The following is a 57,671-nucleotide window of genomic DNA, read 5'->3' as shown; positions in this document are numbered from 1 at the left end:
CATCGGGATCACCGCCCCGGGCACCCACGTGCTCGACCGAGATCGGGCGGTCGCGCTGGCGAGGAATGCGAACGACGAGCTCGCGGCCGCGTGCTCGACCCACCCGGACCGTTTCACGGGCATGGCGGCGTGCGCCCCGCAGGATCCGCTCCAGGCGGCCGCCGAGATCGATCGCGCCGTCTCCGAGCTCGGCCTCCGCGCCGTCGTCTACAACTCCCATGTGCAGGGCGAGTACCTGGACGACCAGAGGTTCTGGCCGATCCTCGAGGCGGCCGAGGCGCTCGATGTCCCCATCTATCTCCATCCCAACACTCCCCCGGCGGACATGATCCAGCCCATGCTGCGCGCAGGACTCGACGGAGCGATCTTCGGGTTCGGCGTCGAGACCGGGATGCATGCGCTGCGGATCATCACCTCGGGCGCTCTGGATCGGTTCCCACGCCTGCAGATCATCCTCGGCCACATGGGCGAAGCGCTCCCGTTCTGGCTCTATCGCCTCGACTACATGCATCAGGCGACCGTCAAGAGCGGTCGCTACGAAGCGATGAGGCCGCTTCGACGAGGTGCCGTCTCGGAGTACCTCAGAGAGAACTTCATCATCACGAACTCGGGAGTGGCATGGCCCGACGCGATCGATTTCACCCAGCGCGTCATGGGCGTCGAACGGGTGATGTACGCGATGGACTTCCCCTATCAGTGCCCCGTGGAAGAAGTGGAGGAACTGGACCGGATGGACATGCCCCTCGATGCGAAGAGAGCATTCTTCCAGACCAACGCCGAGCGGGTGTTCGGTCTCGCGCAGCCCGTGGACGGGGGACGTGCATGAGCGTCATCCCGACCACGGATCCCCGCTCCACGAGCGACGAGGACATCGACCGCACGCTTCCCGTCGCAGGGATCCGGGTGGCCGGAGCGACGGTGGAACGCCCCCGGCAGGCGGTGGAGAACCCCGCACGGCGGGGCGAGACGGTCGGCTATCTCGCCCTGGGCCTCCCCGAGGACGTGGACTCCGCCGTGGAGGCGGCCGTTCACGCCGTGCCGGGCTGGGCGGCGACGCCACCGCTCGACCGTGCGCGGTCGCTGCAGCGCGCCGCCGACGTCTTGGAAATCGAGATCGATCGGCTGGCCGATCTTCTCGTGGCGGAGGTCGGAAAGGTCAGATCGGAGGCGCTCGGGGACGCGCGCGGAGCACCGGCCCTCCTCCGGCTCTTCGCCTCCTACACAGATCAGATCTCCGCGGCCGCCGACGGGCGGAGCATCGAGAGCAAAGTGCGCGGCGACGTGACCGTCCGGTACGTCCCCAAGGGACCCGTGGCCGTGATCCCGCCGTGGAACACTCCCGTGTACCTCGCGTTCATGGCCATCGCGCCTGCGCTGATGGCCGGCAACCCCGTCGTCGTGAAGCCGCCGGAGGTCGCTCCCCTCGCTCTCACCGCAGCCCTCGACGCGCTCTCGGCCGTGCTCCCCGTCGGTGTCGTCGGCATCGTGAACGGGCTCGGGAGCGACGCCGGAGCAGCGCTCGCAGGGCATCCCGGCATCCGCAAGGTGCTGTTCACCGGCAGCGTGCCCACCGGTACCGCGGTCATGCAAGCGGCGGCCACGAACATCACCGACGTGGGCATGGAACTCGGCGGCAACGACGCCGCGATCGTCCTCGACGACGTGCACATCGACGAGGACATGATCGCCGAGTTCCTCGCGGGATCGTTCGGCCTGAGCGGCCAGATCTGCTACAACATAAAACGCATCTACGTCCACTCCTCGCGATTCGAGGAGTTCGCCCGAAAGCTGGGCGACGGCATGGACCGGCTGGTCATCGGGGATCCTGCAGATCCCCGAGCCCACATCGGGCCGTTGGCGACGCCGTCAGGACCGCCTCGCATCGCCGAGCTCATCCGAGACGCCGAGGAGCGTGGCGCGACGATCTCCTATCGGGGAACGATGCTGGAGACCGCGACACCCGCCGCCGGACACTACGTCCGGCCCGCGCTCGTCATCGGCGGTGATCCGCTGGCCCGGATCGTGCAGGAGGAGCAGTTCGGCCCCGCCATCCCGGTCATCCCGTTCGACACCGAGGCCGAGGCGATCGCCCTGGCGAACGGGACGGAGTTCGGACTGGCCGGATCGGTATGGTCTGCGAACGTCGACCGAGCACGCGGACTCGCCGGTCAGCTCCTCGCGGGCACGGTGTTCGTCAACATCCACCGCGTCGGAGCATCGCCGGCAGAAGCTCCGTTCGGCGGGTTCAGACGGAGCGGGATCGGACGCAACCACGGGATGGAGTCCGTGCTCTCCTGCATGGAGACGCAGACCCTGGTCACAGTCGAAGACGAGCAGTCGATCGCGGGCTTCGAACGATGGCGACGTCTGCTCAATGGGATGTCGGAGAGTGATCGCGCTGATACTGACTAGGCTGAGGCATCCCCGGCGCTCCGCGGCAGAAGCGGAACCGCCGGCGGGGCGACAGCGGATTTCGAGGATTGAGCGGTGCCGCCATGCCATCTCGCGTGGATGAACGACTCTGGGATGCCGTCGTGGTCCCGGACTCCGCCACCCCGCCGGGATCCCCGCCGGGCGTCGTCCTCGCCAAGGCCACGGCCCTTCTGGGGGACCGGCTCACCTCCTGGGCGCTGGAGGTCGGCGAGCGCGCCTGCGCCGACGTGTTCGGCACCCTCTCGCCCGAACGCCAAGCGCTCTTCGGCGACCTCATCCGACCCGCGATCCACCAGGCGTCGTTCGAGCTCATGGCCTACCTGTCGGGGCGGCGAACGGCGAGGTGGTTGAATCGCGACCAGCGGTCCGCGATCCTCGCCGCGGTACGTGAAGACCTCGACACCTCCTACCCGGGCATCATGAACGGCATCCGCACCCTGGAGCGGCATTGGCGGCTCTCGTTCATCGATCTCATCCTGACGACGTTCCCCGTCGACGACGCCCGGGCGCTGCTGGCCGAGGTGGAACACCACATCTCCCTGTTCTTCGATCAGCAGATCGACGAGGCCGCGGGCATGTACGCCGCTGAGGAACGCCGCCGCTCCGACGATCGAGCACATGAACGACGTGAGCTGGTGACACGGCTGATCGACGGCGGTCCGGTGGCCGAGAGCCGGGTCGAGCAAGTGCTCGGACTGCACGTCGCTCATGAGCACGCGGCGATCATGCTCTGGGTCGACAGGGCGCCGGCGGGCGATCTCCTCCCGTCCGCGGCAGAGCTCGCACGGTCCTTGTCGCGGGCGGCGGCGGGATCGACATTGATCGTGCCCGTCGAGGCGGGCGAGATGTGGGGGTGGATCTCCCATGACGAGGTCGAGCCGGAGGCGATCGCGGCCGAGGTCTCCGATCTGCTCGCGGGATACCCCTTCGTCCGGGCGGCGATCGGTGAGGCCGCCGGAGGACTGGGCGGCATCCGCGTGTCGCACCTCATGGCCGCATCCGCCCGCCGCTACGCGTCCACCGCACAACGGACCTCACGGGTGACGCGCTACCGGGACCATTCGCACATGGGACTGCTCCTGGCCGATGCGGAGCAAGCCCGTTGGTTCGTGCAGAACGAGATCGGTCCGCTCCAGGGCGCGGACCCGGCGCTCGCGGACCTCAGATTGACGTTGCTGACCCTGGCCAGGAACAACGGGAACCTGGGGCGAACGGCGGAGGATCTCTTCGTACATCGGAACACGGTCTCGTACCGCGTCCGACGGATCGCCGACCTCCTCGGCCGCGAGCCGCTCTCGAGGCTGTTGTCGACGCACGCGGCGCTCGAGCTCGCCGCGCTGCTCGACGAGGAGCGCTAGCGAGCCGCATCCATCCGCGCGGCCGTGACCCGGCCGCCCCGAACCAGAGGATCCTCATCATGCGACAGTCACTGCGATCGCTGATCGCCGACCTCGGGGTCGAGCTCACACCAGACCTCATCACCGCCACGCAGACGACGTACGCCCGCATCATGCCTCCCCCGGACCGGCGCGTGACGGTCGTGCGCGACATCGCCTACGGCCCGCACGATCGGCACCGGCTGGACGTCTTCCACGCGCATGGCCCGGCCGAGACGCCGGTCCTCCTCTATGTCCACGGCGGCGGATTCGTCGGGGGCGACAAGCGCTCTCCGTCCCACCCGTTCTACGACAACGTCGGCGACTTCGCCGCTCGATCGGGACTGCTCGGAGTCACGATGAACTATCGGCTGGCTCCCGGCCATCCCTGGCCGTCCGGCAGTGACGATGTCGCGGCCGCGGTCCGATGGGTCCGCGCCCACGCGACCGAGTTCGGAGGATCTCCCGAGCGGATCTTCATGATGGGACAGTCGGCCGGAGCCGTCCACGTCGCCGATCTCGTCGCCGCCTCACCGGACGACCTCACGATCTCGGGAGCGATCCTCGTGTCGGGTCTGTACGACATCGTGTCCGCGGAGCGAACCCCGCTGCTCCACGCCTACTACGGGGAGGAGGCCGAACGATACGAGGCCATGTCCCCCACGGCCGGTCTGCTCCGCAGCGACGTGCCTCTCCTGCACACGATCTCGGAGTTCGACATCCCCGACTTCCAACGGCAGGCGGCACGTTTCGTCGACGCGCACGCATCCGCACGAGGCACCTACCCTCGCATGCACTACCTGACCGGACACAACCATCTCTCACCCGTACTCGCCCTCGGAACGCCGGAGGACACCCTGGGTCCGCTCATCGCGGAGTTCATCCTCGGTCACGGGCACACGCTCATCGACGCCGTGTTGTGAATGCCGCACAGCGAAACGGTCAGCGCTGTCGGATCCGCCAATGACTCCGCAGGACACCTCACGCAGGATTGCGTGAACAGTCCGACCATCGGAGGCTTGCAATGTCGCAACCACTCGAAGCCGGCGCCGTAGCGCCGCCGACTCTCGACACCATCCACAATCCGTTCCTCGAGGGGCCGTTCGCGCCCATCCAGCAGGAGATCACCGCCACTGACCTCGTCATCACCGGTGAGATCCCGCGGGAGCTCGACGGCCGGTTCCTTCGGGTCGGCCCCAATCCGATCGACCCCGGGGATCCCGCCACCTACAACTGGTTCATGGGCACCGGCATGATGCACGGTGTCCGTATCCGCGACGGGCGCGCGGAATGGTACCGGAACCGTTTCGTGCGCGACGACGAGGTCGTCGCCAAACGGGGCGGGAAGCCTGTCGAGGGACCCCCGCATCTCGGCGGGGGCACACGATACCTCCGGTCCAACACCGTCAACACCCACATGTTCAGCCAAGCCGGCAAGACCTGGGCGTTCGCCGAGGCCGGTGTGCTTCCGATCGAGGTCACCGACGAGCTGGAGACCGTCGCACGATCCGATTTCGAAGGCACCCTCAACGGGTCGTGGACCGGACACCCGCATCGGGACCCGCGGACCGGCGAACTGCACGGCATCGCCTACTACTGGGACTGGCACCACGTCAGCTACCAGGTGATGGGAGTCGACGGCCGCATCACCCGGCGCATCGATGTGCCCGTCCGCGGCAAGCCGGTCGTTCACGACATGGCTCTCACCGAGAAGTATGCGATCTTCCTCGACGGTCCGGTCAACTTCAGCCACGAGCTACAGGACGCCGGGTTCGACTTCCCCTACGCCTGGGACTTCGAGTACGAGACGCAATGGGTGCTGATCTCTCGCGACGGGACCTCGTCCGACGTCATCCGGTGCTCCTTGCCCGGCCAGACCGCCGTGTTCCACATCCTCAACGCCTACGACCTGCCCGACGGCACCGTCGCCCTGGACGGCGTCAGCTACGATCGCCTGTTCGTGAACGATCGCACCGGTCCAACCGAGTCGCCCTCCAAGCTCGACCGGTTCATCCTGAACCCGCGAACCGGACGCACCACCGTCCGACGGCTCGACGACCGGGCTCAGGAGATGCCTCGCATCGACGACCGACGCACCGGATCCCTGCATCAGTTCGGCTACTTCAGCTCGCGCGGGGACGAGGGCAGCCAGGTGCTGAAGCAGCACGTCGAGCGCGGAGTCACCGAATCCTACGCCTACGGTCCGGGAAAAGTGGGGATGGAGGCGGTGTTCGTGCCGCGCCATGAACACGCAGCGGAAGACGACGGATGGTTGATGACATATGTCAGCGACCTCGCGACGCAGACGGCCGAGATGGTGATCATCCCCGCGCAGGACATCGCCTCCGGTCCCGTTGCACGCATCCACATCCCCCAGCGCATCCCGCTCGGGTTCCACGGCAACTGGATTCCGAGCGAGCACCGCTAGAACGACAGAGAACGGGGTCACGGCCGATGGCCGTGACCCCGTTCTCTGTTTCTCCTGCTGTTACTGCTGACCCACCTGCGTACGCGAGCGGCGGAACGCGACGAGCGCGATCCCGGCGAGCAGCAGGGCGACAGCGCCTCCGACGAACGGAGTGATGTCACTCATGCCCGTGGCAGGGAGCGAGCCGGAGCCGCCGCTTCCACCACCGGGGCCGGGGACCACCGGAGCGGCCGCGACCTCGAAGGTGACCGTCGTCGGGTCGCTGGTCTGCCCGTTGACCGTCTGCGTGACGACGAGGGTGTGCGCGCCGGCAGCGGGAGCGGCGAACTGCACCGACCACGCGCCGTCCACGACCTCGGTCTCGCCGGCGGCGGCACCATCGAGCGTGACGGTGATGTCAGCGCCGTTCAGGCCCGCGCCGTTCGCGCCCGTGGGGCTGCTCTCGTACGCGAAGCGAGCTCCCGCGAGGGGGCTGTTCACCGTCGGGGCCGCCGGGACCACGGCGAACGAGGCGGTGGCGGATGCGGACACCACACCGCCGCTCGACTGCCTCGCGGTGACCTCGTGCGCGCCGATGCCCAGGTCGGTCTCGACCGACCAGGTGCCGTCGGAGCCGACGGTGGTGGTCTCGTCGACCGCACCGGTGAGGGTGAGCGTCGCGCCCGCCACACCGGTGCCGCTGATCTCGGTGAGCTCGGTGACGATGCGTGCACCGTCACCCGGCACGGTGATCACCGGAGGAGCGGGCAGCACCTCCACGCTGTACGAGACCTCCGCGGACTCGTTGAAGCCCTGCTTGGCGAGCAAGGTGAACTCGAAGTCGCCGTACTCGTCGGGTGCCGGGAAGCTCCAGTTGCCGGATCCGTCGATCGGCACCTCGAACGCCGCCTCGCCGTCCGGGGTCACGACCAGCGTGTGGTTCGCGGGGCCCGTGCCGGAGATCGTTCCGCCGGCGCCGATCTGTCCGCCATCCGCCGGCGAAGCCAGCACCGGCGCGTCGACGAACACGGCGACCGAGTAGCCGCCCGTGAGCGAGAGACCGGCCTGCAGGTCCGCACCCCAGGTCAGCGAGACGCCGTCCGAGGTCGTCCCACCCGACAGGATGCCGACCGCGGTCGTACCCTGGTAAAGCGCACCGCCCGAGTCGCCCTCAGCCGAGTCGAGCGTCGCGAGGAAGCCGTAGACCTGTCGTCCGTCGACGTTCGCCCACCCGCCGACAGCCTCGACATTGCCGGTCGTGTGGCCGGTGGTACGACCCGACTTCTCGACTGTTCCGAGCTGCGCAGTGCCGACCGAACGCACCTGCGTCGTCGACGCCGAGAGGTCCTCGGATGCGGCGGTCGTCCAGTCCGTGATCTCCGGAAGCAGCGTCAGGTCGCTGTTGACGACATCCCAGACCGAGATGTCGACGGCATCCTCGGAGCCCTCGGTTCCCGGCGTGTTGCCCGGGCCACCGTACTGGCTGAACTCGAGCTCGCCGAGAAGGTACGTGAGCGCAACGTCGTCGTTGTCGGAGGCACCGCCGCCCGCCGGGTCGCCGGTCGGCAGGGTGAGCGCGCTGGCCGTGAGGAGGCCGTCGTCGGTGCAGTGACCCGCCGAGATGATGGCCGGGTCACCGGTCGCGTTCCAGCCGGTGAAGCCGACCGAGCAGAGGGCGCCCTGATCGGGGGCTGCGGGATCCACGGCGAAGTAGCCGGCGCCGCCGACGACATCGGTGTCCGCGGTCGTGGTGAACGGTGCGTCGATGACCTTCACGACGACGTTCGAGTTGCCCTCGACGAACTCGTCGGCGGCGCCTTCCAGGTTCTCCTGCGGCGTGGTGGTGTACACCACCACGCGACCTTGACCGTCCGTGGCGACCGCCTGGACGCCCTCGTCGGTCAACAGCTGCTTCGCCGTCGCATCGAAGGCGGCGCCCGACGTCGGAGCGGTGGACTCCTCGTCTGCGATCGCGGCCGTGGGGACGAACGCGCCGGACAGGGCCAGGGCGATCGCTGCGGTCGTGCCGACTGCAGCAATGTGTTTCTTTCTCGCTGTCATCATCTCATCTCAATATCCGTAGGGGGATCGACGCCAGCGAGCGAACACGCGCGCGAGAAGACTGTCCGTCTCCCCACACCGTCACCGACGTCAGGACTACCCTAGGGTTTTCTGAGAGAAACCTATGAACGATCATTCACGTGGATGCATTTCAGGGAAACGGAAAATCGATCATGAACGCTCGATCCACCGCGGTGCTCGTCATCACGACGGCACTCATACTGCTCACCGCCTGCGCTTCGCCGGGCGCAGGCTCGCCCTCCTCATCGGGCCCCGAATCCCCCGTGGGCACCTGGGGCGACCCGTCGTCGGCGCACATCGTGCTCGCCGAAGACGGCTCCCTCTCGGGCTCCGACGGCTGCAACGGGCTCAACGGCACGTACACCGCCGACGGCGCGACCCTGACCTTCAGTCTCGGCTTCAGCACGCTCAAGGGCTGCATCGGCGTCGACACGTGGTTGCGCGGCATCACGACGGCGACGATCGTCGACGGCACCCTTGTGGTCTACGACGACCAGTCCACGCAGATCGGCACCCTCGATCGGACGACGTCGAGCTCATGACTCGGGGGCGCGGCCCGATGCGAGGATGAATCGTGCCTCACGTCGCCGCGCTCTATCGTCATCCGGTCAAGGGCTTCACGCCCGAGGAGCGCTCCGAGCTCGTCGTCCAGGCCGACGGCCGGGTGGAGGGCGACCGCGTCCTCGCGTTCCGGTTCGCCTCCGACGTCGACCCTCAGGAGCGCGACGGGATGGACTACTGGCCGAAGAGCCGGGGCCTGGCGCTCATGGAGTTCCCGAGCCTCGCCCGGCTCCGGCTGAGGTACGACGACGTCGCCCACCGGGTGTCGCTCACGGATGGCGAGCACCTGTCGGTCGACGCGCCGCTCGACGAGGAGGGACGCCGCAGGCTCGAGGACGCCGTCACGTCGTTCGTCCTCTCCTCCCCCGATGCGCGACGGCTCGAGGCCGACGGCGTCCTGCCGCTCCGTCTCATGGGCGACGGGACGACATCCCGCTTTCAGGATCGCCCGCGCGGGTTCGTCTCCCTGCACGGATCCGCGTCGGTCGCCGCCGTGGACGCGGTCGCTCCCGCTCCGGTCGACGACCGCCGCTTCCGCTCGAACATCGTGGTGTCGGGCACCGCGGCCTGGGACGAGCTGAACTGGGTCGGCCGGGTGCGGATCGGCGACGTGTCCTTCGACGCGCAGCAGCCGATCGGCCGATGCGCGGCCATCATGGCGAACCCCGACACCGGCGTGCGGGACGCACGCCTGCTCCGCACGCTCACCACCGAGTTCGATCAGGGCGAGCCCACCCTCGGCATCCTGCTGCTTCCGGCCGACGGCGCGGGCACCGTGCGGGTGGGCGACGAGGTCATCGTCGGCTGAGCCCCGCGGCGCCCTCGCCGACCGTCGCGAGCGTGTCGCCGCGCTCCGGGGCCTCGGCCGATCCGATCAGAAGGCATCCTCCTGATCGCGGATCGCGACCGCATCGATCTCGACGAGGATTCCCGCGAGTTGGCTTCCGACAGTCGTGCGGACGGGGAACGGAGCAGGGATGATCTCCTCGTAGGCGGCGTCGAACTCGGTGAAATCAGCGAGATCCGCAAGGTGCACCGTGGTCTTCACCACGTCCGCGAGAGTCATTCCCACGACCGCCAACGCCGCGCTGAGGTTGCGCAGCACGCCCCTCGTCTGCTCGGCGACCGTCTCGGGCACCTCCCCCGTCTGCGGGTCCTGGGGGCCGAAGCCCGCCGTATAGACGATCCCTCTGACCTCCACGACGTGGCTGTAGGCGCCAGCGGGCGCGGGCAGGGCGGAACTGACATATGCCTTCTTGGACATGGGACTCCTTCTGATCGGTGAGAGGCGATGAGCTGATGGGTGGGAGAGGATGAGGTGCTCAGCGAGAGGAAGCTCCGAGGATCGCTGCGCCGATGGGCGACACATCTCGGCCCGGTGTCTCGACCATGATCCTCCGGGAAAGATCGATGGAGGTGAGGAATGCGGATGAGATCGCACGGTCCTCCAGCGTTCGCACGACCGTGTCCACGAGCCGGGGCGTATTGACGATGACTCCTCCGCTGAGAACGACGATCTCCACGCCGACCGTGAGCACGAGGATCTGGACCGCGTCGGCGATGCCTGCAGCGACCCTGTCCCGCAGAGCGGAGGCCGCGCGATCACCCTGACGGAGCGCCTCGGCGAAAGGCACCGACGACGTCCAGTACCGCGCGATGGCGGCCCCTGACGCGTTCCCTTCGATGCATCCGTGTTGCCCGCATGCGCATCGGGGTCCGCCCCGGTCCAAGGAGATGTGGCCGATCTCCCCGGCGACGCCTCCGAACCCGCGCCAGACTGTCTCGTTCACGATCAGGCCCGCCGCGAGCCCCGTGCCGACGTTGAGATACGCCATGGAACGAAGACCCGCGGGCATCGTGGTGAACGCGCCGAGCGCGGCCACGTTGACGTCGTTGTCGATCCGAACCGGCCCGAGGACGAGATCGGACAGGCCCGCCGCGAGCTCCAGCTCGGAGATCCCGAGGTTCACGGCATGGCGCACGATGCCCCGTTCCGTGTCGACACTGCCTGGTATGCCGATTCCGACCGATTCGACCGGAAGACCCACGCGTTCGCGCAGTTCGCCCACGACCATGCGGGCGTTCTCCAGTACCTCCCCGCTGCCCATGCCGCTCGGAACGCGCACCTCAGCGAGAACCCGCAGGGAGTCGTCGACTGCGATCGCGTGGGACTTGGTCCCGCCGATGTCGATTCCGATTCTCATCGGTGTCCTTCGCCTCGGCCGCGCTATCAGAAGAAGGTGTGGATGACGCCGGTCACAACATCCCGGTCATCGATGAGGAGCCCCAGCCGCCACTTGTCGAAGGTCGTGCAGGGATGCGAGATCCCCAGCACGACGGTGTCTCCGACATCGAGCCGGCTCTCGTCGCCGAGACGCACATACCCATGCTGGTCGTTCAGATCGACGATCGCCGCCGTGCCGACGTCCCTGGCCTCGCTGCCTCGGAAGGCCGCCACCACGACCGGGAGTCCCGCATCGAAGGAGACATCGCGACGCCCCGTGTCGATCAGCGCGAGATCCGGCTCGGGCCGCGACAGCACGGTGGCGCGGATCTCGATCGCGGGCTGGAAAGCATCGAGCCCGCCGCGGCGGATGGCCGGGGAGTCGCGGAGGTACGTGCCGTGATCGTGGGTGACGTAACTGCCGCTGCGGATGACGACGACGGTGCCCGGTAGCTGCTCGCGCGTGAGTTCGTCGATGACGATGTCGAAGTGGTGGCTCCCGCCCGCGGACAGCGTCAGCTGCTCCCCGTCGAGCAGCCCGGCCTCGGACAGCCGGGCGCCCGTGACGCGAACACGCCGGCACAGTTCTGTGACGCCGGCGACGATGGCTTCGTCCGTATCGGCGACGACCGAGCCCTCGAAGCACGACACTCCCGCGACGCGCAGGCCTGCGGCGCCCGCCAAGCGCGCGAGGTCGATCGCGCCGGCCACCGTCCGCGCGCCGGTGCGTCCGCGGTCGGTGCCGACCTCGACGAGGACACGCAGTCGGGAGGAAGAGACGCTGGAGAGGGCAATGACCGAGTCGGCGCCGTCGACGTAGCAGAGCACCTCGAGCTCAGGCGTGCTCGCGAGCAGCCGCCGAAGCGCTCCCACGGCCACCGGATCAGTGATCTCGTTGGCGATCAGGATGCGTCGGGCGCCGTGATCAGCGAACACCTGGGCCTGGGTGACCGATGCCGCTGTGAGCGCCCAGGCTCCGCCATCGAGTTGCGCGAGGAAGAGCTCGGGGCTCATCGTCGTCTTGGCGTGCGGCGCAAGCAGGACCCCGCGTCGCGCGGTGTAGTCGGCGAGCACCGCGATGTTGTGACGGACCGCGGACGCACGCAGGACGAACGTCGGTGTGGAGAACAGACCATCGTGGAGCGTGGCACCATTCTCCACGAGCTCCCGCGGACTCATCGCGGCGGGAAGCCCGATGAAGCCCTTCTCCCGCGGCGCGATCGGAGTCTCCGCGAGCGCGCGGAGACTCGCTGCGGCGACGACGGGATCATACGCTCGCGAATCGGCGTGACTCGGGGTCGGGCTCATCGTGCTGTCCTCTCGTGTCGGATTCCGCGCCCAGGACGCGCCGACGTTCTCTCACCCTCGTCGATGACCAGCTGTCCGTCCACGAGCACATGAGTGACCCCCACGGACGGGCTGACCGGATCCGCATAGGTCGCCGTGTCTGCGACCGTCGCCGGATCGAGGACGACGAGATCGGCGATCGCGTCCTCCGCGACACGGCCGCGGGCGCCGAGCCCGAAGACCGCGGCAGTGTGCCCGGAGAGATGCCATGCCGCCTCGCCCCACGTCCAGTCGCCGAGCTCCCGAACATGCCGGCGGAGCAACCGGGAGAACGTCCCCCATCCCCGCGGGTGCGGAGCGGATCCGCGGAAGATCGCGTCCGAGCCGGCCACGTGACCGGGATGGCGAAGCAGACGTCGGAGGTCGTCCTCGGTCCGGTCCGCACCGTTGTCCACGACGCAGCCGACCGCCAGATCACAGGCCAGGAGCGCATCGCAGACGAAGTCCGTCAGATCCGAGCCGTGTCGCTCGGCCGCTTCCTGGAGCGACAGGCCCTCGGCCCATCGGTACGACGGGTCGGCGAGGAACGAGAGGGCGATCGAGGAGATGCGCTCGTTCACAGGAAAGATGTCGGCACGCAGAGCTCGCCGCACGGCAGGATCAGCCAAGCACGCAAGCGTATGATCTGCTCCTCCCGCCTGCAGAGCGGCAGGAAGGACGAGCATCCCCAGGATCGTGCTTCCGCGGAGATACGGATAGGAGTCGAAGGTGGGGATGACCCCGCGGTCCTCATCCAGCGCGGCGAGGATGCTCTCGACCACGTCGGCGGCTCCGTGCAGATGAGAGACATGAACGCGTGCACCGCTGGCCGAGCCGATGTAGGCGGCCTCCTCGAGCGCGCCTGGGATTCGAGTCCGGGAGTATCCGCGAAGATGGCTGACGTACACGCCGCCCTCCGCTCCGACCGGAGCGCAGAGCGCCGCGGTCTCCTCAGCGGACGCGAAGGCGCCGGGCACGTACTCCAATCCCGTGGAAAGACCGACAGCGCCATCGTCCATCCCCTCCGCGATGACGGAGGCCATCTCGGCCACCTCAGCGGCGGTGGCCGGACGATTCGACGTGCCGACGATGTCGGCGCGCACCGACCCGGCCGGCACCAGCGCCGCCGCGTTCAGCGGACCAGCGCCGTCCACCGACCGCAGGAACTCCGCAACGCTCTGCCCATGATCACCGCGTCGCGGTCGGCCGTCGACCGCGGCGAAGTACCTCGACGTGTAGGCCGCCCCGACGTCGCCCACGGGCGCGAAGCCGAGGCCGTCCTGACCGACGACGACGGTCGTCACCCCTTGCCGCAGATACGCCTCGTGGACCCGGGGGTCATCGACCAGCGCGTCCGCGTGCGAGTGCGCATCGATGAAACCGGGCATGACGATTCGGCCGCGGATGTCGATCTCCTGTGCGCCGACAGCTCCGCCGAGGTTCCCGACAGCGCAGACCCTCCCCTCCGCGATCCCGACGTCGGCTCGCCTCGGCTCGGTGCCCGAGCCGTCGGCCGCCAGACCGCCCCGCAACACGATCTCGTACGCCGCGTACCCGGTGCCGACACGAGTCATCGGAGCTCCCCGATCACGCGGGCGACGCGGCTCAGCGCGTCGTCGGAGACGAGACCGTAATGGTAGAAGTCGAAGCCCTCCACGCCCTGATCCAGGCCCACCCTGATCTTGGAGAGCAGGTTCTCCGCGGACTCGCAGTCGGGTGGCGCCACACGCAACGCAAGGCGAAGACGAGCATCCTCTCCCAGCCCCTCCCGATAGGCCTTCAGATCCCTTTCGACGGCGCCGGGCTTCTCCCGGTAGCCGAGCACCTCGTATCCCGCTCCGGAGCCGGACACGAGGGCACCCGCGAGGAGGACGCCGAGATCGACTCCAGCGGCATAGGCGCTGTCCACGATGGACGGCCCGAGGACAGGCGGCTCCGCAGCCGCCTGATCGAGGAACGTGACAGACATCCCATCGTCCCCTGCCGTGTCCGCGACCGCAGCGTAGAGAGCACCGACGGACTGCGCGCGAACGGCGAGATACCGGAGGAGCTCGCCGCCCGCCTCGTCTCCGAGCCGCCCACGGTCGATCACGTCGACCTCGACGGCCGCACCGGTCCATGCCCGGCTCGCCGTCTCGCGCGCCCACTCCGCGACGCGACCGGCGTCCACCTCCGCCGCGCCAGCAGCGGCGACGCAGTGCTCGCAGAAGCACAGACCGAGCGCGAGCCGCGCCCACGCGTCCAGGCGCACGAGCGAACGGCTCAGACGCAGCCCCTGGAAGTGCAGCGATTCCGCGAGCATCGCACCAGGTCCGCTGCGAGACACATCGCGCACGAGTCCCCGGTAGCCGTCTGCCACGATGGGATTGGCCGGGCAGAGATCGCTCGTGTATGCGTCGCCGAAGGCGTTCTGCTGGCACAGGCGACGATGTGTCTGCCCGAGCCGCTCGTCGAACCCGAACACGGTCCATGCCGCGAACCGCATGTCCCGGCTCCCGGCCGCGCGCACCAGCTCTGCGAGCAGCTCGTTCCGATCGAACGGCGAAGGTGTCCAGGGCGCCATCTCCTCCGGGTAGAGGGTCTCGTCCCCCGGCATGTAGAGCGCTCCCGCGGGAAGGTCGAGCACCCGCGCGGATGCGCCACGTGGGCGAAGATCGCGCGACGCGTGGTAGTGGACGGCGACGGTCACTCCGCTCACGCCAAGCCCGGATACGGCGTCCAGGAAAGGTTCCACGCCGACGTCGAGGACATCGTGCATGAAGCAGAAGAAGGACGTGTCGAGTCGCGTCATGCGACCGGGCGCTCATCGAAGGTGGTCTGGAAGAACTCCTCGCCGAAGATCGCGGCGATCAGCTCGCTGTTGCCCGCGGTTATCCCCCCGTCCACGGTGAGGGTGGTCCCGGTGATCCACGCCGCGTCGCTCGATGCCAGGAAGGCGCAGGCGGCGGCGACGTCGTCGACGGTCCCCAGCCTGCGCATCGGGTAGACGCGCGAGACGCGATCCAGGATGTCCGGCTCGGCGGCCATGCGCTCATCCCAGCTGCCGGTGTGGATGCTCCCCGGGGCGACGACGTTGAATCGCACACGATGCGGGCCGTAGCGCAATGCCAGGTTCTTGGTCAGGTTGATCAAACCCGCTTTGGCGGCTCCATAGGCCTCGTTCCCGAACGCGCCGAGGCCGTTCACCGACCCGACCGAGACGACCGCAGCCGCATCCGATTTCAGGAGCAACGGCATCGCCGCTTGAATGCACAGGAAAGGCGCCTTCAACGTCACGGTGAGATCGAGATCGAGATCGCCCTCCGTGAAACGTTCGAAATGCGTGTCCGTCGCGTGAGCCGGGCAGTTGACGAGCACGTCGACACCGCGCCCGCCTTCCCCGAGCGCATAGAAGAACCTGCCGATCGAGGACGCGTCGGTCGCATCGACCTCGTGGCCCTCCGCGGATCCTCCCCCGGCACGGATCGAGCACGCGGCCTCCTGCGCGCTCTGCGCGTCGGCATCCGCCACGACGACGTGCGCACCTTCCCGTGCCATCACCTCAGCCGTGGCACGTCCGATCCCATGCCCCCCACCGACGACCACGGCCACGCGCCCGGCGAACCTCTCACTCACGGCGTACCCTGCGCATTCCCCGGGGCCGGCAGCTCGTCCACGCGGACCGAACGGCCGAGTTGTGCCGAGACCTCGACGGCCCTGATGGCCCGGGTGATCGCAAGACCGTGCTCGACATCGGGGCCGAGATCGCCACCATCCTGGAGCGCGGCTGCGAACTGCTGGACCATCCACACCGCCGGGCCGACCGGCGCCCGCCCGATGGCGCCCGAGAGCGGCCATTCCGACCGAGACCGGTCGGTCACGAACGTGAGTCCCTGATGAGCGAGGTCGGCGGAAACCGATCCCGCCGTGCCGATCAGCTCGAAGCGGAAGTCTACGATGCCCTGCCCGCCGTCCGGAAGCACCCACGCGGAGGTGAGGTTCGCCGTGGCCCCGCTCTCGAACGTCACGAGGGCATGCACGACGTCGCTGGTCGCGACCCCGCGTGCAGCGAGGATGCCGTCGGTGACGACAGCACTGACGGAGGCCACCGGGCTGTCGATGAACCATGTCAGCATGTCGAGCGTGTGGGGCATGAGGAACCAGGCAGGGGAGGAGCGACCCGCCCATGACAGCATCTGCGTCGGCACGAAGTAGGAATTGCTGAGCACCGCGCTGGACGTGATCGGCGCACCCAGCTCGCCGCGGGCGATGCTGCCGTGGGCCTTGACGACATGGGGGTTCCACCGGTTCTCGAATCCGACGAGGCACCGTCCCCCGCCCGCCCTGACCTCCTCGGCAATGGCGTGCGCATCTTCGAGGGTTGTCGCCAGCGGCTTCTCGACGAGGATGTGCCTCCCTCCTCTTGCCGCATCGATCGCCGCGTCCCTGTGAGCGAAGTCCGGCGTCGCGATGATGACGGCATCCGGGTCGAGATCTGAGAACAGCTCGGTGTGCGAGGGGAGGACGGGCAGACCCGTCGCTGCCCGCGCTTGCTCGGCGACGCGGTCGGACGGCTCCGCGAATCCGACGACGGTGACGCCGGGCTGGTCACGGAGCGCTTCCGCGAACAGGCGACCGCGAAGACCCGCTCCGACGATTCCGATGGTCAACATGATGGTGCGTCCTTTGCTTCTTGCGTGAGGGGGGACATCAGAAGAGAGTGAAGCCGCCGTCGACCTTGACGATCGAGCCGGTCATGAAGCTCGACGCGTCGCTGGCGAGGAACACTGCGACCGGACCCAGCTCGTGAGGCAGCCCATAGCGCTTCATCGGAGAAGGATCGACGACGTACGGTTTGAAGTAGGGCTGGTCCACCGGGGACATCTCGGTCAGGAAGTATCCCGGTGCCACCGCATTCACACGGATCCCGTACGGCGCCCATTCCGCGGCGAGTCCCTCGGTGAGGTGGTGCACTGCCGCCTTCGAGGTGAGGTAGGAGACCTGCCAGCGCGGCTGATTCACGATCTGCGCCGACATGGATCCGATGTTGACGATCGTCCCGCCGCCGCGCTCGGCCATGCGGCGTGCCACGGCACGGCTGCAGAACCAGACGCCGTCGACGTTGACGGACATGACCTCGTGCCACGCCTCGTCCGGCGCCTCGAACGCGGTGCCGGCGATACCGATCCCGGCGTTGTTGAGCAGCACGTCGATCTCGCCGAAACTGTCTGTGACGTCGGCGACGGCGCGCTCGACGTCGTCGACGTCGGAGACCTCGAGCTGGACGCCGTAGGAGCGGATGCCGAGCTCCACGAGCTCGGCCGCGGCGGACCGGGCGGACTCCAGCGTGCGTGCAGTGACGGCCACGGATGCGCCGGCCTCGCCGAGCGCCTGCGCCATCGCTCGTCCGAGGCCACGGCTGCCGCCGGTAACGAGCGCCACTTTGCCGGCGAGGGAGAAGGTGTCTAGAGCGGTCATGGTTCCTTTTCTCGGGTCGTGGCTCATCGCCAGGTGATCGTGAGGGAGTGGATGAGGGGGCTTCCAGGCCCCACGACGGTGTAGGCGCCGGTGGCGAGACCGTTCACCGGGCCTGAGAGCGGCTCGACGCAGACCGCGCCGGGCATCGTCTCGCAGACGATCCAGTGCGATCCGGTCCGTCCGAGCGTCAGCTCGGGCCCGCCGTCCCATCTGATGACCGGGTCGCTCTCGACGTCCGTGAAGGAGTCGTCCCACGGCCGTCTGCCGCTTCCGGCCGCTGTGCCGGTCGGGATCCCCGACGAGTCGGTCACGTAGTGCGTGCCGGGACGGAAGTCGAGACGGGCTCGCCGTCCGTCGGAGAGGCGTTCGGCGAACCAGGGGTGGAACCCGACGATCACCGGCATCCGGCGGTCACCGTTCGAGACGATCGCGCGGACGGTCAGCGACGTCTCGCCGAGATCGAACTCCTGGCGAACCGAGCCCCCGAACGGCCAGCGCTCGTCGAAGGCGATTTCCAGACCGTCCCCGCGGCGGGTCCAGGGACGATCGAACACGAAGCCATGGATAGCATGGTCGCCGAAGTTCACCGGCAGCGCCCATTCGCGACCCTCGAACTCGAATCGGCCGTTCGCGGTCCGCCCCACGAACGGCGCCATCACGAAGCTGCCCGAGAAGATCTCCGGTGGCGCGCCGGGTGCCGGAACAGTGCCTCCGAGCACCTCCGCGCCATCGATCCGCAGGGAGACGAGGCGGCCTCCGTCCAGGGGACCGACGAGGACGCGGGCACGCGACGACGACGCCTCGAGCAGCCCGTCGGGTCGCTCGTGGAGCTCCGTCACTTGACTGCTCCTGCCGTCAGACCGCCGATGAGGTACTTCTCGATCGAGGCGAACAGGATCACGACCGGGACGATGGCGATGAGGGAGGCGACGAACAGGAACTGGTACTCGGTGGACTGCAGTCCCACGAACTGCTGGATGCCCACGGGCAGGGTTTGAAGTCCTTCGCTCGGGTTGTTGAAGAGAGTGAGCGCGACGGGGAACTCGTTCCATACCTGGATGAAGGAGAACACGACTGCGGTCACAAGCCCGGGACGCACGAGTGGAAGCGCGATACGGAGCATGATCCGGAAGTCGCCGAGTCCGTCGAGCTTCGCCGCCTCCTCGATGTCGAACGGGATGGACTCGAACTGGCCGCTGAGAATCCACGTGGAGAATGCGAGGTTGAACGCCGCATTCGTGAGGATGATCGACCAGTACTCGTTGACCCCGTCCACCCAGAGGAACTCCTGGAAGAGACCGACGACCACGGCCACCGGTGCGATGACCTGGGTGACGAGCACGAGCCGCATGAAGGGGCCGCGGCCGGTGAAGCGATGGCGTGCGGTGTAGTAGGCGGCCGGCACCGATACCAGCAGGACGAGGGCCGTGGAGATGACGGCGATGATAAGGCTGTTCTTGATATAGGTCAGAAGGTCGATCCTCGTCCACACCTCGATCCAGTTCTGCCAGACCCAGGTCGTCGGGAGGTAGTCCGCCGGAGACGAGAACAGCTCGGCGCCCGTCTTGAACGACGACAGGAACATGACGATGTAGGGCGCGAGGAAGAAGAGGGCGATGAGGAGCCCGAAGAACGGCATCGCCACCGGCCGGACCGCGCGCCATCCTCGTCCGAGACGTCCGCTCGACACTCGGCGACGAGCACGTGGCTGCAGCGTACCCGCGATGGGTGCGACGAATCGTCCGAGCAGGACCTGGAGACGGCTGTCACGATCGCGTCGCCGCTCGCTGTTGACGGCACGGAAGTAGAAGAAGATCACGACGCAGAGGAAGATCACGTTGAGCACCGAGAGAGCCGCGGCCTCGCCCGCGTCGAGTTGCTGGCGGAAGGCGATCTTGTACGCCCAGGTGATCGTCGTGTCCGCGGCGTTGCCCGTGTTCCCGCCGGTGATCACCCAGATGACCGGGAAGGAGTTGAACACCGACACGACCACGAGGATCGTGGCGATCACGAGCGAGGGCCGCAGCAGCGGGAAAGTGATCGACCAGTAGATGCGGCTCGCGCCCGCGCCGTCGATCTTGGCGGCCTCGTACACGTCCTCCGGCAGCGTCTGCAGGCCCGCGAGGATGACGTAGGTCGTGAACGGGATCGTCACGATGATTCCGACCGCGATGACGGAGACGAACGAGAATCGAGGATCCTGGTACCAGCCGATCGGTTCGGAGAGCAGACCGAGATCCATCAGCAGACGGTTGAGGATTCCGTTGCTTCCCTGCAGGATGTACCGCCAGACGGTCGCGCTCATCACCAGAGCGGCCGCCCATGGCACGATGAGCGCCCACCGTACGAGGAGACGCCCGCGGAAGCGCTTGTTGAGGAACTGGGCGAGCGCGAGCGAGATGCCGATCGAGCCGCCGACCACGACGATCACCCAGACGAAGGTGTTCAGGATCACCTGTCCGAGGGCGGGCTCGGCGAAGAGCCTCCGGTAGTTCGCGAAGCCTGCGAACCCCTGCGCCACTCCCGAGGAGTCGATCGTCGTGAACGACGTCTGCACCATGATCACGATGGGGACCAGGATCACGAGGACGATCAGGATCACCGCGGGCATCACCCACGGGGTGGAGCGGAGGAATTCGGCGAAGCGCCCGGGCTTTCCGCGTCTCGAACGGCTCGCGGAGGCAGCGGCCGGCAATGTCGTCGCCATAGGCGGTCTCTCTTTCGTCACAGGATCCGGTGGGCGTTCTGGTCCGGCCCGCGGGCCGGACCAGAACGTGTGATCACTGGTCCGCGGCCGCATTGATCGCGTCGAGGATCCCCTGGATGTCGGCGCCTTCTGTCACCCCGGTGCCGATCTGGTTCTGAACGGCCCCCTGCACCGCAGGGAAGGTGGGATCGGTCGAGGGGTAGAACCGGGCGGTGGGAAGGAGGTCGAGGAACGGCCCGAACGCGGGGTCAGACTCCAGCGCATCGGATGCACTCTGCGTGGCGGGGAGGAAGCCCTGGCTCGTCAGGAACTCGACATAGTTCTCCTCCTGGTAGAAGAAGTCGAGGAACTTGCTGACCGCCGTCTTGTTGCCCGGGTTCTCGAACGACATCAGGTAGTCCTGCACTCCGAGTGTGATGGGCTCGATGTCGCCATTGACGGGCAGGGGGGCGACGCCGTAGTCCACCGACGAGTCCCAGCCCTCGAACAGGCTCGGCGCGAAGCTCGCACCGGCCATCATTCCCACCGTGCCGTCTGCGAACGGGCGGAAAACTCCGTCCGTTCGGTTGGTCTGCCCGGGGTTCGGCTGGGTGATCTCGTAGACGTTCGTCAAGCAGTTGAGCACCGTGAGCGTCTCGACGTTCTTCTCGCTGTTCACGGTGAACTCACCCGGCGCCGACTGCCAGTCGCCGCCGTTGCCCCACATCCAGATCGACCACTCGGCCTGGCTCTCTTCCGCGCCCAGTGGAAGCCCGTAGCCCGTGTAGCCTGCCTCCTCGAGCTTCTTGGCATCGTCGACGAGTTCACGCCATGTCTCGGGCGGGCCGTCGATCCCCGCCTCCGCGAAGGCCGTCTTGTTGTAGAAGAGCGCGCGGGTGCTGGTGATGAACGGAATCCCGTACTGCGTCCCCTCGTAGACTCCCGCATCCTTGAAAGCGGGAATGAAGTCGTCGTTCACCTCTTCGGAGAGAAGCTCAGAGGCGTCTTGGAGCAGTCCATTGGAAGCCCAGCCGGAGTACTTGTTCTGGTTCAGGATGTCGGGGTACTGCTGCGTCTGGATCATCGTCGCGACCCGCTGATCGATGTTGTTCCAGTCGATGATCTGCACGTCCACGGTGTATCCGGGGTTGGCGTCGGCGAACCTCGCAGCGAGATCCTTCCAATAGTCCTCGGTGGTCGACGTGTAGGCGCCGCCGACGAACGTGATGCTCTTCTTCTCGTCATCGGCGACGGCGGCAGCAGAGACCGTCGATGCCCTCTCTGCGCTGACGGCCGTCTTGTCGGCCGCCGGCTGCGCGACGGAACCCGTCGCCGAGGCCGCAGCCGCAGCCGGGATCGCATCCTCGGACAGCAGCGCGTCACATGACGCCTCGTCGAGCGCGGTGGTGGAGGCGGAGCCGCCGGAACAACCGGCGAGCCCGAGGGTGCTCACCACGACGAAAGCCGTGGCCACACCTGCTTTCCTGGTACGTCGCATCATGTGGGAACTCCATGCCTGTGAACGGAATAGCGGCATCCGAACGGTGAGCCGCATCCTCCCGGTAAGGGCACTTACTTGACTTACCGGCCGGGTATGTACACTTTCCTTACAATCCGATACCGTGTCAAGGAGCGAAACAAGACGTTAACGAAAGGTGCCGGATGCCGAAACCGCGACACGAGCGCACCGAGGCTCGGCGGACTTCATGACTGTCGACGCCTCATCGATCGCCAGCTCGCCAGCACTCGCCGGCAGCACGGAGCCGATGGATACCGCTGCCGCCTACCGAGCGCCGGGCCGAGCGAGCTCGTCGCCGCGGCTGATCTCGCAGACGGCCACCGGCCGCCTCAACCGCGTCCGCCTGTTGCAGCTCCTCTACGACGTCGGTCCCGCATCCCGAGCCGAGCTCGCCCGCCTCGCGGAGGTCACGAAGACCACGATCGGATCCATCGTCCAGCCGATGATCGACGCGGGCATCCTCGTGGAACGAGAGCCCCGCCAGAGCAGCGTGTTCGGCGGCAAGCCGGCTCGCCCCATCTGGCTCTCCCCCCTCGGTCGACCCATCGTGGCCGTGCATGTCGGCCCCGGGAGCGTCAGAGCCGCTCTTGTCAGCCTCACCGGCACGATACGTTCCCACAGCTCTGCGCGTTTCTCGGGAACACGCTCCAGCCAGAGGTCGATCATCGACACCATCGCAGCCTGTGTCGAGGACGTGCTGCCCGGGAACGAGAAGCCGCTCGGCGTCGGTGTCGCCGTGGGCGGCATGGTGGACACCGACCGGGGGCACATCGTGGCGGTCAACCTCGCTCCGAGGCTGTCCGGCCTCGCGCTCGGCCCCCTTCTCTCCCGGCGGCTCGGGCTTCCCGTCCAGCTGGATCTGCATCCGCGCGTCCAGGCGCTGGGAGACCGATGGTTCGGACTCGGGCGTGGCGTCTCGAGCTTCGCATCCGTGTACTGCGGTGAGGCCATCGGCGCTGAGTTCGTCATCGACGGCACCGTACACCGCGGCGCATCCGGTGCAGGCGGCGAGGTCGGCCACACCGTGGTCGACCTCGGTGGGGCGGTCTGCCGATGCGGACGGCGTGGATGCTGGGAGACCATCGCCACCCACACCTGGCTCAGGCAGGCTGCGGCCGCAGCACAGCTGCCGGGTGCGCGCTCCCTCACCGCAGGAGGTCTGCTCGCGCTGGCCGAGGCCGGATCGAAGGACGCCGACGAGCTTCTCAATCGATATGCGCGGAACATCGCGGTCGGGCTCGTCAACCTGCAGCAGACGCTGGCTCCTGACCTCTTCATCCTGCACGGCGACATCGTGCAGGCCGGCGAGGTGTTCCGAGCCCTCATCGAGCAGGCCGTCTACTCGGGGATAGCTCCACGCCCCGGCGGCGAGCCGGAGATCATCTTCGCAAAGCCCGAGGACGACATGGCGCTGCTGGGCGCAGCGGGCCTGGTGTTGTCGGAATCGCTCGATCAGCTGGCGTGAGCGCCGCACGCCCCCGGTAAGGCGCATCCCGGCACGATGTCCGCGCGAGCCTTGCCCGGAGCCACCAGACTCCTCCTGGCCGCCACGATCCTGCCCGTTCCGCGCGATGAGGCACGTCGTGGGAGGAGCTACGGCGACGACGCCGGCCGAACGACCGGACGACGGCCGCCAGCCGACCCTAGATGTCGGACGAGGACCGGAGCTCCGCGCCCGCGTGGGCGATCTCGGCGAGTGCCGCGTCGCTGGATTCCGGGTGCACACCCGCGATCAGGTCGGTGAAGATCCGCACGTGGCGTCCGGCCGCGATCGCGTCGAGGGCCGATGCCCGCACGCAGTAGTCCGTGGCGAGGCCGACGACGTCGATGTCGAGGATGCCGTGCTCCGCCAGCAGCTCGGTCGCCGTGCGGCCGTCGTCGGCGACGCCCTCGAACAGCGAGTAGGCGGGCTTGCCCTGCCCCTTCTTGAGATGGTGCGTCACCCGCGAGGTGTCGAACACCTCGTCGTACTCGGCGCCGTACGTGCCGCCGACGCAGTGCACCGGCCACGTGTCGACGAAGTCGGGCTCGGCGGCGAAGTGCCCGCCGTTGTCGTTGTCCCCGTCGTGCCAGTCGCGCGAGGCGACCACGATCTCGTAGTCGTCCGCGTGCGCGTCGAGGTAGCGGGAGATGCGTTCGGCGACCTCGTCGCCCCCGGCCACCCCTAGGGCGCCGCGCTCGGTGAAGTCGTTCTGGACGTCGACGATGAACAGTGCCGTGCTCATGTCTCGAGCGTACGCCGGTACTCCGCCCGGGTCATCTGCTCCCTCGGATGCGAACCCGATGAATCGACCGGATGCGGCGCCGCATCCGCCCCGCCCTCTGCATCCGCCGCGTCCTCCGCACGCGTCCCGTCCGCCGCACGCGTCTCGGGACCCGCACGCCAGAGCTTCGACGGCCACCAGATCGCACGACCGATGTCGTAGCCGAGCGCGGGCACCAGCAGCGACCGCACGACGAACGTGTCGAGGAGGACCCCGAACGCGACGATGAACGCCAGCTGCGCGAGAAAGAGGATCGGGATGACGCCCAGCGCGGCGAAGGTCGCCGCCAGCACGAGACCCGCTGACGTGATCACCCCGCCGGTCGAGACGAGTCCCCGCCGTATCCCGAGCCGGGTGCCGCGCCGGAGCGACTCCTCGCGCACCCGCGACATCAGGAAGATGTTGTAGTCGATGCCGAGGGCGACGAGGAACACGAACCCGTAGAGCGGCACCGCGGGGTCCGCACCCGGGAAGCCGAGTAGGTGGTCGAACACGAGCGCGCTCACCCCCATCGCCGTGCCGAACGAGATCACCGTGCTCACCACCAGCAGCACCGGCGCGAGCACCGAGCGCAGCAGCAGCATCAGGATCGCCAGCACGACCGCCAGGATCACCGGGATGATCACCGTGCGATCCCGGATCGACGTGTCGTTCGTGTCGACGTCGATCGCGGTCTGTCCGCCGACGAGCGCCGCTCCGTCACCGAGCCCGTCGTCGAGACCCGTGCGCAGGTCCCGGATGGTGTCCTCCGCCGCGAGCGAGTCGGCGGCCTCGGCGAGGGTCGCGACCAGCAGCACCTCGTTCGACGACACCGTGGGCGCGGGCCCGGCGGTTCCGGGTGGCCCGACCGCGGTGAGGGCGAGCTCCCCGTCCTCGACCGCCACCGATGCCTGGCCGGTGGGCGAGTCCTCGGACGCGATCGACACGCTGTCGATCCCCGCGGTGCTCTCGAGCACCCCGACGGCATCGGCCGCGGCGTCCTCGCCGACGAGCACGTAGACGGGGCTCCCGGAGCCGGCGGCGAAGTGCTCGGCCAGCACGTCCTGGCCGTCGCGGGCCTCCGAGTAGCCGAGCACGAGGTCGCTCGCCGGCACGCCGTCCGCCTTCAGCTGGGTGACGCCCGCGGCGCCCACCAGCAGCACGATCGTGCTGATGATCCAGACCGGCCTCGCCCGGCGGGCGACGAACCGCGCCACCCGCGGCCAGACGCCCCGCACCGGCCGGGAGAGGTCGGCGGAGATCTCGGTCGCAGGCTGCGTCGGGATGAACGGCCAGAACGCGGCTCGGCCGACGAGCGCCAGGAGCGCCGGCAGGAAGGTGAGCGCCGACAGCATGGCGAAGGCGATGCCGATCGAGGCGATCGGCCCGAGCGCGCGATTGCTCGCGAGGTCGGAGAGCAGCAAGCAGAGCAGCCCCGCGATGACCGTGCCGCCGGAGGCGAGGATCGGTTCGAACGCCCCGCGCCACGCCCGCATCGTCGCATCCCCGCGGTCCGCTCCGTCGGCGACCGCCTCACGGTACCGTGCGACGTAGAGCAGCGCATAGTCCGTCGCGGCGCCGATCACGAGGATGAACAGGATGCCCTGCACCTGCCCGTTCAGCACGAAGATCCCGGCCTTCGCGAGCCACCAGACGGTGAGCAGCGCCACGCACAGGGCGAACATCGAGGTCATGAGCACGAGGACCGGCAGCAACGGCGACCGGTAGACGACGATCAGGATGAGGAACACCGCCGCCAGCGCCACGATCAGGAGCAACCCGTCGATTCCGAGAAAGCCCTCGACGAGATCCGACGTGAACCCTGCCGGTCCCGTCACCCATGCTTCGAGGCCCGCGGGCAGGTCGTCGCCGAGAAGGGCACGGATCTCCTGGACGATCTCCCGCACCTCACCCGTGCTGTCGATCGGCACGAAGATCTGCGCGGCGTCGCCGTCGTCGGAGACGATCGGCGGCGAGACGCGCTCGAGCACGCCGTCGAGTGCCGCGACGTCGTCGACGACGGCCTGCAGCTCGGCGAGCTGCTCGTCGGTGAGTGTCGCGTCGCCGGCGACGACCACGACCGCGGGGATGCTGTCGTCGCCCAGGAAGTCGGAGAGCCGCTCGTCGACCTGCGTGGCTGCGGCGCTCTGCGGCAGGAACGAGGACCGGTCGTTCGTCGCCACCTCGTCGACCTTGCCGAAGTAGGGCCCGCCGACCGATCCGCCCACGATCCAGATCAGCACGAGCAGCACCGGGATGCCGATGCGCAGCCAGCGGGAGGGCAGCGATCCGGCGCGGGGCTTCTTCGGCATGTATCTAGCTTATCTAGCTAAATCGTCGCGATCGAGGGCACGAGCTCCGCGCCCCTTCGTCTCGGAGCTTCGCTCCTCGCTCAGTGCCCGATGGCGAAGAGTCAGGCGGAGGCGAACATGATGATGAGCGACGCGATCAGCGACAGCGCGCCGATGGCGAGCAACCCCACCGCGAGCCATCCTGTCACCCGTACGAGCGGCGAACGAGGTGTGAACCGGATGCGGTTCGAGCCGGGCCGGTAGAAGAGGTGTACGGAGTCGGCCGCCCCGAGGTGCAGCTCGTCACTCGCCGACAGCAGGGCCTCGCCCACTCCCCCGTCATGGGTGAACCATCGGGCGACCCGACCGTCGGGCCCGGGCTCGACGACGGCGGATGCGGGCAGCCACGTGCCGTCGGCAAGCGCGGCGACGAGAGCGATCCCGGCGAGGACCATACCGGCACCGAAGCCCACCCAGGTGAACGTCTCCAGCAGGATGTCGAGAGTGCCGTCCATCTGCGCTCCGCCCCGGTATAAGAAAGCGGGGTCCGCCCGGACCCCGCTTCACCTCGGAGCCACCTAAGGGAATCGAACCCTTGACCTATTCATTACGAGTGAATCGCTCTGCCGTCTGAGCTAAGGTGGCGCGCTCCGCTTTCGCGTTGCACGATCCACGATCTTACATGCTCCGGCAGGGACCCGCGAACCGGTCGGGGCCGCGACATCCGCGGCGCTGTGAACGCGTGTGACGGGTGATTCGCCGCCACGGAACCGCGTCACGTAGCGTCGCTACCGGCACCGCGACGAGGCAGAGTGTGCTCTCCGAGAGCATGCGAGGCGGTCACGACCGCCGGACCGGTGCCACAGACACCACCCTGGGAGCACCACATGTCCAAGAAGTTCCTGTCCGCGGCCGCGCTGGCCCTGCCCCTCGCCCTTCTGCTCGGAGGCTGCGCATCCGGCGGATCCGACGCAGGCAGCACCGACGGCGGATCCGACGAGGTCGTGCGCATCGGTGTCGTCGGCGCCGGCGATCCCTACTGGGAGACCTACGTCGACGCCGCGGCCGAAGAGGGGATCGAGGTCGAGCTGGTCGACTTCACCGAGTACCCGCAGCCCAACCCCGCGCTGTCCGCGGGCGAGATCGACCTCAACCAGTTCCAGCACATCATCTACCTGGCGACGTACAACGTCGCGTCGGACGACGACCTGCAGCCGATCGGCTCGACGGCGATCTACCCGCTCGGCCTCTACTCGACGCAGTACGAGTCGGTCGACGACATCCCCGAGGGCTCCACGGTGATCGTCCCCGACGACGACAGCAACCAGGCACGGGGCCTGCTCATCCTCCAGGCCCAGGGCCTGGTCGAGCTGAAGGACGGCGGCTCCGTCTTCTCGACCCTCGCCGACATCGAGCCGGGCTCGAAGGTCACCGTCGAGGCGATCGACGCCGCGCTGACCGCGACGTCGCTCCCCGACGTCGCGGCCGCCATCATCAACAACGACTTCGTCGAGGATGCAGGCCTGGACTTCGACGACGCGATCGCGACGGACGACCCGACCGACCCGAGCGCGCAGCCGTACATCAACATCTTCGCAGCGCGCGCCGCTGACGCCGACAACCCGACGTACCTCAAGCTCGTCGAGATCTTCCAGAACACCACGGCCGTCACCGACGGCCTCCAGGATGCCTCGGGCGGCACCGCGGAACTCGTCAAGACCCCGGTCGACGAGCTCGTCGCGTCGCTGGCCGACGTCGAGGCGGACATCCGCGCGAACCAGTAAGCATGAACGACGTGTGCGGCCCGCTCCTAGAGTGGGCCGCACACGTGTGTCTTCCCCGAGGAGCGAAGCCATGACCCTCATCCGTCTGTCCGGCGTCTCGAAGACGTTCCCGCCCGCGACGAAGAACGATCGGCCGGTCGTCGCAGTGGACGACGTCGATCTCGACATCGCGGCGGGCGAGGTCGTCGGGATCGTCGGATACTCCGGCGCCGGCAAGAGCACGGTGCTGCGCCTCCTCAACGCGCTCGAGACCCCCTCGTCGGGATCCGTCGAGATCGACGGCCGCGACATCACAAGTCTGCGAGAACGCGACCTGCGCACACTCCGCGGCGACATCGGCATGATCTTCCAGCAGTTCAATCTCTTCGAGTCCCGCACCGTCGAGAAGAACGTCGCCTATCCGCTCGAGATCGCGGGGCGACCCAAGGCCGAGATCGCGTCCCGCGTGAAAGAGCTGCTGAGCTTCGTCGGGCTCTCCGACAAGGCCAAGAACCACCCCGAGCAGCTGTCGGGCGGCCAGAAGCAGCGCGTCGGCATCGCTCGCGCCCTGGCCACGAGCCCCCGCATCCTCCTCGCCGACGAGGCCACGAGCGCGCTCGACCCCGACACCACGCAGGAGGTGCTCGCGCTCCTCGGTCGCGTCAACCAGGAGCTCGGCGTCACGATCGTCGTCATCACGCACGAGATGGACGTCATCCGCACCCTCGCCGATCGCGTCGTCGTCATGGAGGCCGGCCGCATCATCGAACAGGGCACCGTGTTCGACGTGCTGTCGGCGCCCCGGCATGCGGCGACGCGCCGCTTCGTCTCGAGCATCATCGAGGACGTGCCACAGGGCGATCAGCTCGCGGCCCTGCAGACGCGGCATCCGGGGCGCATCGTGACGTTCACCATCCGCGACGGCGACGTCACGCAGGCCGACGTGTTCGCAACCCTGTCGCGTCACGGCGTGCGCTTCGAGCTCATCCACGGCGGGATCAACGACATCCGCGGCCGCGTGTTCGGCCATCTCACCCTCGCTCTGACGGGCGAACCGGATGCCGTCTCCCAAGCCATCATCGAAGCCGCGGCCCACGCGCCCCTCGTCGAAGAGACACTCGTCGAGAAGAAGGAAGAGACACTCGTCGAGAAGAAGGAGGACCACCGTGGATAGGCTCATCGAGCTCCTCCCCCAGCTGCTCACGGCGACGTACGAGACGATCGTCATCACGACCTTCGCTCTCGCCATCGGCGGGCTGTGCGGCCTCGTCCTCGGACTCGCGCTCTACGCGACCCGGGCTGGCAGCCTCTTCCCCAATCGGGCGGTGTTCGGCGTGCTCAACGTCATCGTGAACACCTTCCGCCCGATCCCGTTCATCATCCTGCTGGTGGCCGTGCAGCCCATCGCGCGATCGTTCGGCATCCGCGGCATCGGACTCGAGTTCGCGGTGTTCGCGGTGTCGATCGCCTCACTGTTCGCCATCAGCCGCATCGTCGAGCAGAACCTGCTGACCGTGCGCCCCGGTGTCATCGAGGCCGCTCGAGCGGCGGGCGCGAGCCGGTCCCGCATCCTCTTCCGACTCGTGCCGCGCGAGGCGCTCGGGCCGCTGATCCTCGGCTACACCTTCATCGTCGTCGCGCTGGTCGACATGACCGCGATGGCCGGCGCGGTCGCCGCGGGCGGCCTCGGCCAGTTCGCCATCGTGTACGGCTTCCGTCAGTTCAACCCGGTCGTGACGTGGGCGGCCGTGCTCATCATCATCGTCATCGTGCAGGGCGTGCAGTTCTTCGGCAACGCCCTCGCCCGCCGCGTACTCCGCCGCTGACCCGAAAGTCTCCCGACGGCGGTCGTCCCGGATCCGTGTCTCGCTTGTGCAGGTCGGTCGGGGTTTCCGGCTGTACAAGTGAGACACGGGGTCGAGGGTGTGGGTGGTTCCGGGGGGCGGAGTGCCCCGCCAGGGGCGCGGAGCAGCTGAAGCGAAAGCCCTCACGCTTCGTCTCGCTGCGCTCGCGGTCCCTGAGCGAGGAGCGCAAGCGACGAGGCGAAGAGCAGCGACCGGGGTCGCTCGGATCACTCGCAGCGCAGTCCGTCCTGCGGCACGGTGCCGTCGACGAAATACGCCTCCACGGCCTCGTCGACGCACGTATTGCCCTTGTTGTAGCCGGTGTGCCCCTCGCCCACGCGGGTGATCAGCACACCCGAGGCGAGCTGATCCGCGAGCGCGACCGACCATTCGTACGGGGTCGCGGGATCACCCGTCGTGCCGATCACCAGGATGGGGTCCGCCCCCGTCGCGGTCAGCGCCCCACGGGTGCCGGTGGGCGCGGTGGGCCACGCGGCGCAGCCGTCGACATCCGACATCCAGTACGGGGCCACGGTCGGTGCCTTCTCGGCGAGCAGCACGGCCGCAGCCGCCTCCTGCTCGGGCGTCGAATCGTCGGGGTAGTCCATGCAGTTGTACGCGGAGAACGCCTCCGTCGAGTTGTCGTCGTACTGGCCGCCGGTGCGCGCGTAGTAGAAGTCGGCGAGCTGGAAGGCCGTCGCGGGGTTCCCCTGCAGCGCGTTGCCGAGGGCGGTCGTGAGATACGACCAGCTGCTCTCGGAGTAGAGCGCGGCGATGATGCCGGTCAGCAGGGAGTCCGCGCCCAGCTGGCGCCCGTCCGTGTTCGGCAGCGGACTGCGGTCGACGCTGGCGAGCAGCGTCCCGAGATCGGCCATCGCGTCGTCCACCGTGCCGGCGAAGGGACAGTCGCTCGATCGCAGGCAGTCGGTCATGTAGGCCCGCAGCGCCGATTCGAATCCGATCCCCTGGGTCGTGGACACCTCGAGCTCGGAGGTCTGCGGATCGATCGCCCCGTCCAGCACGAGCCGGCCCACCCGCTCGGGGTAGAGGTCCGCGTACGTCGCGCCGAGGAACGTGCCGTACGAGTAGCCCAGGTAGTTGAGCTTCTCATCGCCGAGCACGGCCCGAAGCAGATCCATGTCGCGGGCCGCCTGCACGGTCGTGATGTACGGCAGGATCCCCTCGCTGTTCGCGTCGCAGGCCTCCGCGAACTCGACGCTCCGCGCGGTCAGCTCGTCGTTCCACTCCTGGCTGCCGCGCTCCGCGGCGGGGATGTCGAACAGGTAGGCGTCCATGTCGGCCGCATCGAAGCAGCGCACCGCCGTGGACTCGCCGACACCGCGCGGGTCGAACCCGATCACGTCGTAGTTCTCCTGCAGCGACGTGCCGACGGCGAAGTCGATCGAGCTGCGGATGAGATCCACGCCGCTCGCGCCGGGCCCACCCGGGTTCGTGAGCAACGACCCCTCGGCCTCGCCGTCGGTCGCCCGCTGACGGATCACCGAGAGCTCGATGTCGCCCGCCGTGGGGTCGTCCCAGTCGAGAGGGGCGCGCACGGTCGCGCAGTCGAAGTCCGTGCCGCACGAGGACCAGGCGAGCTCCTGCCCGTAGAAGGGAACCAGCTCCTCATCGACGCCCGAGACATCCGGCGTCGCACTCGAGGAGGGCAGCGTCGGCTCGTCGGTGATGAACGAGCACCCGGAGAGGGCGACGGATGCGGCGGCCACCGCCGCGATCACGAGACCGCGGATCGATCGTCGGGTGCTTCTCATGAAGAGGTCCTTCCGGTGGCGACCGCGACGAGCAGGCTCTCCAGGGCGAGGGCGGGCGCGGCATTGCGTTCGACGTTGCGACGGGTGAGGGCGATCTCATCGAGGACGAGCAGCGTGCGCGTCGCAGTCCAGGCGTCGGCCAGCGCCCGCAGATCGGAGTCGAGCTCGGTGTTGATGAGTCCGTCGACGCGGTCGTACTGCAGCATCACCACGTCGCGGAACAGGGACTGCAGGTCGGTCAGGACCCGATCGATGCCGTCGCGAAGACTGCGCGTCGCCCGACGCTTCTGATCGTCGGCCAGCGCGTTCAGCTGGGCACGCACCGCGGGCGGAACCGCGGTGCCCTGAGCGACGCCGACCGTGCGCAGCAGGTCGGCGCGTTCGGCCTCGTCCCGCTCGAGTGTGAGGGTCTTCGCGTCCTCGGTCGCCGCCTGCACGATCCGGGCCGCGGCATCGACCGCGTCGCCCACGCCACGGACGGCGAGGACGGCGCGCAAGGTCTCGTCGCGGCGCAGACGGGCGTCGGCATCGGTGGCGAGGCGCTGCGCCATGCCGATGTGTCGTTGCGCGTGCCGCGCGGACTGCTCGGCGACGGCCGCATCGACCCCCGTCCGCTGCACGATGAGGCGGGCGACGTCGTCGATCTCGGGCTCGTGCAGTCGCACCGTGCGCACGCGCGAACGGATCGTCGGCAGGAGATCCGCGTCGCTCGGCGCGCAGAGCACCCAGACCGTGCGCTCGGGCGGTTCCTCCAGCGCCTTCAGCAGCACGTTCGAGGTGCGCTCCGCCATCCGATCGGCGTCCTCGACGACGATCACCCGGTATCTGCCGAGGGACGGGGAGAAGTAGGCGCGTTCGACGAGCTTGCGGGCCTCTTCGATACGGATGATGACCTGCTCGGTGCGCAGCGCCGTGAGGTCGGGGTGCGTCCCCGACAGCACCTGCCGCATGGCCGGCTCATCGCCGGGCTCGGCGATGAGGGCCGCGGCGAACGCGTAGGCGAGCGTGGAGCGCCCCGATCCCGGGGGGCCCGTCAGCAGCCAGGCGTGCGTGAGCTGGGCGGGATCGTCAGCGGCGGCGCGCAGCATCCGCACCGCGTCGTCCTGCCCCCACACGTCTCCCCAGGGGATCGTCGTGGTGGCGGTGTCCATGTCGACCAGCCTATCCGCGACCCCCGACCGTCCCCGCGGTCACAGGAGCTGCTCGACCCGCTTCCGGATGGCCTCGGCCGCCCGAGCCGCGGGGAGCGCGGCGTCCACGACGAGGAAGCGGTCGGGTTCGGCGTCGGCGAGCCGGAGGAACGCGGCGCGCACCCGCTCGTGGAAGTCCTCGCGCTCGGCTTCGAGACGGTCGAAGGGCTTGTCCGCCGCATCCAGCCGTCGCCGTGCGTCCGCGGGATCGAGATCGAGCAGCACCGTCAGGTCGGGCAGCGCTCCGCCCGTGGCCCAGAGCGACAGCCGACGGATCTCGTCCGCGTCGATCACCCGGCCGGCACCCTGATACGCCACCGACGAATCGAGGTAGCGGTCCTGGATCACCGCTTCGCCGCGGGCCAGCGCGGGTCGCACGAGCGTCTCGATGTGCTGCGCCCGGTCGGCCGCGTACAACAGCGCCTCGGCGCGGGAGACGACCTCGCCGCGATGGTGCAGCACGATGTCGCGCACCAGCATCCCGACCTCGGTGCCGCCGGGCTCGCGCGTGCGCAGGACCGTCCTGCCCCGGCCGGCCAGCCACTCCTCGAGGAGAGCCGCCTGGGTGGTCTTGCCCGAACCGTCACCGCCCTCGAAGGTCACCCACAGACCGGGTGCGTCCGCGGCGCTCACTTCTTCGCGGCCGGCTTGCGGGTGGTCGTCTTGCGCGCGGTCTTCTTGGGCGCCGGGCCCTTCGCACGCTTGTCGGCGAGCAGCTGCGTGGCCCGCTCGAAGTCGACGTCCTCGACGGTCTCGCCGCGCGGGATCGTCGCGTTCGTCTCGCCGTCGGTGACGTACGGGCCGAATCGGCCGTCGCGCACCTTGATGGGCTTGCCGCTCACCGGGTCCGCATCGAACTCCTTCAGCGCGCTCGACGCGCGGCGTGCGCCGTACTTCGGCTGCGCGTAGCGCTCGAGGGCCTCTTCGAGCGTGACGTCGAAGATCTGCTGCTCGTCGTCGAGCGAGCGGGAGTCCGCGCCCTTCTTCAGGTACGGGCCGTACCGACCGTTCTGCGCGGTGATCTGCTCCTCGGTCGCCGGGTCGACGCCGACGATGCGCGGCAGATCGAGCAGGCGCAGCGCCGTCTCGAGGTCGACCGTGTCGACCGACATGCTCTTGAACAGCGACGCCGTGCGAGGCTTCGGCGCCGCATCCTTCTTCGCCGCCGTCTTCTTGGCGGCGGGCTTCGCGGGTGCATCGACGACCTCGCCAGTGCTCTCGTCGACCGTCTCGGGCTCGGTCGGCTCGACCTCCTGCACGTAGGGTCCGAACCGGCCGTCCTTGACGACGACGAGCTTGCCGTTGCTCGGGTTCTCGCCGAGCACGCGATCGCCGGCGACCGGGGCGTCGATGAGCTCCTGCGCCTTCTCGGCGGTCAGCTCATCGGGCGCGAGATCCTCGGGCACGTTGACGATGCGGGGCTTCGCCTCGGGGTCCGGCGACTCGGTGACCTCCAGATACGGCCCGTACTTGCCGAATCGGAGCGTCGCCGTGTCGGTGATACGGGTCGAGTTCAACTCGCGGGCGTCGATGTCGCCGAGGTTGTCGACGATGTGCCGGAGGCCGACGTGGCTCTCCGAGCCGAAGTAGAAGTCGCGCAGCCACTGCTCGCGCCGCTGCTCCCCCCGGGCGATCGCGTCGAGGTCGTCTTCGAGCGCCGCCGTGAAGTCGTAGTCGACGAGGTCGGCGAAGTGCTCCTCGAGCAGACGCACCACGCTGAACGCGAGCCAGCTCGGCACGAGCGCCTGGCCGCGCTTGCTCACGTAGCCGCGATCGAGGATCACGTCGATGATGCTCGCGAACGTCGACGGGCGACCGATCCCGCGCTCCTCGAGCGCCTTCACGAGGCTGGCCTCGGTGTAGCGCGGCTTCGGCGAGGTGCTGTGCCCCTTCGGCCCCACGTCGCGGGCGGCGAGCACGTCGCCGACGGCGAGCGCCGGAAGCGACTGGTCGTCGGCCTTGTCGGCATCAGCGCGCTTCTCGTCACGACCCTCTTCGTACGCCTCGAGGAATCCCTTGAAGGTGTACACGGTGCCGGATGCGGTGAACTCTACGGCCTTGCCCGCGGCGGTGAGCGAGAGCGTGACCGTGGTCGTCTCGTACTTCGCGTCGGACATCTGGCTGGCGACCGTGCGCTTCCAGATCAGGTCGTAGACACGCTGCTCGTCGCGATCGAGGCCGGACGCGACCGATGCGGGGGTGCGGAAGTTCTCGCCGGACGGTCGGATCGCCTCGTGGGCCTCCTGCGCGTTCTTGCTCTTGCTCGCGTAGACGCGCGGGTTCGGGGGGACGGCCCGGTCGCCGTAGAGCGAGACGGCCTGCTCGCGGGCCGCGGTGATCGCCTGCGCCGACAGCGACGTCGAGTCGGTGCGCATATAGGTGATGTACCCCTTCTCGTAGAGACGCTGAGCGACACTCATGGTGTGCTTCGCGCTCATCGAGAGCTTGCGGCCGGCCTCCTGCTGCAGGGTCGAGGTCGTGAACGGCGCCTTGGGGCTGCGTGTGCCGGGCTTGGACTCGAGGTTCGCGACGGTGATCTCGCCGACCTTCTCGATGGCGACGGCGAGCTCCCGAGCGTCCTGCTCGGAGAGCACGACGACGGCCTTCTTGAGCGCGCCACGGTCGTCGAAGTCGGTGCCGCGGGCCAGAGGCGCGCCGTCGATGCGGGCGAGGCGGGCGGTGAAGCTCGTGTCGCCCTTCGCGGCGAGGGTCTCGATGTCCCAGTAGCTCGCGGAGACGAAGGCGATGCGCTCCCGTTCGCGCTCGACCACCATCCGGGTCGCGGCGGACTGCACGCGCCCGGCGCTCAGCGCCGTTCCCTCGCGGCCGCTGCCGACTTTGCGCCACAGCACCGGCGAGACGTCCCAGCCGTAGAGGCGGTCGAGCACACGGCGCGTCTCCTGTGCGTCGACGAGGGCGAGGTCGAGCTCGCGGGTGTTCTCGGCGGCCGCGCGGATGGCGTCCTTCGTGATCTCGTGGAAGACCATGCGCTTGACCGGCACCTTGGGCTTGAGCACCTCGAGAAGGTGCCACGCGATGGCCTCGCCCTCGCGGTCCTCATCGGTGGCGAGCAGGACCTCGTCGGCCTCCTTCAGCGCGCGCTTCAACTCGCTGACCGTCTTCACCTTGCGGTCGTTGACCACGTAGAAGGGGTCGAAGCCGTTGTCGACGTCGATGGAGTACTTGCCGTACGCCGCCTTCTTGTCGGCGGGGATGTCCTTCTTGCTCGCGAGGTCGCGGATGTGACCGACGGAGCTGAGCACCTCGTAGTCGTCACCCAGATAGCCCTGGATCGAGGTCATCTTCGTCGGCGACTCGACGATCACGAGCTTCTTGCCCTGACCGGTCTTGGTCTTCGCGCCCTGTGCCAACAGCGGTCCTTTCGTTCGATGCACACCCTACACACCTGCGAGACGCAGGCGGCTGGGAGGCATCAGCGGCCGACGACGCTCGTCCGGCCGGGCGGAGGACCGGCGCGAGCGATGGCGGATGCCGGGAACGGGCCGAACGAACCGCCGACCCGGACCGTCGCGATGAGGCCCTCCACTTCGCAGGATACGACCTCCACGGCGGCCCGGGACGCGATCTCGCCGGCACGGTCGCACGGGATGCCGGAAACCGCGCCGGATGCGGCATCCGCCGCGGCGAGCGCCGCCGCGTCCGCGGCGCCCGCGAGGCGCTGCCCGTAGACGGCGGCCGCGCCCGCCGCGGCGAGCCCGAGGGTGAGGGTCGCCACGACGGCGACGACGCCGACGGAGCTCGCCGTGCCGGCCATCAGCGTCCCCCGTCGAGGGCGCAGGACCGTGCGTCGAGCCGGATCTCCGGCAGCGGCAGGCCGACCGGCGCCGATGCGGCGACGCACACCAGGTCGCCGTCTCTGATCACCGTGGCCTGCGCGTCGGGCACGGACTGCCGCACGAGGCTCAGCCCGCGGCCCTCGTCGTCGCCCCGGGCGATCAGGCGCGCCGCATCCGCCGTCGCGTCCTGCAGCCGCACCTGCCGGGATGCCGACGACAACGCGCCGACGCAGAGCGCGAGCAGCAGGACGATCGCCGGCAGGGCGACCGCGAACTCGGCGCTCACCGAGCCGCGGTCGCCGAGCCGGGATCTCATTCGACCGTCAGGGCGCGGCGCACGAGATCCTCCAGGATCCCGCGGACCTCGTCCGATCGCATGATGACGACCAGCAGTCCGGCGAACGCGACCGCGGCCATCGTGGCGATGGCGTACTCGGCGGTCGCCGCACCGCTCTCGTCCGCGAACAGGCTCGCCGCCCGGTGCGACGTCAACGACGGCAGGGGTGACAGCGGCGCGCGGGAGGCGGGCGTGCGGACGCGCCGGATCGGGATGAGGGTCATGGTCTTGCTCCTTCTCGGTTCGGGGCACGATCGGTGGGCACGGTCTGGTGGGCACGGTCCGGGGCGGAACGGGACGGGGGCGATCACAGGCCGAACGACCCCGACGAGAGGATGCTCATGAGCATCGGGGCGACCCCGAGCACGATGAACGCGGGCAGCACGCACGCGCCGAGCGGCAGCAGGAGCGACGCCGACAGCCTCGACGCCCGCATCCGGCCGTCCGTGCGCGCGCGTTGGCGGGCCATCGCCGCGGCCGCGCGCAGGAGCTCCGCGGCGGGGACTCCGGCGGATCGGGACAGCTGGAGGATGCGGTCGACCTCCTCCTCGGCACCCGAGCCCGGCGGGCTCTCGTCGTCCGCGACACGCTCTGAGGGTGAGGGCAAGGGCAGCGCCTCCGCGGCGAGCCGGCGAGCGCGCTCGACCGACACCCCGCCGCTCAGCGCGATCGCGATGAGCTCGGCGGTGAGCCCCGCGACCTCGGGGGCGGGTCCGGCGCCACGGACGAGCCGCGCGGTCCACCTGCGGGCGCACACCATCAGCAGCACCCCGACGGCGAGGCACGCGATGCCCGCCGGTGTGGTCGTCAGCACGCCGATCGTGTCGAACCCGAGCGCGATTCCGAGCAGCACGGCGACCAGGGGCAGCCAGCTCATCAGCCGCGCCGTCGATGCGGGCTCCGCCAGCGCGACCCGCACCTCGTCCCGGCACTCGTCGGCGTCGCGTAGGGCCGTGGCCACCGCGCGCAGTCCGTGCGCGAGCGGGGCGCCGACGTCCGCCGCCACCCGCCACGCGGCGCCGATCGGCGCCCAGCGGTCGCCGCACAGGGCGATCGCGGCACCGAGGTCCGTGCCCGCTGCGTGAGAGGCGACGACGGCCGCCGCGTCGTCCTCGCCGGACTCGGCGAGGAAGCGCCACGCCGCGTCCGGCGCCACACCGGCCTGCAGCAGCACCGCGAGCCGCAGCGCGACCTCGGGCGTGCGATCGGGCCTCGGGTGACGCCGCCGGAGGGTCAGCCGGGCCATGGCGACTCCTCCAGGACCAGGCGGTCGTCCCGGATGCGAGGCCGGCCGAGGCCGGCGACCCGGCGCCGGCCGTCGAGCGCCCGCTCGAGGTGCACGACGCATCCGATCGCACTCGCCACCTGGCGGGCGAGCGCGCGGTCGTCGAGCCCCGCCAGCGCGCCGAGCGCCTCGAGGCGAGCGGGCACGTCAGCGAGCCCGTTCGCGTGCAGAGTGCCCGCTCCCCCGTCGTGACCGGTGTTCAGCGCCGACAGCAGCTCGCGCACCTCGGCGCCGCGGCACTCGCCGACGACGAGCCGGTCGGGCCGCATCCGCAGCGCCTCACGCACGAGTTGCGCGAGACCGATGCCGCCGGCGCCTTCGAGGTTGGGCTGCCGGGACTCCAGGCGCACATGGTGCGGGTGGTCAATGCTCAGCTCCGCCACATCCTCGATCGTCACGATCCGTTCCTCGGGCCGCACGGTCGCCAGGAGTGCGGACAGCAGCGTGGTCTTGCCGCTGCCCGCCGCTCCCGTGATCAGCAGGTTCTCGCGCGCCGGGACGAGATCGGCGAGTGCCCTGCGCCCAGCGGCGGAGAACATCCCACGCCGTTCGAGCTCGTCGAGGTCGGCGACGCCGAGCCGCGGCACACGGACCGAGATGGTGGTGCCGTCCGCGCACACCGGCGGCAGCACGGCGTGCACGCGGATGCCGCCGGCCAGCCGCACATCGACGCAGGGCGTCGCATCGTCGATGTGCCGGCCGCCCAGCGCGATGAGAGACACCGCGAGCTCGCGCACCTCCTCCTCACCGGCGCGCCAGTGCGACACGTGCTCGGCGCCGGCGCCCCGGTCGACGAAGAGCCCGCGCGCACCGTTGACGAAGATGTCGGTGACCTCGCCGTCCGCGATGTGCGCGCGCAGGGGCTCCGGCAGCGTCACGGCCGTGCGCTCGGCACCGAGCACGCGCGCTCGCGGCCCGCTCGGCACGGCGACGGACGCACGTCCCTCGCGCGGGCTCACGATGAACGGCTGCGGCATGCCCCGACGCTAGGACGACGGCGCCGGCCGGGTGGGCGCGAGGCGGGTGACGGTGGAGGGCTCCTGCGTCCCGCCGGCTGTGGAGAACCGGTGCGGGCCGCGGGCGCGTGGAAGGCCCGGAGAGCAGAGAAGGCGGCATCCCAATGGGGGGTTGGGATGCCGCCGTGCAAGGCCCCGCAAATTGGGGGTGATGAGGGCCGCACACCCGTCACGAGGATCGGGCGCCACTGAGCCTACGCAACACGCCGGCGCGCATCAAACGCACACTCCGATCGCGCACCGATATATCGGAGGTGTCGCGACGAGCGCCGGGCCCCGCGACCGCGGGGACACCAACTAACGGAGGTAGTGACGCATGCGGAACGGGCCGCAGGATGGACCCAGCGCGTTCGTCGCGTCACCATCACCCACGCCGCGTCGGCGAGGCCCGCAAAGGAGCGAGCAGAGATGAGTAGCAGCCAGATCGATCACCTGTTGAACGAGGAGCGTCGGTTCGCGCCCAGCCCGGAGTTCTCGGCGGATGCGGTGGGCACCGCGGAGCTCTACGCACAGGCGGCCGCCGATCGCGAGGGGTTCTGGGGGGACCGCGCCCGTGAGCTCGTGCACTGGCACCGTCCGTTCACAGAGGTGCTCGACTGGTCGAACCCGCCGTTCGCGACCTGGTTCGGCGACGGCGAGTTGAACGTCGCCTACAACTGCCTCGACCGGCATGTCGAGGCAGGTCACGGCGACCGCGTCGCGCTGCTCTGGGAGGGCGAGCCCGGCGACCGACGCCGCATCACCTACGCGGAGCTCACCGACGAGGTCAAACGGCTCGCCAACGTCCTGACCGATCTGGGCGTCGGACAGGGCGATCGGGTCGCCATCTACCTGCCGATGATCCCCGAGGCCATCGCCGCGATGCTCGCCGTCGCCAGGGTCGGCGCCATCCACTCGGTCGTCTTCGGCGGATTCTCGGCAGACAGCCTGCGGGCCCGCATCGACGACGCGGGCGCGAAACTGGTGATCACGGCCGATGGCGGCTACCGCAAGGGAAAGGTCTCCCCGCTGAAGCCGGCCGTGGACCTCGCCCTCGCCGACCGCGGCGCCGGCGGTCAGGAGACCGTCGAGCACGTGCTGGTCGTCCGGCGCGGCGAGAACGAGGTGGACTGGACGCCCGGGCGCGACCTGTGGTGGCACGACGTCGTGCCCGCCGCCTCCGCAGAACACGACCCTCGGGCGTTCCCCTCGGAGAACCCGCTGTTCATCCTCTACACCTCGGGGACGACGGGAAAGCCCAAGGGCATCCTGCACACCTCCGGCGGCTACCTCACCCAGGCGGCGTTCACCAACAAGGTCGTGCACGACATCCACCCCGAGACCGACGTGTTCTGGTGCACGGCCGACATCGGCTGGATAACCGGCCACACCTACGTGGCGTACGGACCGCTGGCGAACGGCGCGACGCAGGTGCTCTACGAGGGCACGCCCGACACCCCGCATCCGGGCCGCTGGTGGGAGATCATCGAGCGGTACGGCGTGACGATCTTCTACACCGCGCCCACCGCCATCCGCTCATTCATGAAGATCGGCCGGCAGGTGCCGAAGCAGTTCGACCTCTCGTCGATCCGGCTGCTCGGCTCGGTGGGCGAGCCCATCAACCCCGAGGCATGGATGTGGTACCGCAAGGTCATCGGCGGCAAGCGCGCGCCGATCATCGACACGTGGTGGCAGACCGAGACCGGCGCGACCATGATCTCGGCGCTCCCGGGCGTGACCGAGACCAAGCCGGGCTCGGCCCAGGTGGCGATCCCCGGCGTGTCGATCGACGTCGTCGACGAGAACGGCGAGCACGTCGGCAACGGGAACGGCGGGCTGCTGGTGGTCACGGAGCCGTGGCCGAGCATGCTGCGCGGCATCTGGGGCGATCCGGAACGGTTCGTCGAGACCTACTGGGACAAGTTCTCGGACCAGGGCTACTACTTCGCCGGCGACGGCGCACGCCTCGACGACGACGGCGACATCTGGCTGCTCGGCCGCGTCGACGACGTCATGAACGTCTCCGGGCATCGGCTGTCGACCACCGAGATCGAGTCCGCGCTGGTCGGCAACGAGGCGGTCGCCGAGGCCGCGGTCGTCGGCGCCTCGGACGAGATGACTGGCCAGGCGGTGGTCGCGTTCGTCATCATCAAGGAGAGCTATCTGAAGGCGCACGCGCCGGAGGGACTCGCCCAGACGCTGCGCGGCTGGGTGGGCGAGCAGATCGGCCCCATCGCCCGTCCGCGCGACGTCTACATCGTAGGCGAGCTGCCGAAGACCCGCTCGGGCAAGATCATGCGCCGACTGCTGCGCGACGTCGCCGAGGGCCGAGAGGTCGGCGACACGACCACCCTCGCCGACACGGCGGTGATGTCGGTGATCTCCGCCCAGGTGAGGTAGCCGAATCACCCGGAGCGCCGCATCCGCCCCGCAGGAAATATCGCCAGGACAGGACGAATCGAGCGGAGTCGTCCTGTTCCGGTGATTCCTTCTGTCTCCGGAAGGCGCGCGCGGGCGAAGCGGACGACGGGATGCGGTGGGTCAGACGAAGCTGAAGACGACCTCGACCTCGACCGGGCTGTCGAGCGGCAGCACGGGCACGCCTACCGCCGACCGGGCGTGACGGCCGCTGTCGCCGAAGATCTCGGCGAGCAGCTCGCTCGCACCGTTGATGACGCCGGGCTGGCCGGTGAAGGCGGGGACCGACGCCACGAACCCGGTGACCTTGAGGACGCCGGTGAGACGGTCGACGTCCCCGACGGCGGATGCGGCGGCGGCGATCGCGTTCAGCGCGCTCTGCCGGGCGTACCCGTACGCATCGGTCGCCGGGACGAGCCCCTCGTCCTCGCCGACCTTGCCCGTCGCGGGTAGCGCTCCCGCGACGAAGGGCAGCTGACCGGCCGTGTACACGAGGTCGGCGTGCACCTTCGCGGGCACGTACGCCGCGACCGGCGGCACCACCCCGGGAAGCTCGATGCCGAGCTCGCGCAGGCGCTCTCGCACGTTCGTCATGCTGCTCCCCCCTCGAACTGCTTCGCCGCGGCCTCGGCGGCCGCAAGGCCCGCGTTGGCGGACGAATCGCCGCCGACCGGGCGCTTGAGGTACGCCACGAGGCCGCCTTCGGGACCGGTCACCACCTGCACGAGCTCCCAGCCCTGCTTGCCCCAGTTGTTGAGGATCGCAGCGGTGTTGTGGATAAGAAGTGGTGTGGTGAGGTACTCCCACGTCGTCATCGCGACTCCCGGAACGTGCGCATAGAGGGCGGATTCCCGCCCGGTCGGACACCAGGCTTACCGGGCGTCATCGGGTGTTCCCCCAGCATCCTGGCTTACGATCACCCTATGCCCGATACCAAACGCACGGCCACCGGTGTGCTCGGCGGCCTGGCCGGACTCGTCGGTCTGAGCGCTGTGGCCGGTGTTCTCATCACCGCGACCGTGACCCCGGCGATCGCCGTGACCAGTACCGCAGCGTCCAGCGCGATCGAGTTGTTCGACAACATGCCGAACTACCTCGAGATCACCGAGGGCATGCAGCCGTCGACGATCGTCTACACGGACGGCGCCGGGCAGCAGCAGGAGCTGGCGACGTTCTACGAGCAGAATCGGTCACCCGTGACCTATGACCAGGTCGCGACCGTCATGTACGACGCGATCCTCTCCAGCGAGGACCCCCGTTACTACGAGCACGGCGGCGTCGACCTCATCGGCACCGTGCGCGCGCTGCTGTCGAACCTCGAGGGCAGCAGCAGCACGCAGGGCGGCTCGTCGATCAGCCAGCAGTACGTGAAGAACATCCTCATTCAGCAGTGCGAATGGGACGCGACCTCCGACGAGGAGAAGCAGGCCTGCTTCGTCGCAGCCACGAACTCCGACGGCACCGAGGGCATCGAGCGCAAGCTGCAGGAGATGCGCTACGCCATCCAGCTCGAGCAGGAGTATTCCAAGAACGAGATCCTGCTCGGCTACCTGAACATCGCGAACTTCGGCGGCGTCACCTATGGCATCGACGCCGCGGCGCGCTATTACTTCGGCGTGTCGGCGGCCGAGCTGAACCTCTCGCAGGCGGCCATCCTCGCGGGCGTGGTGCAGAACCCGAACACGTACCGCATCGACCAGCCTGGCAGCGAGGCGAACGGCGAGGCCGACGGCGTACTGGAGGAAGGGCGCCTGCCGACGCTCGACCGACTGCTCGCCGAGGGGACGATCACCGAGGAACAGTACATCGCGGCCGGCGATGGCTACACGTCGACGAAGGGCCGTCAGATCTACGTGCTCGACCGGCTGCTGGACGACGGCAAGATCACGCAGGAGCAGCACGACGCGGCCGTCGTCGAGCCGATCACGCCCAACATCACCAATCCCACGCAGGGATGCGGGGCGAGCGTCGCGCCGTACTTCTGCCAGTACGTCGTGTCGGTGGTGCGCAACGATCCCGCCTTCGGCGAGACGCGCGACGAGCGCCAGGCGGCTCTGCGCCGCGGCGGACTGACGATCTACACGACCCTCAACATCGACCTGCAGAACACCGCCGCGACCGTGATGGCCGAGCTGGCGCCCGCCTCGGTGGAGGGCATGAAGTTCGGCGCGGCCACCGTGAACGTGGAGACCAGCACCGGACGCATCCTCTCGATCACGCAGAACACCCAGTTCAGCGAGTCCGCCGACGCCGGCGAGGGCTACAGCTCGCTGGTGTATGCGGGAAACCGGCAGTTCGGCAGCTCGGACGGCTTCAACGCGGGCTCGACCTTCAAGCTGTTCACCCTCGTGGACTGGCTCGAGCAGGGGCACTCGGTCAACGAGGTGCTCAACGGGCGCAACCGCATCTTCCAGAGGATGACGAACTCCTGCGCCGGCGACTGGGTGAACTACGCGAACGACCGGATCGGCAACTTCGGCGGCGCGGGCGGCTACACCGGCACTCCGATGCAGTTCACCGCTGCATCGCTCAACTCCGGGTTCCTGGCGATGGCCGAGAAGCTCGACCTGTGCGACATCGGCAACGTCGCCACGAAGATGGGCGTCACCCTGGGCACCGGCGATCCGGTGCCCATGACCTCGGCCGGCGAGGTGATCGGCTCCGAAGCCGTGTCACCGCTCGCGATGGCGGGCGCCTACGCCACCATCGCCAACAACGGGGTCTACTGCCAGCCGCAGGCCATCGACCGCGTGACGGACGCCGATGGGAACGAGCTGCCCAAGCCCGAGCGCACGTGCTCGCCGGTGATCTCGCCGGAGGTCGCCGCGACCGCGGCGTACGCGCTGCGCGGCGTGATGAACGGCGGCACCGGCGGTGCGGCGAACACGAACGACGGCACGCAGCTGATCGGCAAGACCGGCACGCACGAGCAGAAGCAGACCTGGATGATCGAGTCGAGCACGACCGTGACGACCGCCGCGTGGGCCGGCACCGTCGAGGGTGAGGCGAACATCCAGGCCCAGGGCCTGGCCAGCATCCGGTACACCCTGGCCCGGACGATCCAGCGGACCGCCAACGAGCTGTACCCGGGCGGCACCTTCCCCGACCCGGCGGCCAACCTCACCAAGACCGTGATGACGGCGGTGCCGAACGTCGTCGGCATGACGATCGCACAAGCCCAGAGCACGCTCGAGGACGCGGGCTTCTCGGTGACTGTCGGCGACGCGGTGGACTCGGACGCCGCGACCGACGTCGTCGCCGCGCAGAACCCGTCCGGCCAGGCCGCGGGCGGGTCGACCATCACGATCAACCCCAGCAACGGGCAGGGCGGAACGGTCCCGAGCGTCAGCGGCACGGTGCAGAACGCCCAGCAGCAGCTTGCGGCGGCGGGCTTCACCAACGTCGCGCTGGGGTCCTGCACCGCGAACGACCAGCTGTCCGACAACGATACGAGAGCGACGGGCACCAGTCCCGCGGCAGGAACGGCCGCGAACAAGGGTACCCAGGTGACGATCGACTACCAACGCAAGGCCTGCTAGTGGGACGTCCCGTCTCTCAGACCGCCCTCACCGCTGCTGCAGCGGTGGGGGCGGTCGGTGTCGGCGCCGCGATCTGGGGCATCGGCGTCGAGCGCTACCTGTTCACCGTGCGCGAGCACACGCTCGAGATCCTCCCCGCAGGTTCCCGGCCGCTCCGGGTGCTGCACCTCTCCGACGCCCACATGGCGCCGTGGCAGCACCGCAAACAGGAGTGGATGCGCACGCTTGCGGCGCTCGAGCCCGATCTCGTCGTCAACACCGGCGACAATCTCGGCCACGCCGAGGGACTCGCGGGCCTCCGCCGCGCGCTCGACGGACTCCGCGGCATCCCGGGTGTCTACGTGCACGGCTCGAACGACCTGTACGCCCCCTCTCCGCGCAATCCGCTGCGCTACTTCACCGGTCCGTCGAAGACGAAGCAGGATGCGGACGCGCTCGACATCGACGCCCTCGATCGCTACCTGAGCGACGAGCTCGGCTGGCACGCGATCGACAACACCGCAGCCGCCCTCGACGTGGCGGGGCTCCGTATCGACACGTTCGGCGTGAACGACGCGCACCGGCACTGGGACGATCTCGCCGCTCTTCCCCCGCTCCGGCAGGCACAGCGCGATTCGGGCACCGCCGACCTCGTGCTCGGTGTCACCCACGCGCCCTACCGGAGAGTGCTCGACTCGTTCACCGACCTCGGCGCCGACCTGCTCCTGGCCGGGCACACGCACGGCGGGCAGGTCCGCATCCCCTTCTCGTCGAGGGCGCTCGTCGCGAACTGCGACCTCCCGCTCGACCAGGCGCGCGGGCTGAGCAGCTGGCAGCATGCCGGACGACGAGTACCGCTGAACGTGAGCGCGGGCATCGGGCACTCGATCTTCGCACCCGTGCGCTTCGGATGCCGCCCCGAGGCGACACTGCTGACGCTGCTGCCCATCGGCTAGCTGACGCGACAGTCCACCCTTCTCCGCCCCGAGAAGCCGAGGTCGCTGACGCCGCTCGGCGACCTGTCCTCCCCCGCATCCCGAGCGGGGGACTTTCTGCACATCGAGCCGGAAAAGCGCACCACGGATGCGGCCTCCGCCGCACGCTCGAGACATGAAACGTGTGCTCGCAACCCTCCTCGTCGTCGCCGCGCTCCTCGTCGCGGGAATCGTCGCCACCTTGCCCGCGAACGCCGCCTCCCCGGGAACGGGTTTCGGGGAGTGGGCGCCGTCGACGAGATACGGCTGGCACGGGTCGATGATCGTCAACGGCATCCACACGTACTGCATCTTCCCCGGCAAGCCGCTCCCCACCGGTGACAGCGAGGATCATGGCATCAGCACCAACGCGGCGGGGCTCGATCTGAAGAGCCTCACGGCCGTCAACATGCTCGTGACCACCTACGGCCAGACCGACGATCCGGTGCAGGCCGCGAGCGTCGGCTGGGCGGTCAAGGCCATCGCGAACTGGGACGAGACCCTGCACCACTTCGGCTATCCCGGCGACTCCCTGCAGGGGGCGATCGACTGGGTCTTCCGCACCATCGCCCCCGAGCACAACGTGGCGGTGCAGAACCTCGCGGCGGCGTACTACGCGGAGGCCATGGCGTACGGCTCGGGAACCATCGCCGCATCCGGATCGCTGGAGTTCGCCACCGATCCGGACGATCCCCTGCGCGGCTCGGTGACGGTGCACGCGGACATCGCCGACGCGCGCGGCTCGCTGACGCTGGAGAACGCGGTGTTCGCCGAGACCGGACAGCCCACGCTCGACGGGGCGACCCCCGGGGCAACATATCCGATCACCGCGACCGCGCCATCGGGCGAGCCGACCTTCATCGTTCGCGGCAGCGGCACGTTCCGCGCGGGATTCCTCCCCGCCGTCCGCCACTTCACGACCCCGGGCGGACAGGACACGGCCGGACCTGCGGGCCGGCTGGAGTTCCCGGTCGAGGGGGAGGATGCCGCGCCGCGCGCGACCACGTTCGCCCCGATCGTGACGACCCAGGTCGCCTCGCGCTACGTGCCGGGAGGTGCGTACGTCGACGACGTCACCTTCGCGACCGCACGAGGCTCCTGGGCCCGCACGACGGACGGCGGGTATGTGCCCGTCCGCGCGACCGCCACCCTCTACCGGACCGCGACCGAGCCCGTGCTCTCGCCCGAGATCCCCGCGGATGCCGAGGCCGTCGGCGCCCTCGAGGTCACGACCGACACCGCGATCGGTCCGACGGCGCCGTACCGCGTCGAGTCAGCCGAGGCCCTGCCCGGACCCGGTTTCTACACCGCGGTGTGGGAGATCGAGGCCGAGGGCCAGCACGCGGACACCCTCGCGACTCTCGAGGAGGGCTATGCGTGGCGGGAGCAGTTCGGCGTGGAGAGCCAGATCACGATGGTGGCGGCGGTCTCGTCCCGCGCCGATCCAGTCGTCGCGGTGGGGGCTACGATGTCCGACGAGGTGATCGTCGCGGGCGTTCTGCCCGCCGACGGCCTGGACCTCTCCGCATCCGTGTTCCGCGTTCCGGACGGCGTCGAGCCGGCCGACGCCTGCACGCCGGAGAACCTGCTGTGGGCGAGCTCCGACGCCCCGGTGCGTATCGGCGAACCCGGCGGCGTCCGCATCCCGGGCCCGCTCGTGCCGGACTTCGGCACCTATGTCTGGCGCGAGCGCGCGGTCGACACTCAGGGACGCCTCGTGCACGAAGGCGCCTGCGGGGTCGAGAGCGAGACCACGCGCGCGCCTCGGCCGACCGTCACGACCCTCGCGACCCCGGCCTCAGGGTGGGGCGGCGAGGTGACGGATGTCGCGACGGTCACCGGCCCCGTCCCGGTCTCGGGCTCGACGACCCTGACGTTCGAGGTGTATCGAGCCCCGGAGGACGTCGCGCCCGAAGAGGCGTGCACGCCGGAGACCCTCGTCGCCGACACGACCGCGATGCCCGTGCCGGTCACCGCGGAGGGCGAGTTCTCCTCCCCCGCCGTGCGGCTGCACGAGCCGGGCACCCACTACTGGATCGAGAGCCTCTGGCACACGCCCGACGGCGGCGAGCCCGTGCTCGTCGCGCGCGGCGCCTGCGGCCTGCCGAACGAGACGACCGTCGTCGAGCAGCCGGCGGTGTCCACCCGCGCCGTCGAGCGCGCGGCGATCGGCGAGCCCTACACCGACACCGCGACCGTCGCGGGCCTCGGTGACGGGGTGGATGCAGAGCTCGTCTTCTTCGTCTTCCACAACCCGGACGGCCAGGACTCCGTCTGCACGCCGGAGACCCTCGAGACCACGACGGAGGCCGTCCCGGTCACCGGGAGCGGGGAGTACGCGTCGCCCGCCGTCAGCTCTCCCACGGCAGGTGTGAGGCACTGGATCGCCGAGCTCCGCGCCCGGCCCGCCCCGGACGCCGAGCCCGTCGTCCTGTACCGCGGAGAGTGCGGAGAGGAGGGCGAGACGACCTACGTCGACGTGCTCGCCGCGACCGGCGGCATGCCGCTGCGGACCATCGCCGGCCTCGGCACCGCGGCTATCGGACTGGGGCTCGGCCTCGCCGCGCTCCTCGTCATCCGGTCGCGACGGCGCACGGCATGACCGGCCGATGTCGCGTCCGGGCTGGCCCGCTCTCCGAAGTACCGTCTCCGGAGTCCCGGGACGGGGCTCCTCGATTCGGAGCACGGGCCGCTCCTGGGGTAGACTCGGAGGGTTGCCACGGGGTGTGGCGCAGCTTGGTAGCGCGCTTCGTTCGGGACGAAGAGGCCGCAGGTTCAAATCCTGTCACCCCGACCGGAACGAGAAGAGGTCCGCCGCAGAAGCGGGCCTCTTTCTCATTCCCGCGGGCTCGTTCCCGCGAGCTCCGCGCAGGGCGCATCCCGATCAGGACCCCGCGGCGGGTCCGGATAGAATCAGTCGATGCGTCCGGGTGCCCCACGCCGGAGCCGTTCGCCTCATCGGACCTGACCATCATCGGACCTGAACCGGCCCCGCCGGACCTACCCCGGGAGCCCCGCCCATGCCCGAGTCCCCGAAGCTGATCGCGTTCGACCTGGACGACACGCTCGCGCCCTCCAAGAGCGCCGTCGACCCGCGGATCGCCCGCCTTCTGCTCGACCTCGCCGAGCGCGTCGAGGTGGCGATCATCTCCGGCGGCCAACTCGCACAGTTCCGCGCGCAGGTCGTCGAACGCCTCCCCGAAGCCTCCCCCGCCGTGCTGTCGCACCTGCACCTGCTGCCGACCTGCGGCACCCAGTACTACCGCATCGGCGAAGGCGGGATCGAGACGATCTACGCCCACGCGCTCACCGACGACGAGAAGACACGCGCACTCGCGGCGGTCGAGGGCGAAGCCCGCCGCCTGGGCCTCTGGGAAGAGAACACCTGGGGCGACATCCTCGAGGACCGCGGCTCCCAGATCACCTTCTCCGCCCTCGGACAGCGCGCACCGCTCGACGCGAAGACCGCCTGGGACCCGACCGGCTCGAAGAAGAACTCCCTGCGCGAGGCGGTGGCCGCCCGCATCCCCGATCTCGAGGTCCGCTCGGGTGGATCGACCTCGGTCGACATCACCCACCGCGGCATCGACAAGGCCTACGGGATGCAACAGCTGTCCGAGCAGACGGGCATCGACCTCGACGACATGCTGTTCGTCGGCGACCGACTCGACCCCGACGGCAACGACTACCCCGTGCTCGCCATGGGCGTCGACTGCCACGCGGTCGAGGGCTGGGAAGACACCGCCGAGTACCTCGAAGCGCTCCTCCCCCTCCTCCCCACCCGCTGACAGCTCACAGCGCACCCCGGCCCCGTCGCGCATCCCGGAGCATCACGAGCTGTCCACGGCGGGACGTCCAGGGCTAGCCTGTGGACATGGACGCACTCGGGGTCGTGCTGATCGTCGCCGCCATCACCAGCGCAGGATGCTGGCTGCTCTCGCTCGTCACGAAAGACACGTCGTGGGTCGACCGCATCTGGTCGATCGTGCCGATCGCGTACGCGTGGATCTTCGCCGCCTCCGCCATCGCGTCGGGTGAGGAGGCCGCTCGACTCGTGCTCATGGCCGTGCTCGTGACCGCCTGGGGCGCACGGCTCACCTTCAACTTCGCCCGCAAGGGCGGGTACACCGGCATGGAGGACTACCGCTGGGCGATCCTGCGCGGGCGGATGCGGCCGTGGCAGTTCCAGCTGTTCAACCTGTTCTTCATCGTGCTCTACCAGAACGCGCTGCTCGCGCTCATCACCCTTCCGGCCCTCACGGCGCTTCAGCACCCTGCACCGCTCGGCGCGTGGGATGTCGTCTTCGCCGCGCTGTTCGTCGCCTTCCTTCTCGGGGAGTTCATCGCCGACCAGCAGCAGTGGGCGTTCCACCGTGCGAAGAGACGGGCCGGCGGACACCTCGAGCCCGGCTTCGCGACGACGGGTCTCTTCCGCTACAGCCGGCATCCGAACTTCTTCTTCGAGCAGGCCCAGTGGTGGGCGTTCTACCTGCTCGGCGCGAGCGCCGCTGTGGCCTCGGGGCTGGGGTTCTGGGGCGGGGCCCTCAACCCGACCATCGTGGGCGCGGCGCTCCTCACGGTGCTGTTCATCGGATCGACGATCTTCACCGAGTCGATCACGGCGGGCAAGTATCCGGCCTATGCGGAGTACCGCCGTACGACGTCGATGCTGGTGCCGCTGCCACCGCGCCATCCCGCTCCGGCGCGCGCCCACGCCTGAACCCGCCCCGCTCCGGTCCCAGGCGACCGGAGTCAGCCCAGCCGCCCGCCGGACTCCGTCAGATAGCACTCGGCGCACATCGACTCGTAGGTCACCCGTGCGGCGGTCAGCTCGTCGATCGCGACCTGGTCTCCGTCGAACACGAAACGTCCGCCGACGAGCCGGGCGTTGAACAGCGCCTTCCGACCGCACCGGCAGATCGTCTTCAGCTCCTCGAGGCTGTGCGCGAGCTCCATGAGCCGCCGGGATCCCGGAAAGGCGCCGGTCTGGAAGTCGGTGCGGATGCCATAGGCGAGCACCGGCACGCCGTCGAGCACCACGATCCGGAGGAGATCGTCGACCTGCTCCCGGGTGAGGAACTGCGCCTCGTCGATCAGCAGGCACGCCACGTCCGCCGGGTCGTCCGCCTCCGGCAGCAGGGCTTCGGATGCAGCCGCCCGCGCTCGATCCCGGTGCTCCGCGAACAGCGTCCGCACGTCCGCATCCGGACCGATCAGAAAGTCGACCTCGCGCGTCACACCCAACCGGCTCGAGATGCGATCGGCATCCTTCGTGTCGATCTCGGGCTTCGCCAGCAGCACATGCTGGCCACGCTCCTCGTAGTTGTAGGCGGCCTGCAGCAGCGCCGTCGACTTGCCGGAGTTCATCGCTCCATAACGGAAGTACAGCTTGGCCACTCGCAGATTCTACGGGTCGCGCCATCCCGGTCCGCGCGTTCGGGACGATCGGCCGCCGCCGCATCCCTCGTCCGAGCGCCGCCCGTCCGAGATGAGGGTGTTCGGCCGGGACGAGGATCTTTGCGCGGCGAAAGCCCTTGTCCCGGCCGACTCCCCCGCTCGAGATGCGCGCTCCTCGCTCAGGGGCCGAAGCGCGAGGACTATTGCATCAGGCGTTGATGCCGAGGGCCGCAGCGGTGCGGCGCGTGGATTCCTCGGCGGTCGCCGCATCCGGGTTCAACGTCGTGCCGTAGCTCGGGATCAGCTCGGTCAGAGCCGGCTCCCATCCGGCGATCCGATCGGGGAAGCAGCTCTTCAGCACGCCCAGCATGATCGACACGGCGGTCGACGCGCCCGGAGACGCGCCGAGCAGGCCCGCGATCGTGCCGTCGGCGCCGGAGACGACCTCGGTGCCGAACTGCAGCTTGCCGCCCTTCATCACCTGCGCGCGCTGCCCCGCGTCGAGCAGTTCCCAGTCGTCGCCGTTCGCGGTGGGCATGAAGGCCTGAAGGCTCTCGACCTTCTTGGCGTGTGTCTTCACCAGCTCGCTGACGAGGTACTTCACGAGGTCGAGGTTCGTCGCGCCGACCTTCAGCATGCTGCCGATGTTCGAGAACCGCACCTGCGAGACGATATCGGTCCAGCGACCGGTCTTCAGGAACTTCGGGCTGAAGGTCGCGAACGGTCCGAACAGCAGCGAGCTCTCGCCGTCGACCACACGGGTGTCAAGGTGCGGCACCGACATCGGTGGCGCGCCGACGGAAGCCTGCGAGTACACCTTCGCCTTGTGTTGGGCGACGATCGCGGGGTCGCTCGTCTTCAGCCACTGCCCGCCGATCGGGAAGACGCCGTAGCCCTTGATCTCGGGGATGCCGGAGCGCTGCAGCAGCTTGATCGCCCATCCGCCGGCGCCGATGAAGACGAACCGGGCGTTCACGCGCCCCGGGGTACGGCCGATCGCGTCGCGGTACGACACCTGCCAGGTGCCGTCCTTCTGCCGCCTCAGGTTCTTCACCTCGCGGCCCGTGACGACATCCGCCCCGTTCTCCTTCAGCTTGTCGATCAGCTGACGGGTGAGCGCGCCGAAGTCGACGTCGGTCCCGCTGGGCACACGGGTCGCCGCGAACGGCTCGCCCTTGCGGCGCTTCTGCATGAGCAGCGGCGCCCACTGGTTGATGACGCGGGAGTCCTCGCTGTACTCGATGCCCTCGAACAGGGGCTGGGTGCGCAGCGCCTCGTAACGCTTCTTCAGGTAGGCGACATCCTTCTCACCACGCACGAAGGTCATGTGCGGGGTCGCGTTGATGAAGGTCTTCGGCTCGTCCAGCACGCCGCGCTCGACGAGGGTCGTCCAGAACTGCCGGCTCTGCTGGAACTGCTCGTTGATCGCGATCGCCTTGGCCGGGTCGACCGAGCCGTCGGGGCCGGCGGGCATGTAGTTCAGCTCGCACAGGGCGGCATGCCCCGTGCCGGCGTTGTTCCACGCGTTCGAGCTCTCCTCGGCGACCTCGCCGAGGCGCTCGAAGACGGCGATCTTCCAGTCGGGCTGGAGCTGCTGCAGAAAAGTCCCGAGGGTGGCGCTCATGATGCCACCACCGATCAGGAGGACGTCGACGGTTCCTGTCACCCGGCAAGTCTAGTTCTCTCCCATCCCCCATCCTTCATCCCCTGTCTTCTTCGCCGAGCCCACACGTTCGCGCCGAACCCACACGTCTAAGGCAACCAGAGCCTGTGGGTTCGGCGCGAACATGTGGGTTCGCGGAAGGGGGCGAGAGAGACGGCGGAGAAAGAGGGGTGGTCAGACCCGGGCGCCGAGGCTCGCCGCGACGAGCTCGGCGATCTGCACGGCATTCAGGGCCGCGCCCTTGCGCAGGTTGTCGTTGCTGATGAACAGCACGAGCCCGCGACCCTCCGGAGCGGACTGGTCGGCACGGATGCGGCCCACGAAGCTCGGGTCCTTGCCGGCGGCCTGGAGGGGGGTCGGCACCTCGTCGAGCGCGACACCGGGCGCCTGCGCGAGCACCTCGCGTGCACGCTCGGGCGAGATCGGACGGGCGAACTCGACGTTGATGCTCAGCGAGTGCCCGGTGAAGACCGGCACGCGCACGCAGGTGCCGGCGACGCGGAGAGCCGGCAGCTCGAGGATCTTGCGGCTCTCGTTGCGGAGCTTCTTCTCCTCATCCGTCTCGTTGTCGCCGTCGTCGACGAGGTTGCCGGCGAACGGGATGACGTCGAACGCGATGGGCGCGACGTACTTCTCCGGCTCGGGAAAGTCGATCGCCGAGCCGTCGCGCACGAGCCGCAGGGTGTCGCCCTGGGCGAGCACGCCCTCGACCTGTCCGAGCAGCTCCTGCGCGCCGGCGAGGCCCGATCCGGAGACCGCCTGGTAGGTGCTGACGATCAGTCGCTCGAGCCCAGCCTCGGTGTCGAGCGCCTTCAGCACCGGCATGGCGGCCATGGTCGTGCAGTTGGGGTTCGCGATGATGCCCTTGGGTGGGTCGACGATCGCGTGCGGGTTGACCTCGCTGACCACAAGCGGCACATCGGGGTCGTTGCGCCAGGCGCTCGAGTTGTCGATGACGACCGCCCCGGCCTCCGCGAAGCGGGGGGCGTGCGCGCGCGAACCGGTCGCGCCGGCGGAGAACAGGGCGATGTCGATCCCCGCCGGATCCGCGGTCGCGACGTCCTCGACGATCACCGTGGCGCCGGCGAACTCGATCGCCCGGCCCGCGGAGCGCGCCGTGGAGAACAGCCGCAGCTCGCGGATCGGGAAGGCGCGCTCGACGAGGATCTCGCGCATGACGGCACCGACCTGGCCGGTGGCGCCGACGACGGCGACGGAGAGTCCGGAATCGGAGATGTGGGTCATGCGTGTTCCTCGGGGCTCGGGTGCGCGCGGCATCCGGATGCGGACGCGCGCGGGGTCGCCCGATTCTACCGCGCTCCCGCCGCCGGTCGCCGCGTCACAGCGGTTCACACTGACTCGCGGATGCGGACAGCTCCCTAGCATCGCCAGCAGGACGCGATACCGCGGAAGCGACGATGCGACGGAGGAGACATGTCTGTGCTCGAAGAGGTCCTGACCGCCAACCGCCACTATGTCGAAGGATTCGGGGAGAAGGGCGACCTGGCGCTCCCACCCGCACGCCAGTTCGCGATCCTCACGTGCATGGATGCGCGTCTCGATCCGGCGAAGTACGCGGGACTGAGCGAAGGAGACGCCCACGTCATCAGGAATGCCGGCGGGCGGGCATCGGACGACGCCATCCGCTCACTCGTGATCTCGTACAAGCTGCTCGGCACGAAGGAGTGGTTCGTCATCCACCACTCCGACTGCGGCATGGAGTTCTTCACGGACGAGGTGATCCGCGGCTTGCTGGCGAACAGTCTCGACACGGCCGCACTCGGGCCCGACGGCTTCACGGACGTCGGCGAAGGTCCCGGCTCCGCCGAAGGCGCGTACGTCGACTGGCTCACGATCGCGGATCGGTCACAGGCGGTGGTCGACGACGTCGCCCGGATCCGCCGGCATCCGCTCGTGCCCGGCCGCATCCCGGTCTACGGCTACGTCTACGACGTGCGCTCCGGGCGTCTGATCGAGGTCCCCGCCGCCACCGCCGCGGGCGCTGTCACGGCGTAGGAGCCGCGCGCCTGCTCGTCGCTCTCGCCGCGCGGGGCGCGCGGGCGGCCTGTGTGCGGAGCTCAGCGCCCGGTGCCGGCGTGCACGACGGCGTCCGCGTCGCCGTCGAGGCCGTAGGCGGTGTGCACGATGCGCGCGGCCTCGGCGATGTCGTCCGCGCGCAGCACGACCGAGATGCGGATCTCCGACGTCGAGATCATCTCGATGTTGATGCCGGCGGTGCTCAGCGCCTCGAAGAGCGTCGCCGAGACGCCCGAGTGCGTGCGCATCCCCGCGCCCACGACCGACAGCTTGCCGATCTGGTCGTCGTGCACGAGGCTCGCGAAGCCCACCTCGCCCTGCTCGCCGGCGAGGGCCTTGAGAGCGGTCGCCGAATCCGATTTCGGCAGCGTGAACGAGATGTCGGTGCGGCCGGTCGTCGCCGCGGACACGTTCTGCACGATCATGTCGACGTTCGCGCCGGACCGTGCGACGATCTTGAAGATCTCGGCGGCCTTGCCGGGCACGTCCGGAACGCCGATCACGGTGATCTTGGCCTGGCTGAGGTCGGTGGCGACGCCGGCGACGATCGGCTCTTCCATGGGGTCTCCCTCGGGGGTCTGCGCGGAACGCTTGTCGTGGTCGAGCACGTAGGTGCCCTCGCTCGAGCTGAAGGTCGAGCGCGCGTGAATCATGACGCCGTGACGCCGTGCGTACTCGACGGCGCGGATGTAGAGAACCTTCGCGCCGTTCGCGGCGAGCTCGAGCATCTCCTCCGTCGAGACGACGCTGAGCTTGCGTGCCTTGGGCACGACGCGGGGATCGGCGGTGAAGATGCCGTCGACGTCGCTGTAGATCTCGCAGACGTCGGCGGCGAGCGCTGCGGCGAGCGCCACCGCCGTCGTGTCGGAGCCGCCGCGTCCGAGCGTCGTGATGTCGCGGGTGTCGCGGTTGAAGCCTTGGAACCCGGCGACGATGACGATCGCGCCCTCGTCGAGCGCCTCGCGGAGCCGCACCGGGGTGACGTCGACGATGCGGGCGGCGCCGTGCGTCGCATCCGTGATCATCCCGGCCTGGCTGCCGGTGAACGAGCGCGCCTCGAAGCCCATGGAGTGGATCGCCATCGCGAGCAGCGCCATCGAGATGCGCTCCCCCGACGACAGCAGCATGTCGAGCTCGCGCGGTGCGGGAATCGGCGCGACCTGACCGGCGAGGTCGAGGAGTTCGTCGGTCGTGTCGCCCATCGCGCTGACGGCGACGACGACGTCGTGCCCGGCACGCCGGGTGTCGACGATGCGCTTGGCGACGCGCTTGATGCTCTCGGCGTCGGCGACCGACGATCCGCCGTACTTCTGCACGATCAACGCCACTGTGGGACTCCCGGGGATGCGCCTGCGCGGCGCGATGAGATTCGGAACGCTCGGATGCTGCGCCCAACGCACCATCTTAGGCAAGCGGTCATTCCACATCGGTCATGTGTCGCCTCTCCCGAGCCACTCCCGCGCCGATGGCGCCTCATTCCTGCGAAGGCGGCGGCATTGTCTGACGCCACCGCAGGATAGTGCCGCCATCCCGGGAAACTGGCGCCATCGCGGGAGAGGGGAATCAGGCGCAGGGCTCGTACGGCGGCTGCTCCAGCGTGGTGGCGGTGATCTGCCGGATCACGTCCGAGCCTTCGTCATAGGTGAGGAAGAGCGATCCGACCTCACCGCTCTCGACACGGAGGTGACGAAGATCCCCGGGCGCGGCGATGGTCTCGGCATCCGGATACGCCGACTGCGCCTCCGTGAGCGTCGAACCCAGGCGGATGCCGGCCGCGGTCTCCGGTCCGATCGGCTGGGCGTCCCCCGGCGCCGTCGAGACGCCGACGAGGACGGTCGGAGCCGTCTCGTCGGTGCCCTGCTCGCGCATGACCGCGAGGTCGTAGCCGCCGTCGGGGGTCGACCCCCACCACTCGCACCCTTCGACGACTTGGAAGCCGGGGATGCCGAGGGTCACCTGATCCCACGGTTCTCCGACGGCGAACCCTTCGATCGCGTCGGGACCCGCCGCAGCCGCCGTGGCCGTCGGTGTGGGCTCGGGCGCCGTCAGCCCCCCGCCGACGGCGGGGGGAGAGGG

General features: G+C 69.2%; 49 protein-coding genes and 2 tRNA genes (1 of these 51 running past the window's edge). 19 read left to right on the top strand and 32 right to left on the bottom strand.

Annotated elements, in window-relative coordinates:
- The 5 genes from GVL03_RS10385 to GVL03_RS10365 all read left to right on the top strand — a co-directional run.
- Nucleotides 1-826: the 3' portion of an amidohydrolase family protein gene (locus tag GVL03_RS10385; protein ID WP_159500925.1), read on the top strand. The gene continues 260 nt to the left of window position 1, outside the view; the window shows 826 of its 1,086 coding nt (coding positions 261-1,086); the start codon falls outside the window, past its left edge; the stop codon is at nucleotides 824-826.
- A complete protein-coding gene (locus tag GVL03_RS10380; protein WP_159500924.1) occupies nucleotides 823-2,412 on the top strand; it encodes an aldehyde dehydrogenase in 1,590 nt (529 codons plus the stop codon). Before GVL03_RS10385 ends, GVL03_RS10380 begins: the two co-directional genes overlap by 4 nt.
- An 83-nt stretch (nucleotides 2,413-2,495) precedes the next feature.
- Nucleotides 2,496-3,791, top strand: a complete 1,296-nt coding sequence (locus GVL03_RS10375) for a CdaR family transcriptional regulator (RefSeq protein WP_159500923.1) — start codon at nucleotides 2,496-2,498, stop codon at nucleotides 3,789-3,791.
- A gap of 59 nt (nucleotides 3,792-3,850) precedes the next feature.
- A complete protein-coding gene (locus GVL03_RS10370) occupies nucleotides 3,851-4,732 on the top strand; it encodes an alpha/beta hydrolase (RefSeq protein ID WP_159500922.1) in 882 nt (293 codons plus the stop codon).
- 101 nt (nucleotides 4,733-4,833) lie between these two features.
- Nucleotides 4,834-6,237: a carotenoid oxygenase family protein gene (locus GVL03_RS10365; protein ID WP_159500921.1), complete on the top strand. Its 1,404-nt coding sequence runs from the start codon at nucleotides 4,834-4,836 to the stop codon at nucleotides 6,235-6,237.
- Nucleotides 6,238-6,297: 60 nt separating this feature from the next.
- Here GVL03_RS10365 and GVL03_RS10360 read toward each other — a convergent pair whose 3' ends face one another.
- Entirely contained in the window at nucleotides 6,298-8,280 is a 1,983-nt protein-coding gene (locus tag GVL03_RS10360) for a S1 family peptidase (RefSeq protein WP_159500920.1), read from the bottom strand.
- A gap of 170 nt (nucleotides 8,281-8,450) precedes the next feature.
- Here GVL03_RS10360 and GVL03_RS10355 point away from each other — a divergent pair, with 170 nt between their 5' ends.
- On the top strand, nucleotides 8,451-8,840 hold the full coding sequence (locus GVL03_RS10355) for an META domain-containing protein (protein ID WP_159500919.1): 390 nt from the start codon (nucleotides 8,451-8,453) through the stop codon (nucleotides 8,838-8,840).
- 32 nt (nucleotides 8,841-8,872) lie between these two features.
- Entirely contained in the window at nucleotides 8,873-9,667 is a 795-nt protein-coding gene (locus GVL03_RS10350) for an MOSC domain-containing protein (protein WP_159500918.1), read from the top strand.
- Between the two features lie 66 nt (nucleotides 9,668-9,733).
- On the opposite strand, the gene GVL03_RS10345 is transcribed toward GVL03_RS10350, so the two are convergent.
- The 11 genes from GVL03_RS10345 to GVL03_RS10295 form a co-directional block, all read right to left on the bottom strand.
- Nucleotides 9,734-10,123 carry a RidA family protein gene (locus GVL03_RS10345; RefSeq protein ID WP_159500917.1) on the bottom strand — a complete coding sequence of 130 codons (390 nt, stop codon included), beginning with the start codon at nucleotides 10,121-10,123 and terminating at the stop codon, nucleotides 9,734-9,736.
- A gap of 58 nt (nucleotides 10,124-10,181) precedes the next feature.
- On the bottom strand, nucleotides 10,182-11,063 hold the full coding sequence (locus GVL03_RS10340) for an ROK family protein (RefSeq protein WP_159500916.1): 882 nt from the start codon (nucleotides 11,061-11,063) through the stop codon (nucleotides 10,182-10,184).
- 26 nt (nucleotides 11,064-11,089) lie between these two features.
- On the bottom strand, nucleotides 11,090-12,391 hold the full coding sequence (locus GVL03_RS10335) for an alanine racemase (RefSeq protein WP_159500915.1): 1,302 nt from the start codon (nucleotides 12,389-12,391) through the stop codon (nucleotides 11,090-11,092).
- A complete protein-coding gene (locus GVL03_RS10330; protein ID WP_159500914.1) occupies nucleotides 12,388-13,983 on the bottom strand; it encodes an amidohydrolase family protein in 1,596 nt (531 codons plus the stop codon). The genes GVL03_RS10335 and GVL03_RS10330 overlap by 4 nt, the downstream gene beginning before the upstream one ends.
- Nucleotides 13,980-15,200: a hypothetical protein gene (locus tag GVL03_RS10325; RefSeq protein ID WP_159500913.1), complete on the bottom strand. Its 1,221-nt coding sequence runs from the start codon at nucleotides 15,198-15,200 to the stop codon at nucleotides 13,980-13,982. Before GVL03_RS10325 ends, GVL03_RS10330 begins: the two co-directional genes overlap by 4 nt.
- A complete protein-coding gene (locus tag GVL03_RS10320) occupies nucleotides 15,197-15,994 on the bottom strand; it encodes an SDR family NAD(P)-dependent oxidoreductase (protein WP_306770330.1) in 798 nt (265 codons plus the stop codon). Before GVL03_RS10320 ends, GVL03_RS10325 begins: the two co-directional genes overlap by 4 nt.
- Before the next feature lie 26 nt (nucleotides 15,995-16,020).
- Entirely contained in the window at nucleotides 16,021-17,061 is a 1,041-nt protein-coding gene (locus tag GVL03_RS10315; protein ID WP_159500911.1) for a Gfo/Idh/MocA family protein, read from the bottom strand.
- 37 nt (nucleotides 17,062-17,098) lie between these two features.
- Nucleotides 17,099-17,866: an SDR family NAD(P)-dependent oxidoreductase gene (locus GVL03_RS10310; protein WP_159500910.1), complete on the bottom strand. Its 768-nt coding sequence runs from the start codon at nucleotides 17,864-17,866 to the stop codon at nucleotides 17,099-17,101.
- Nucleotides 17,867-17,889: 23 nt separating this feature from the next.
- Entirely contained in the window at nucleotides 17,890-18,705 is an 816-nt protein-coding gene (locus tag GVL03_RS10305; RefSeq protein WP_159500909.1) for an aldose 1-epimerase, read from the bottom strand.
- Nucleotides 18,702-20,477 carry an ABC transporter permease subunit gene (locus GVL03_RS10300; protein ID WP_159500908.1) on the bottom strand — a complete coding sequence of 592 codons (1,776 nt, stop codon included), beginning with the start codon at nucleotides 20,475-20,477 and terminating at the stop codon, nucleotides 18,702-18,704. The genes GVL03_RS10305 and GVL03_RS10300 overlap by 4 nt, the downstream gene beginning before the upstream one ends.
- A gap of 169 nt (nucleotides 20,478-20,646) precedes the next feature.
- Nucleotides 20,647-22,026, bottom strand: coding sequence for an extracellular solute-binding protein (locus tag GVL03_RS10295; RefSeq protein WP_159500907.1), 1,380 nt, complete (start codon nucleotides 22,024-22,026; stop codon nucleotides 20,647-20,649).
- A gap of 292 nt (nucleotides 22,027-22,318) precedes the next feature.
- On the opposite strand from GVL03_RS10295, the gene GVL03_RS10290 reads away from it, so the two are divergent.
- Nucleotides 22,319-23,536, top strand: coding sequence for an ROK family protein (locus GVL03_RS10290; protein WP_159500906.1), 1,218 nt, complete (start codon nucleotides 22,319-22,321; stop codon nucleotides 23,534-23,536).
- A gap of 178 nt (nucleotides 23,537-23,714) precedes the next feature.
- Here the strand turns inward: GVL03_RS10290 and GVL03_RS10285 are convergent, their stop codons facing one another.
- The 4 genes from GVL03_RS10285 to GVL03_RS10270 form a co-directional block, all read right to left on the bottom strand.
- Nucleotides 23,715-24,296, bottom strand: a complete 582-nt coding sequence (locus GVL03_RS10285; protein WP_159500905.1) for an isochorismatase family protein — start codon at nucleotides 24,294-24,296, stop codon at nucleotides 23,715-23,717.
- Nucleotides 24,293-26,626, bottom strand: coding sequence for an efflux RND transporter permease subunit (locus GVL03_RS10280; protein WP_159500904.1), 2,334 nt, complete (start codon nucleotides 26,624-26,626; stop codon nucleotides 24,293-24,295). Before GVL03_RS10280 ends, GVL03_RS10285 begins: the two co-directional genes overlap by 4 nt.
- A gap of 101 nt (nucleotides 26,627-26,727) precedes the next feature.
- Nucleotides 26,728-27,120 (bottom strand): hypothetical protein, encoded by a 393-nt coding sequence (locus GVL03_RS10275; protein ID WP_159500903.1) that lies wholly within the window; start codon nucleotides 27,118-27,120, stop codon nucleotides 26,728-26,730.
- Nucleotides 27,121-27,177: 57 nt separating this feature from the next.
- Nucleotides 27,178-27,250: transfer RNA gene (locus GVL03_RS10270), tRNA-Thr, on the bottom strand.
- A 242-nt stretch (nucleotides 27,251-27,492) separates the two neighbouring features.
- On the opposite strand from GVL03_RS10270, the gene GVL03_RS10265 reads away from it, so the two are divergent.
- The 3 genes from GVL03_RS10265 (at nucleotide 27,493) to GVL03_RS10255 (ending at nucleotide 30,194) form a co-directional block, all read left to right on the top strand.
- A complete protein-coding gene (locus tag GVL03_RS10265) occupies nucleotides 27,493-28,389 on the top strand; it encodes a MetQ/NlpA family ABC transporter substrate-binding protein (RefSeq protein ID WP_159500902.1) in 897 nt (298 codons plus the stop codon).
- A 70-nt stretch (nucleotides 28,390-28,459) separates the two neighbouring features.
- Nucleotides 28,460-29,542: a methionine ABC transporter ATP-binding protein gene (locus GVL03_RS10260; protein ID WP_159500901.1), complete on the top strand. Its 1,083-nt coding sequence runs from the start codon at nucleotides 28,460-28,462 to the stop codon at nucleotides 29,540-29,542.
- Nucleotides 29,535-30,194 (top strand): methionine ABC transporter permease, encoded by a 660-nt coding sequence (locus GVL03_RS10255; protein WP_200847135.1) that lies wholly within the window; start codon nucleotides 29,535-29,537, stop codon nucleotides 30,192-30,194. The genes GVL03_RS10260 and GVL03_RS10255 overlap by 8 nt, the downstream gene beginning before the upstream one ends.
- 245 nt (nucleotides 30,195-30,439) lie before the next feature.
- Here GVL03_RS10255 and GVL03_RS10250 read toward each other — a convergent pair whose 3' ends face one another.
- The 9 genes from GVL03_RS10250 to GVL03_RS10210 all read right to left on the bottom strand — a co-directional run bounded on the left by GVL03_RS10250 (nucleotide 30,440) and on the right by GVL03_RS10210 (nucleotide 39,570).
- A complete protein-coding gene (locus GVL03_RS10250; protein ID WP_159500899.1) occupies nucleotides 30,440-31,984 on the bottom strand; it encodes an alpha/beta hydrolase in 1,545 nt (514 codons plus the stop codon).
- On the bottom strand, nucleotides 31,981-33,135 hold the full coding sequence (locus tag GVL03_RS10245; RefSeq protein ID WP_159500898.1) for a DNA polymerase III subunit delta': 1,155 nt from the start codon (nucleotides 33,133-33,135) through the stop codon (nucleotides 31,981-31,983). Before GVL03_RS10245 ends, GVL03_RS10250 begins: the two co-directional genes overlap by 4 nt.
- Before the next feature lie 39 nt (nucleotides 33,136-33,174).
- Complete coding sequence (tmk, locus tag GVL03_RS10240; protein WP_159500897.1) at nucleotides 33,175-33,807, bottom strand: dTMP kinase; 633 nt, start codon at nucleotides 33,805-33,807, stop codon at nucleotides 33,175-33,177.
- Nucleotides 33,804-36,545, bottom strand: coding sequence for a type I DNA topoisomerase (topA, locus tag GVL03_RS10235; protein ID WP_306770329.1), 2,742 nt, complete (start codon nucleotides 36,543-36,545; stop codon nucleotides 33,804-33,806). Before topA ends, tmk begins: the two co-directional genes overlap by 4 nt.
- A 62-nt stretch (nucleotides 36,546-36,607) precedes the next feature.
- Nucleotides 36,608-36,949, bottom strand: a complete 342-nt coding sequence (locus tag GVL03_RS10230) for an Rv3654c family TadE-like protein (RefSeq protein ID WP_159500896.1) — start codon at nucleotides 36,947-36,949, stop codon at nucleotides 36,608-36,610.
- Nucleotides 36,949-37,287 carry a TadE family protein gene (locus GVL03_RS10225; RefSeq protein ID WP_159500895.1) on the bottom strand — a complete coding sequence of 113 codons (339 nt, stop codon included), beginning with the start codon at nucleotides 37,285-37,287 and terminating at the stop codon, nucleotides 36,949-36,951. Before GVL03_RS10225 ends, GVL03_RS10230 begins: the two co-directional genes overlap by 1 nt.
- On the bottom strand, nucleotides 37,284-37,532 hold the full coding sequence (locus GVL03_RS10220) for a DUF4244 domain-containing protein (protein WP_159500894.1): 249 nt from the start codon (nucleotides 37,530-37,532) through the stop codon (nucleotides 37,284-37,286). Before GVL03_RS10220 ends, GVL03_RS10225 begins: the two co-directional genes overlap by 4 nt.
- A gap of 83 nt (nucleotides 37,533-37,615) precedes the next feature.
- Complete coding sequence (locus GVL03_RS10215; protein WP_159500893.1) at nucleotides 37,616-38,554, bottom strand: type II secretion system F family protein; 939 nt, start codon at nucleotides 38,552-38,554, stop codon at nucleotides 37,616-37,618.
- Nucleotides 38,542-39,570: a TadA family conjugal transfer-associated ATPase gene (locus GVL03_RS10210; RefSeq protein ID WP_159500892.1), complete on the bottom strand. Its 1,029-nt coding sequence runs from the start codon at nucleotides 39,568-39,570 to the stop codon at nucleotides 38,542-38,544. The genes GVL03_RS10215 and GVL03_RS10210 overlap by 13 nt, the downstream gene beginning before the upstream one ends.
- Before the next feature lie 447 nt (nucleotides 39,571-40,017).
- Here GVL03_RS10210 and acs point away from each other — a divergent pair, with 447 nt between their 5' ends.
- The gene (gene acs, locus GVL03_RS10205; RefSeq protein WP_159500891.1) at nucleotides 40,018-41,988 is read left to right on the top strand and encodes an acetate--CoA ligase; all 1,971 of its coding nucleotides are present in this window, start codon (nucleotides 40,018-40,020) and stop codon (nucleotides 41,986-41,988) included.
- Between the two features lie 141 nt (nucleotides 41,989-42,129).
- Here acs and GVL03_RS10200 read toward each other — a convergent pair whose 3' ends face one another.
- Nucleotides 42,130-42,600, bottom strand: a complete 471-nt coding sequence (locus tag GVL03_RS10200) for a RidA family protein (RefSeq protein WP_159500890.1) — start codon at nucleotides 42,598-42,600, stop codon at nucleotides 42,130-42,132.
- Nucleotides 42,597-42,821: a hypothetical protein gene (locus GVL03_RS10195; RefSeq protein WP_159500889.1), complete on the bottom strand. Its 225-nt coding sequence runs from the start codon at nucleotides 42,819-42,821 to the stop codon at nucleotides 42,597-42,599. Before GVL03_RS10195 ends, GVL03_RS10200 begins: the two co-directional genes overlap by 4 nt.
- 108 nt (nucleotides 42,822-42,929) lie before the next feature.
- On the opposite strand from GVL03_RS10195, the gene GVL03_RS10190 reads away from it, so the two are divergent.
- From GVL03_RS10190 to GVL03_RS10165, 6 genes are all read left to right on the top strand, one after another.
- Nucleotides 42,930-45,545, top strand: coding sequence for a transglycosylase domain-containing protein (locus tag GVL03_RS10190; protein WP_159500888.1), 2,616 nt, complete (start codon nucleotides 42,930-42,932; stop codon nucleotides 45,543-45,545).
- A complete protein-coding gene (locus GVL03_RS10185) occupies nucleotides 45,545-46,480 on the top strand; it encodes a metallophosphoesterase (protein ID WP_159500887.1) in 936 nt (311 codons plus the stop codon). The genes GVL03_RS10190 and GVL03_RS10185 overlap by 1 nt, the downstream gene beginning before the upstream one ends.
- Before the next feature lie 154 nt (nucleotides 46,481-46,634).
- Nucleotides 46,635-49,100, top strand: a complete 2,466-nt coding sequence (locus GVL03_RS10180; RefSeq protein ID WP_159500886.1) for a hypothetical protein — start codon at nucleotides 46,635-46,637, stop codon at nucleotides 49,098-49,100.
- A 118-nt stretch (nucleotides 49,101-49,218) separates the two neighbouring features.
- Nucleotides 49,219-49,292 (top strand) — tRNA-Pro (locus GVL03_RS10175).
- 226 nt (nucleotides 49,293-49,518) lie between these two features.
- Nucleotides 49,519-50,286, top strand: a complete 768-nt coding sequence (locus tag GVL03_RS10170; RefSeq protein WP_159500885.1) for an HAD-IIB family hydrolase — start codon at nucleotides 49,519-49,521, stop codon at nucleotides 50,284-50,286.
- An 86-nt stretch (nucleotides 50,287-50,372) separates the two neighbouring features.
- The gene (locus tag GVL03_RS10165; protein ID WP_159500884.1) at nucleotides 50,373-51,218 is read left to right on the top strand and encodes a DUF1295 domain-containing protein; all 846 of its coding nucleotides are present in this window, start codon (nucleotides 50,373-50,375) and stop codon (nucleotides 51,216-51,218) included.
- A gap of 32 nt (nucleotides 51,219-51,250) precedes the next feature.
- Here the strand turns inward: GVL03_RS10165 and GVL03_RS10160 are convergent, their stop codons facing one another.
- The 3 genes from GVL03_RS10160 to GVL03_RS10150 all read right to left on the bottom strand — a co-directional run bounded on the left by GVL03_RS10160 (nucleotide 51,251) and on the right by GVL03_RS10150 (nucleotide 54,803).
- Nucleotides 51,251-51,895: a thymidine kinase gene (locus GVL03_RS10160; RefSeq protein ID WP_159500883.1), complete on the bottom strand. Its 645-nt coding sequence runs from the start codon at nucleotides 51,893-51,895 to the stop codon at nucleotides 51,251-51,253.
- Nucleotides 51,896-52,103: 208 nt separating this feature from the next.
- Nucleotides 52,104-53,561 carry a malate dehydrogenase (quinone) gene (gene mqo, locus GVL03_RS10155; protein ID WP_159500882.1) on the bottom strand — a complete coding sequence of 486 codons (1,458 nt, stop codon included), beginning with the start codon at nucleotides 53,559-53,561 and terminating at the stop codon, nucleotides 52,104-52,106.
- 171 nt (nucleotides 53,562-53,732) lie between these two features.
- Nucleotides 53,733-54,803, bottom strand: coding sequence for an aspartate-semialdehyde dehydrogenase (locus tag GVL03_RS10150; protein ID WP_159500881.1), 1,071 nt, complete (start codon nucleotides 54,801-54,803; stop codon nucleotides 53,733-53,735).
- Nucleotides 54,804-54,992: 189 nt separating this feature from the next.
- Between GVL03_RS10150 and GVL03_RS10145 the strand changes: the two genes are divergently transcribed.
- Nucleotides 54,993-55,574, top strand: a complete 582-nt coding sequence (locus GVL03_RS10145; protein WP_159500880.1) for a carbonic anhydrase — start codon at nucleotides 54,993-54,995, stop codon at nucleotides 55,572-55,574.
- 62 nt (nucleotides 55,575-55,636) lie between these two features.
- Here GVL03_RS10145 and GVL03_RS10140 read toward each other — a convergent pair whose 3' ends face one another.
- Both GVL03_RS10140 and GVL03_RS10135 read right to left on the bottom strand, forming a co-directional pair.
- Nucleotides 55,637-56,923 (bottom strand): aspartate kinase, encoded by a 1,287-nt coding sequence (locus tag GVL03_RS10140; protein WP_159500931.1) that lies wholly within the window; start codon nucleotides 56,921-56,923, stop codon nucleotides 55,637-55,639.
- 235 nt (nucleotides 56,924-57,158) lie between these two features.
- The coding region (locus tag GVL03_RS10135; RefSeq protein WP_159500879.1) for a hypothetical protein at nucleotides 57,159-57,671 on the bottom strand (513 nt) is incomplete at its 5' end.

Source organism: Microbacterium sp. 18062, assembly GCF_902706225.1.
In the GTDB taxonomy this organism is placed as follows: Bacteria; Actinomycetota; Actinomycetes; order Actinomycetales; family Microbacteriaceae; genus Microbacterium.
Note: the sequence above shows the minus strand (reverse complement) of the source record. Positions and strands in the feature narration are given on the sequence as shown.

Excerpts from the sequence above, each read along its gene's own strand:
- GVL03_RS10380 (WP_159500924.1), top strand. The coding sequence starts at position 823 with ATGAGCGTCATCCCGACCACGGATCCCCGCTCCACGAGCGACGAGGAC.
- GVL03_RS10375 (WP_159500923.1), top strand. The coding sequence starts at position 2,496 with ATGCCATCTCGCGTGGATGAACGACTCTGGGATGCCGTCGTGGTCCCG.
- GVL03_RS10370 (WP_159500922.1), top strand. The coding sequence starts at position 3,851 with ATGCGACAGTCACTGCGATCGCTGATCGCCGACCTCGGGGTCGAGCTC.
- GVL03_RS10365 (WP_159500921.1), top strand. The coding sequence starts at position 4,834 with ATGTCGCAACCACTCGAAGCCGGCGCCGTAGCGCCGCCGACTCTCGAC.
- GVL03_RS10360 (WP_159500920.1), bottom strand. The coding sequence starts at position 8,280 with ATGATGACAGCGAGAAAGAAACACATTGCTGCAGTCGGCACGACCGCA.
- GVL03_RS10355 (WP_159500919.1), top strand. The coding sequence starts at position 8,451 with ATGAACGCTCGATCCACCGCGGTGCTCGTCATCACGACGGCACTCATA.
- GVL03_RS10345 (WP_159500917.1), bottom strand. The coding sequence starts at position 10,123 with ATGTCCAAGAAGGCATATGTCAGTTCCGCCCTGCCCGCGCCCGCTGGC.
- GVL03_RS10340 (WP_159500916.1), bottom strand. The coding sequence starts at position 11,063 with ATGAGAATCGGAATCGACATCGGCGGGACCAAGTCCCACGCGATCGCA.
- GVL03_RS10335 (WP_159500915.1), bottom strand. The coding sequence starts at position 12,391 with ATGAGCCCGACCCCGAGTCACGCCGATTCGCGAGCGTATGATCCCGTC.
- GVL03_RS10330 (WP_159500914.1), bottom strand. The coding sequence starts at position 13,983 with ATGACTCGTGTCGGCACCGGGTACGCGGCGTACGAGATCGTGTTGCGG.
- GVL03_RS10325 (WP_159500913.1), bottom strand. The coding sequence starts at position 15,200 with ATGACGCGACTCGACACGTCCTTCTTCTGCTTCATGCACGATGTCCTC.
- GVL03_RS10315 (WP_159500911.1), bottom strand. The coding sequence starts at position 17,061 with ATGTTGACCATCGGAATCGTCGGAGCGGGTCTTCGCGGTCGCCTGTTC.
- GVL03_RS10310 (WP_159500910.1), bottom strand. The coding sequence starts at position 17,866 with ATGACCGCTCTAGACACCTTCTCCCTCGCCGGCAAAGTGGCGCTCGTT.
- GVL03_RS10300 (WP_159500908.1), bottom strand. The coding sequence starts at position 20,477 with ATGCCCGCGGTGATCCTGATCGTCCTCGTGATCCTGGTCCCCATCGTG.
- GVL03_RS10290 (WP_159500906.1), top strand. The coding sequence starts at position 22,319 with ATGGATACCGCTGCCGCCTACCGAGCGCCGGGCCGAGCGAGCTCGTCG.
- GVL03_RS10285 (WP_159500905.1), bottom strand. The coding sequence starts at position 24,296 with ATGAGCACGGCACTGTTCATCGTCGACGTCCAGAACGACTTCACCGAG.
- GVL03_RS10280 (WP_159500904.1), bottom strand. The coding sequence starts at position 26,626 with ATGCCGAAGAAGCCCCGCGCCGGATCGCTGCCCTCCCGCTGGCTGCGC.
- GVL03_RS10275 (WP_159500903.1), bottom strand. The coding sequence starts at position 27,120 with ATGGACGGCACTCTCGACATCCTGCTGGAGACGTTCACCTGGGTGGGC.
- GVL03_RS10265 (WP_159500902.1), top strand. The coding sequence starts at position 27,493 with ATGTCCAAGAAGTTCCTGTCCGCGGCCGCGCTGGCCCTGCCCCTCGCC.
- GVL03_RS10260 (WP_159500901.1), top strand. The coding sequence starts at position 28,460 with ATGACCCTCATCCGTCTGTCCGGCGTCTCGAAGACGTTCCCGCCCGCG.
- GVL03_RS10250 (WP_159500899.1), bottom strand. The coding sequence starts at position 31,984 with ATGAGAAGCACCCGACGATCGATCCGCGGTCTCGTGATCGCGGCGGTG.
- GVL03_RS10245 (WP_159500898.1), bottom strand. The coding sequence starts at position 33,135 with ATGGACACCGCCACCACGACGATCCCCTGGGGAGACGTGTGGGGGCAG.
- GVL03_RS10230 (WP_159500896.1), bottom strand. The coding sequence starts at position 36,949 with ATGGCCGGCACGGCGAGCTCCGTCGGCGTCGTCGCCGTCGTGGCGACC.
- GVL03_RS10225 (WP_159500895.1), bottom strand. The coding sequence starts at position 37,287 with ATGAGATCCCGGCTCGGCGACCGCGGCTCGGTGAGCGCCGAGTTCGCG.
- GVL03_RS10220 (WP_159500894.1), bottom strand. The coding sequence starts at position 37,532 with ATGACCCTCATCCCGATCCGGCGCGTCCGCACGCCCGCCTCCCGCGCG.
- GVL03_RS10215 (WP_159500893.1), bottom strand. The coding sequence starts at position 38,554 with ATGGCCCGGCTGACCCTCCGGCGGCGTCACCCGAGGCCCGATCGCACG.
- GVL03_RS10210 (WP_159500892.1), bottom strand. The coding sequence starts at position 39,570 with ATGCCGCAGCCGTTCATCGTGAGCCCGCGCGAGGGACGTGCGTCCGTC.
- acs (WP_159500891.1), top strand. The coding sequence starts at position 40,018 with ATGAGTAGCAGCCAGATCGATCACCTGTTGAACGAGGAGCGTCGGTTC.
- GVL03_RS10200 (WP_159500890.1), bottom strand. The coding sequence starts at position 42,600 with ATGACGAACGTGCGAGAGCGCCTGCGCGAGCTCGGCATCGAGCTTCCC.
- GVL03_RS10195 (WP_159500889.1), bottom strand. The coding sequence starts at position 42,821 with ATGACGACGTGGGAGTACCTCACCACACCACTTCTTATCCACAACACC.
- GVL03_RS10190 (WP_159500888.1), top strand. The coding sequence starts at position 42,930 with ATGCCCGATACCAAACGCACGGCCACCGGTGTGCTCGGCGGCCTGGCC.
- GVL03_RS10180 (WP_159500886.1), top strand. The coding sequence starts at position 46,635 with ATGAAACGTGTGCTCGCAACCCTCCTCGTCGTCGCCGCGCTCCTCGTC.
- GVL03_RS10170 (WP_159500885.1), top strand. The coding sequence starts at position 49,519 with ATGCCCGAGTCCCCGAAGCTGATCGCGTTCGACCTGGACGACACGCTC.
- GVL03_RS10165 (WP_159500884.1), top strand. The coding sequence starts at position 50,373 with ATGGACGCACTCGGGGTCGTGCTGATCGTCGCCGCCATCACCAGCGCA.
- GVL03_RS10150 (WP_159500881.1), bottom strand. The coding sequence starts at position 54,803 with ATGACCCACATCTCCGATTCCGGACTCTCCGTCGCCGTCGTCGGCGCC.
- GVL03_RS10145 (WP_159500880.1), top strand. The coding sequence starts at position 54,993 with ATGTCTGTGCTCGAAGAGGTCCTGACCGCCAACCGCCACTATGTCGAA.